This is a genomic window from Vibrio sp. S234-5 (assembly GCF_000960595.1).
Lineage (GTDB): Bacteria > Pseudomonadota > Gammaproteobacteria > Enterobacterales > Vibrionaceae > Vibrio.
Genome location: NZ_JZAM01000203.1, coordinates 1 through 57,671, shown reverse-complemented (window position 1 = coordinate 57,671; position 57,671 = coordinate 1). Strand labels below are relative to the sequence as shown.

Genomic DNA, 57,671 nt, shown 5'->3' with positions numbered 1-57,671 from the left:
TGGTCACGATCAGGTCGTATTTCTCTTTTGGCAGATCACGGAACAGATCCGAACGGATTGGGAACACTTGCTGCTCCATGCCGTGGTCTTGGATGTTCTGCTCGGCGACTGCAAGTGCGTCAACGGAGATATCGATAGCATCCACTTCGGCATCTGGGAACGCGTGGGCGCAAGCAATTGCAATGCAGCCGCTGCCCGTGCAAAGGTCCATAATGCGCGTAGGTTCTTCAATCAACCAAGGCTGGAATTGCGCTTGAATAAGCTCGCCGATTGGCGAACGAGGCACCAAAACGCGCTCATCAACAAAAAACTCTAAGCCACAAAACCACGCTTTGTTGGTGAGATAAGCCGTCGGTGTGCGTTCGTTAATGCGTTTGATAACGCGTTCAACAATACGCAAGCGCTCACTGCTGGTTAGGCGTGAGTTAAGCACATGCGGAGGCACATCAATCGGTAAATAAAGGGTTGGTAGAATCAGCTGAACGGCTTCATCCCACGCATTGTCTGTGCCGTGGCCATAAAACAGGTTGGCTGCATTGAAGCGGCTGACTGTCCAACGAATCATATCTTGAAGGGTATGAAGCTCAGAAACCGCTTCTTCTACAAAAATCTTATCCAAAATTGCCTCCGAAAAGCGCTACAATACTGCCAATGATGTACGAATTCAGTGTTAACCCCATGAGTAACAAAGACAACGACCTTGATGACGATCTCTCGATATTCCGGGAAGCAGTACAGGGCGTAAAAAAGTTGCGCCAGGATACCATAATCCAGCAACCAAACAGAAACACTAAACAAAAAGAAATCAAGCGTGTTAGCCGAGAAGCCAGCGACGCCGAATTCTATTTTTCTGACGAGTTTGTCCCACTTCTCAGCGAAGAGGGACCAACGCGTTATGCTCGCGATGGCGTCTCGACTTACGAGGTAAAACGGCTAAGGCGCGGCGTGTACGTCCCCGATGTCTTTTTGGATATGCATGGCATGACCCAACAAGAGGCCAAGCGCGAACTGGGGGCGATGATCGCTTACTGTGTGAAAAACGAAGTGCACTGTGCGTGTGTGCAACACGGCATTGGTAAACACATCCTTAAACAGAAAACCCCTCTTTGGCTTGCGCAGCATCCGGATGTGCTGGCGTTTCACCAAGCGCCTTTGGAATTTGGCGGTGATGGCGCATTGCTGGTACTGCTCTCGATTCCTGAAAAATAATCACCAATCAGTGCAGCGCTTACAGCAGGCTTTCGCCTGCTGATGAGTTTACGCTTTGAAGTTAAAACAGATCTCGCCACGAGCAGTTTTCGGTTCGAAATCGATACACACCATGCCAGAGGTCGGGAACATTGGCGCTGGCATATCTTTAACAAACTCTGCAGTCAAATACCCCACCAAAGGCAGATGCGAAACCAACAGAACATGCTGCGGTTTTTCGACTTCAATCAACGCACACAAGTAATCAAACACCTGATCAGAGTGACCGTATGGCGTGATGTCCTCACAGGTTTGTACGGTTTTGGCGTCAAAATGGTGGCTAATCGCTTGCCAAGTTTGCTGAGCACGTAAGTAAGGACTAACCAACACTTTGTCGAAGTGGGTGAAACCTTGCTCAGCGCATGCCATAGCAACCACATCCGACTCCAAACGGCCACGACTGGTCAATGCACGCTGCGCATCACTTTCCGCGAAATGTTCCGCTTCACCATGACGCATAATAAATACTTTCATGTAATATCCTTGGACTGAATACAGGATAAGAGTTATCGCCCAGTAACCTTGATGACAATGCCCATATTAGGCTCATCACTCAATAAGGAAACTCGGCAAGAATACTGCATATTTCGATCCGCTTTTTAATATTGCTTAATCAACTTTTTCGTCGCAACGGCGAATTCTTAGGTCGGTAGACTCGATAATCAGCCTATTAATTATATCAATTAGCTTGCCAAAGACTCCGACTTTCTTAACAATCTATTAAAAACATTAATGCAAAGCGTTATCGGCATCGATATTTAGCATCCAAAATGTCATGCAGAATTTGCACCCACTTGTTTGAGGTTCATACTTACCATAATGACCATTTCGGAGACGCACCGTGCATCTAAGCCCAAATGATACTCATCACTACCGCTACTTGACTCTCGAAAATCAGTTGCGAGTTTTGCTGATCCACTCCGAAGATGCCCAAAAATCGGCGGCTGCGCTGGCGGTCAATGTGGGCCATTTTGATGATCCACTTGAACGCGAGGGCCTTGCGCACTACTTGGAACATATGCTGTTTCTCGGTACTCAAAAGTATCCCAAGGTCGGGGAATTTCAGAATTATATCACTCAACATGGTGGGAGCAATAACGCCTGGACGGGCACAGAACACACCTGTTTTTTCTTTGATGTCAGCCCGTCTGCTTTCGAAAAATCGCTCGATCGTTTCAGCCAATTTTTTATCGCACCGCTGTTTAATGAGGAGTCCTTGGACAAAGAGCGCCAAGCGGTTGAATCTGAGTATCGTCTGAAGCTAAACGACGATTCGCGCCGCCTCTACCAAGTAAGCAAAGAGGTGGTCAACCCACGACATCCGTTCGCCAAGTTTTCGGTTGGCAATCTGCAAACACTGGGCGATCGCGATGGCGTCTCAATCCGCCAAGAGATTGTGGATTTCTATCAGTCCACCTATTCGGCCGACCTAATGACACTGACGCTCTACGGTCCTCAAAGTTTGGACGAGCAACAAGCTTGGGTGGAAGAGATGTTCTGTGCGATTGTTAATCGACATCTGCACGGAAAATCGATTGATGAACCCATCAGCGACGAAAACAGCACTGCGATTACCGTACGGGTCGAACCCATCAAAGAGATCCGTAAACTGGTGCTCACCTTTCCTCTGCCCGGTATGGATCAGTACTACTCCATTAAACCGCTTTCCTACTTCGCGCACTTATTGGGCTACGAGGGCGAAAGCAGCCTAATGCTGCAACTGAAAAACAGAAACTGGATCACGTCGCTGTCAGCGGGCGGTGGTGCCAGTGGCAGCAACTATCGCGACTTCACCATCAGTTGCACGCTGACTAAAGAAGGGATGCAGCACTACGAAGATATCGTACAAGCTGTTTTCCAATATATTTCAATGATTAAGCTTGAAGGCTTACAAGAGTGGCGCTATAAAGAGAAGCAAGCGGTGTTAGAATCGGCCTTCCGCTTTCAAGAACCCTCTCGCCCGCTGGATATGGTCAGCCATCTGGTGATCAACATGCAGCATTATCTGCCGCAGGATACCATTTATGGCGACTATAAAATGGCCGGTTACGATGAGGCGTTGCAACGCTCTTTATTGCAATATTTCACCGTCGATAACCTGCGTATTACTCTGATTAGCAAAGGCTTTGAGGCGCAGAAGTACGCGTCTTGGTACCACACGCCTTACTCGGTGACTCCCTTTAGCTCTGAGCAAAAACAGCGGTTTACCGAGATCGAGCCAGAGTGGTGCTTCGCCCTACCTGAACCCAACCCATTCATCTGTTACAACTTAGATCCTCGCCCGTTAGAAGTAGATGGAACGCTACCGGAACTGATCGAAGATCTAGACGGCTTTCGTCTATGGCATTTGCAAGACAGCGAATTCCTTGTGCCGAAAGGGGTGGTGTATGTGGCGATTGACAGTCCTCAATCGGTTTCGTCTGCGCGCAATATCGTCAAAACACGTTTGTGCGTGGAGATGTTTCTTGACTCGCTAGCTAAAGAAACTTATCAGGCAGAAATCGCGGGAATGGGTTACAACATGTATGCCCACCAAGGTGGCGTTACGCTTACTCTGTCCGGTTTCTCCGAAAAACTGCCACAATTGCTGGAGATGATCCTAATTCGCTTTGCAGAACGCAATTTTAACCCAATGCGTTTTAGCAATATCAAAAAACAGTTGCTGCGTAGCTGGCGTAATTCTGCCCAAGATAGGCCCATTTCGCAGTTGTTTAATGCGATGACTGGCATCTTGCAGCCGAACAATCCACCTTATGCCGCACTGGTTGAAGCGTTGGAGGAGATCGAGGTCGATGAACTGGCGAGTTTTGTCGATGCAATTCTCGCAGAGCTCTATGTTGAGATGTTTGTTTATGGGGATTGGCAACGCCAGCAGGCCCATGATATGGCCACGACATTGAAAAATGCCCTGCGCGTTAAAGAACAGCGATACGAAGAGTCCTTGCGTCCTTTGGTGATGCTGGGCTCAAACGGCAGTTTCCAGCGTGAAGTGCCCTGCAATCAGCAAGATTCTGCTGTGGTTATCTATCATCAGTGCGAAGATACTTCACCACGCAGCATTGCACTCTATTCACTGGCCAACCATTTGATGTCAGCGGCGTTCTTCCACGAAATTCGCACCAAACAGCAACTGGGTTACATGGTCGGCACAGGGAACATGCCGCTAAATAAACATCCCGGAATTGTGCTCTACGTCCAGTCACCAAACGCTGCGCCAGCCGAGTTGGTGCGCTCGATTGATGAGTTTCTCAACGCATTTTACATGGTGCTGCTTGAGCTGAACGAGTACCAATGGCACAGCAGCAAGCGGGGCCTTTGGAATCAAATTTCGACACCAGACAACACCTTGCGCAACCGTGCACAACGCTTTTGGGTCGCGATTGGCAACAAAGACACCGACTTTAATCAAAGGGAGAAGGTGCTGGAAGAGCTGAAAGTGCTGACTCGCGCCGACATGATCCGCTTTGTAGTCAATGAATTAAAACCACGTACAGCCAATCGTTTAGTGATGCACACGCAAGGAATAGCTCATGCCGACGAGCCGAAAATCCACTTGGGCCAAGAGATAGGTTCGATTGAAGAGTTTCAGCTTCGGCCAAAAGATTGTGGGCTTGGCTAGTGAGAGCGTCTACCGCTTAAACTGCCTAGAGGTAAAATCACTTAAAATGAAGAAGGCTGACCGAGGTCAGCCTTCTTTTTACCTTAAATACGCCCGATTTAGTTGTCGTAAAAACGACGCCTTTCCCCGGCACGCGTCAACAAGCCGTCGCAAGGCGCGAAACGGTCACCATATTTTTCCGCAAACTGATTCATCTTCTCAACCAGCTCTTTCAAACCAAACTGATCCATATAGCGGAAAGGACCACCGAGGAATGGAGGGAAACCGATACCAAAAATCGCACCGATATCACCGTCGCGTGGTGAACGAATAATGCCATCATCAAGACAGCGCACCGCTTCATTGAGCATCGGCAACACACAGCGCAGCGCAATGTCATTATCACTCAATTTCGATTCTGGTTTGAGTTTCAGCAGTTTGTAAACCGACTTATCAACTTCCTTTTTCTTCCCTTTGTAGGTGTAGAAGCCTTTGCCACTTTTACGCCCTTTGCGACCATCATTGAGCAGCGTATCAAAGACATCCGGGCCACGGAAACGCTCACCGAGCTCATTGAGCAAAATTGGCATGATCTTCGCGCCGATATCCACGCCCACTTCATCCAACAAAGTAATAGGACCGACAGGGAAACCGAAATCGAGCAGCGCGCTATCGACTTTGTCAATCGGTTCATTGGCCAGCAGGATGTGTGCTGCCTCATTCATGTAAGGCGCCAAAATCCGGTTAACGTAGAACCCTGCTTTGTCTTTTACCACAATTGGGGTTTTGCCTTGCTTTTTCGCTAAAGCAACCACGGTGGCAATCGTCTCTTGTGACGTGGTTTCGTGCGGGATCACTTCCACCAGCGGCATTTTTTCTACCGGACTGAAATAGTGCAAGCCGACGATATTTTCTGGGCGTGCCGCTTTTTCGGCGATTTTATGGATTGGCAAAGAAGAGGTATTGGTTGCAAAAATCGTCTCCGCTTTCGCATTCGCTTCAATGTCCGCCACCATTTGTTGCTTCAGAGCCAGATCTTCAAAAACGGCTTCGATCACTACATCAAGATGATTGAAACTGGTGAAATCAGTGCCGCCACTAAGTTGCAGCATTTTCGCTTGCAACTGAGCTTTTGAGAGAATGCGACGTTTGCGCTGTTTGTCGAACAACTTGTAGTTGTACTTCAGTGCATTCAACACACCGTCGTTGCTGACATCTTTGATACGCACAGGAACTTTCGCTTTCGCCACACTGACATGGCTAATGCCTGCCCCCATCAAACCGCCGCCAAGCACGCCGACCGCGGCAACTTTGCTTGGTTTCGCGTCGCTGCCGTGCTCTTTTTTCATCTCCGTCGTTGCGAAGAAAATAGAACGCAGTGCTTTTGACTCAGGGCTCATCACCAGCTCGCCAAAGCGTTTCGCTTCAAGCTCCAACCCTTGCTTCATGCCTTTTTCTAGGCCGTGTTGGATCACGTCCAAAATAGCGACCGTTGCCGGATAGTTGCCGCGTGTTTTCTCGTTGGTCTTTTTCGCTGCTTGTTCAAAAACAAACTTACGTCCAAGGCGGCTACCAGAGAGAATCTTCTCTTTGGTGGTCACTTTCTGCTTCACGCTGCGCTTACCTTTGTCGATGAACTGTTTCGCCACCTCAAGCAAAATGGTGGCCGGCACACACGCATCAACAACACCCAGTTTTTTCGCTTTTTGCGCACGCAGCTGCTTGCCCGTCAAAATGAGATCCAGTGAAGGCAAAAGGCCAATCAGGCGCGGCAAACGCTGCGTACCCCCCGAACCTGGCAACAAACCAAGCTGCACTTCTGGTAGACCAAGACGAGTCGCATCAGCGTCGGTACAAACGCGATAATCACAAGCTAGCGCCAACTCGAGTCCACCGCCCAAACATGGGCCATGAATCGCGGCCACCACAGGATAAGGAAGATCGGATAGCTGCTGGAACAAGGTTTGCCCTTGACTGGCTAAAGACTCGGCCTCCGCTGCACTTTTACACGCTTCCAACATACGAACATCGGCGCCAGCAACAAAGTTATCTGGCTTGAGCGAATGAACAATCAGCCCTTTCACCCCACTGCTGTCTTTGAGCTGAGCGAAAATTTCCGTCATCTCATCGGCAAACGCTGCTTGCAGGGTGTTCATTTTTTCATTAGGAACATCAATCGCTAACCACGCGATGTTCTGTTCATCAATCTTTAGACTAAACGCTTTTTGCTCGCTCATTATTCAACCTCCAGAATCATCGCTGCACCTAAGCCACCGGCCGCACAAGCGGTATTAAGGGCCAAACCACCACCGCGACGTTTTAACTCGCGCAGGGTTTGCGTCATCATGCGTGCCCCCGTTGCCGCAAATGGGTGTCCGTAAGCAATCGAGCCACCGAGGACGTTGAATTTGTCCATATCGATCTCGCCAATCGCTTTGCTACGGCCGAGGTTTTCTTGAGCAAACTTATCTGAAGCAAACATCTTCACGTTGGCCAGCGCTTGCGCGGCAAACGCCTCATGCATGTCAATCAACGTGAGATCCGACAGTTCCAGCCCCGTGTTAGCGAGCACTTTAGCGGTGGCGTACGTTGGCCCCATCAACATATCGGTTTCCACGCCGATAGCAGAGAAAGCATAACCACGCAGATACCCGAGGATTTCCATCCCCAGTTCTTTGGCTTTACCTTCACGCATCAGTAGCACTGCGGCTGCACCATCGGTCAACGGTGTACTGTTGGCCGCGGTGACGCTGCCATATTGACGATCAAAGGCCGGACGCAGCTTCGCGTAACCTTCTAATGTGGAGTCGTGGCGGATGTTGTTGTCTTCAGCAATCCACTTCTTGTAAGGCTCTGGAAATGCGGCCATCACCTCACCCTGAATTTTGCCGTCTTTCCACGCTTTTGCCGCGAGTGTGTGGGAGCGATGTGCCAGCGCATCTTGCTCTGCGCGCGAAATGCCGTGAGTCTTCGCCATTTGCTCCGCAGTTTGTCCCATAGATAGGCCAGTCGAGTACTCGGCGACTGCTGGCGGTACAGGCATCAAATCTTTCAGGCTGAGCGTTTTGAGAATACTCAACTTTTGCCCCAGCGTTTTGGTTTTGCTTAAGGCGAGCAAATTGGCCGCGAGCTTTTTCGACACACCAATTGGCAACACGGAGGATGAATCAGCCCCACCTGCAATACCTATATCAATACTGCCAGCCATAATGCTTTCCGCCACGTTCACAGCGGCTTGAAAGCTGGTGGCACACGCACGTGTCACACTGTAAGCATCGGTATGTACGTGCATGCCCGTGCCTAACACGATCTCGCGCGCGATGTTTGGCGCTTCTGGCATCTGCACCACTTGACCAAACACCACTTGTTCAATCAATTTTGCATCGATGTCGGTGCGAGCAAGCATTTCGCTTACCACCATTTTGCCCAGATCAACAGCCGGGACCTGACTAAACTCTGTGCTTTGACGAGCGAACGGGGTTCTTAACCCTGCGACGATAGCAATACGCTCGCCTTGGCGTGTTTTCACTTCCTGCTTGCCCATTATTTCTCCTTAAAAACAAGAGGTCTGACCTGATGCATTGTAATCAGTTTGTTAAATTTATCAAACATGCGTTTAAATAAACGTGAGGTTTGTAGATCTATTGCCAGTATCATTTCCAAGAAATGACTAAATTTCATTACGTTAGCATAAACAAAAGGAAGGTAGGTTAGCTGCAGGCAAAAAAAAACCACACAGATTTGTGTGGTTGGAATTGGTATAAAACAATTAACTTACGCCAATTGAAATAATCAGTTTCCTGATTAGGAGAAAGTAAAGTCAGCCTTCAAAAGGAAGTGTCATCTTGCTCAACACGTTAACCCAGAGGATTAACTAGATGACAGGGTTTACTATAACCAGTTTGCCGCAATGAAATTTGAATTAGATCAATTTTATCTCGATTTTCACGCTTTTAGGCGCATTAGCAAACACGATTATCGGCTTTCTCTGATCTTCATCATCTAAATGTATTTTTCTAGCAAATCATGCAACAGCTTGTTTGTTTGAATAAACCTTTCAAACCCGCTATGCCTTTAGTACCCAAAAGGTCAGTAATTGCGTTACACTTCGGCACACTTGCTGAGTTTATAAAATTGATAAGACTCATTTTTGTATCAATGCGCTTATCCCACTCCGAGCAAGAATGGAGGCTCTTGTGGCAATTTTTCATTTTTTCGGAAAGAAAAAGTCAGATGATCCGGTCAATCCTGACATGGACAAACAAAGAAAATATGAAGCTCTAGTTCGAGCTTATCACCGAGATTTATACCGTTACGCGTATTGGTTGTGCAAAGATCAAACAATCGCTGAAGACTTAGTACAAGAAACCTGTCTGCGCGCGTGGAAATCTCTAGATAGCCTACTGGATGAAAAGGCAGCGAAATCCTGGTTAATCACTATTTTGAGAAGGGAAAACGCTCGCCGCTTCGAACGCAAACAGTTTGAGTTAGTAGACATCGAAGATTACAGTGGCGAAGCTCGTGTCAACGACGATGCCCATCACCAAAACGCATGGCTACAAGCACAAATTATGAAACTGGACGTTGAATATCGTGAGCCTCTCTTTCTCCAAGTCGTTGGTGGATTTAGTGGCGACGAGATCAGCGAGATCTTGGAATTAAACACCAACACGGTCATGACACGTCTGTTCCGTGCCCGAAATCAGCTCAAAGATCTGTTAGATTCGGACAAGACTCAAAGGGGGCAAATAAATGGATGATTTAGAATTCCGTCGCCGTATTTTGTCGGATCCTAAACAGCTTGATGAAGAGATGCTACAAACACTGGCGGGCAATGAAAGTCACAACAAGTTCTTAGACGATGTCCTTGATCTTGATAGCCAGATTAAGCAAGCCATGAATGTCAGCGTGCCTGACGATCTGGTGGATAAAATTTTGTTCTCTCAATCCTCTATCGCTGGGCGAGAGAATATCGCTCGCCCTGCGTTTGGAAAAAAAGCGATGGCGATGGCCGCTTCCTTCGCCTTTACTGCAGGCTTGCTATTTGGCCAACTCAACTGGGGTAACTTGCTTGTCTCTCCAGCACAAGCGAGCCTTGCCGAAACCGCCGTACAGCATGTGATTGCGGAGAGTGCTTTTGTAAACCAATTAGATGAGCAAGTCTCTTCGGAGCAAATTAACGCCAAATTGTCTCCTTTTGAGTATCAGTTTGATCAACGCTTTCCATACCATGTTTACTACCTGAACCATTGCGGCTTTGGCCAATCCAATGCTCTGCATATGGTATTTCAGGGAAAACAGGGTAAGGTGACGCTCTTTCTTACCAATATCCCGCCAGAAACGACTGGCGATTTTTCCCAGTCCGGTCTGTCCGCCATAGTAAAAGCGGTCGGCAACAGCAGTTTGATTTTGGTGGGGGAACAAGGGGAAGATGTCGCTCAACTGGCAAACAAACTGGCACCGATGATTAAACCCATGCCTTAGTCGAGCTTTGTGATGAAAAAAGCCGCCAACTTAGTCGAAGAGGCGGCTTTTTTATATCAAGCAGACATACCATTCACTCTGATTATTGACAAATAGAGTCATAACTCTATTTACTGCCACTTACCCCCTAAATCCTGTCAGATAGGCTACATTTATTTAATTTTCGCTCCTTTTTAGCCAATGGTCGGATTTGTATTCGCTATGCTTAGGAATAGGATCTCAGCGAACTGAGCAAAAGCTCAAACACAACGCCCATTAGAGGCGCTTATTCAAAGGAAAATACAATGACTAACAACACGCGTCTGTTTAAAAAGTCTCTCCTCGCAGTGACAGTCGCCCTTGCTTCAGGCCAAACCTTGGCAGCAGGTTTCCAACTTAATGCCCAATCGGCAACAGGTATCGGGCGTGCTTTTGCGGGTGATGCGGTTATCGCCGATAATGCTGCTGTTATGGCACGTAACCCTGCTGCGATGGCGCTGTTTGATGAAAAAGCGCTATCGCTTGGTTTTGAAACAATTACCACCGATATAACTGCAAAAAATGTTCAATATGACGGTTCGTCTGCGGAATCTTATAGTGATGCAGGTGGTACATCGATTGCACCAAATATCCATCTTATCGTGCCAGTAAACGAAAAGTTTGCTTGGGGTGTTAATGCTTATTCAAACTTTGGTACAAAGACTGACTTTTCTAACGATCTTTCTTGGTCTGAATACGGCGGCTTAACTGATGTTAAAAGTGTAAACCTTGGCGTTGCAGGCTCATATCGTTTAAATGAGCAATGGAGTTTTGGTTTAGGTCTTGACCTCATCTACGGAAGCGGAAAGCTACAACGTAAAGCAGGTTCAGGAACCAACACTATCTTGCCATTTAGCGACCCGCAATGTAGTGCTATTGGCGGTACTGTAATAGGTCCTGGTCAATGTTATGTTGGAGCACCAAAAGGAACGTCTTTAGTGGATGCTGAAGCTGACGGTTTTGGTGTTGGTTTCAACGTGGGCACTGTTTTTGAACTAGACAAAAACAACCGCTTTGGCCTTTCTTATCGCCACAGTCCAGAAATTGAAGCTAAAGGCGACGTACAGTACCTAACAAACTCCGATAGCAATGGTAAGCTTCACATGCCACTACCGGATATTGCTGAATTTTCTGGTTATCATAGAATCAAAGAAACTAAATTCGCTGTTCACTATAGTGTTCAGTACATTGGTTGGAAAGCATTCGATAAGCTAGATGCAACTATCAATGGAACTAAGACCACGTTAAATGAATACAACTGGCAGGATGGATGGCACTACTCTTTAGGTGGCACTTACTATTTAAATAACGACTGGACGCTACGTGGTGGCTACATGTATGACACCAGTGCACAGGATAAAACCACATCTGTATCAGTACCAGACTCAGATCGTCAGTGGTTTTCCGCAGGTGCAACCTATCAGATAGACGACAAATCAAATGTTGACATTGGTCTGACTTATTTAGTTGGTAAGGACGTTCACGTGAATGAAAGTACCGAGATGGGACCATTAGAGCTGTCTAGTATTTCTGCTACTACCCGCGCAAACGCCATTCTTTTTGGCTTACAGTACAGCCGTACTTTCTAAGCAAAGTATCGCTTTGTCATGATCAATAAAGAGCTGGTTTTCCAGCTCTTTTCTTTTTTTTCGCCACGAAAAACACGCCACTTTGAGTGCACAACTGTGTGCTGCAACAGCGATTTTATAGCACGAGTGTTCGCTGAAATTAAAAGACACTACAATATTAAACAGTTTATTAATCTAATAATACCAATTCTATAGATAAAAACTCCAAATACCCCAACATTGCAGAATCTCATTTCTAAAGCAATTACTCTATCTTTAAAATTCTTGCCTACCTATTCACAAATTCAGCGAACAATAATGAAAACCAACAAGACTCTCCTCTCCACGGCGGTCGCTTTTAGCCTGCTAACTTCAATCCATCAAGCTCACGCTGCTGGCTTCCAATTGGCCGAGTACTCGGCAACTGGCTTAGGACGTGCGTATGCTGGCGAAGCTGCGATGGCTGACAACGCAGGCGCACAGTGGCGCAATCCTGCTATGTTGACTTACCTCAAAGGTACTCAGATCTCTGTCGGTGCGATTTATGTGAATCCGAATATTGATGTAAAAGGCTCCACGACTCTATCAAATCCTCAGACTGGAAATGTCATCTACACTACTGAATCGCAATCAGATGACTTTGCACACGATGCGATCATTCCTAATGTATATCTATCACACCAATTTAATGACCTTGTTTCTCTAGGTTTTGCATTGGGTACCAACTATGGCATGGAAACCGATTTGGGGAACAACTTCTCTGCATCTCACTTTGGGAATGAGGCAAGTGTGATCACCAAAGAGGCAAACTTAAATCTTGCCTTGCGTCTAAATGAAAAAATCAGCGTAGGCGGAGGCGTTCGCTACATCGTTGGCGAAGGTAGCTTTGGCGCTAAGACACCCGCAGTGAATATCCTGCAGCAGCCTCAAGGCAAAACCATAAAATATATGGAAGGTGATGATACTGAGTGGGGATGGCAGCTAGGCTCAGCTTGGCAAGTGAATAAAGATCACCGGATAGGTTTTGCTTATAAGTCAGAAGTAAAACTTAAATTAACTGGCCATGCAGAAGGCTTTGGTTTCAATAAAATTCCGGGTGATACCCGTGACTTTTACATGAAAGGAAGCATGAACTTATCTCTTCCCGCGACCGCAGAACTCGCCAGTTTTCATCAGCTTGATGAAAAACTAGCGGTTCATACCAGCATCAACTGGACCGATTGGAGTTCATTTGAGAAACTGCAAGCCGATTTAGTTGATGGCTCTTCAAGTACTGTCAAAATCGAAAACTGGGAAGACAACTATCGCTTCGCGCTAGGTGCGACTTACCAGTGGGACACCAAGCTTGCACTACGTACGGGTGTGGCTTACGACACCTCTGCGGTGAGTGATAAAAACCGCACCATCACCATCCCAGAAACGGACCGTACTTGGCTGAGCATCGGTGCAAGCTATCTGCTCACCGACGACTTAACCCTAGACGCTGGCTTTACTTATATCTTCGCCAAAGATGCCAAGATAAAGGAATCGCGCGGCTATGAATCTGACGACAAGGCACAGCTAGTCGGCGGCGCTTTCGAGGGTGAAGTTTCTGGTAATGTTTGGCTAGTTGGCGTTCAGGCAAGTTACCGCTTCTAAGCAGCTCCGTTCATTGAGCTGAGCAAGATAAAAAAGGGCCTTGGTATAAGCAAGGCCCTTTTTCGTTTAGTAATCTTCAGCGAGATATTCATCGAGCAGATCTTCTTCTTGCTCATCAATCTCATCGACCGTCACTTCCGCTTTAAACGCTTGGCGTTGTAAGTAGACTTCTCGCGTCAGAGCATACGGATCGGGCGACGTATCCAACTGCGCTTCTTGAGAAACGAGCAGCGCGCGTGTTTCCATCCCTTCGAAAGCCCATTTGCCTAAACTCGCCCAAAAGTTGAGATAAACTAATGGCACATATAGGCCATCCACCGTATCAGTCACTTCTCGCACGGTATAAGGGCCATAGCCTGGGAGCATTAAATAAGGACCGTTGCCAACACCATAGTGCCCTGCTGCATCACTAAAAGACTTATTGTCGTTTTTATTGATCCCCGCGGCTGAAGCAATGTCGATTAAGCCAAGCAGGCCAAAGGTCGAGTTTATCCAAAAACGGTTAAAGTGATTGACCGCTTTCTCGCCATTGCCCATTAAAAGGTTATTCACCACACTGGATGGCTCATCCAAGTTGGAAAAAAAGTTGGCAATGCCAGAGCGAACGGGGGTCGGCGTGTATTCTACATACGCTAATGAAACGGGTCTCACTAAGTAGGGATCGAGGTATTCGTAGTTCAGTGTCCACATCGAGCGGTTGAACGATTCAAACGGATCGCCATCGTAGCTTGTTTGGTCCGAAGTGGTTTCAGACGTTTCTCCTGCACTCTCTGGCACGGATGAACAGCCAGCGAGTCCCATCAGCAGTGCCAGCAAAACCAGCAAAGATTTCCCTTGGTTTAACATGATCATTTCCATCGTGACAACGAATCAATATAAAGGCCAGCAATCGCTGGCCCATAGATTCTACGCAATAGTAAACGAGATTAATATTGTTTATTAATCGTTACTGTAACAGGCTGATTGATTGCAACCGCCTCACTTTCACCATACCAATCATGATCGCGAGTGGTGACATTGCCATCCGAATCCAGTCGGGCTCTGACCATCACTTCGCTTAAGCTCGACAAATTTTGCCCTTGCATCATGCTGTTACTATCATCCAACATCACTGTCCGCGGAAATGAACCGAGTGGATAACGTGCCGCTGCGACGGGCATCGGTGAACCATCAGCGCGATGCACTGAGACAATCAGCACCGCATTGGGATCCGCTTGTACATTTGGCGCAAGTTCAATGGTAACAGCAACACCGGAGGCGGCTGGTGCTCCTTCTCCCAAACGCTGTTTGGCACTTTCAATACTGCGAGAGAGCATCTCATAGCGGCTGTCTTCAGGGCCAATCATCTGTTGCATGATGCTCCAGTACTTCACTGCTGCGGAAAAATCTTGACGCTCAAAAGCATCAAACGCCAGCAAAGAGAAGACTCGCAAATCAACATAATCTTGCTGGACCAGCTCACCTAAAATAGACCGTGCATTGGCTTGATCCATTTCATCTTGTGACAACATTAGCGCTTGTGCATAACCCAGCTTGACGTCTGCGTCGTTAGGTTGGATATCGTACGCTTTTCGCATGGCATCAATCGCAGTGCCAATATCGCGGTTAGCCAACGCAATACGCCCCAACAACAACCAGCCTGTGGAATCTTGTGGCTGGTAGTGCAAACGGGTACGTAGTGCCAGAGTCAGGTCTTGCATCTCTTCATCGCTGAGTGGCTCTGCAGTGGAAGACATCAGCTTTTTCGATAATTCCGGCAAGTTGGCACTGACTTGATGCCACGCATCCACCTCTTGGTATGCGCCAAATTTGATGTACAAGCCGTAACTGAGCACAATCGTAAGCAGTACAGAAGGGACAATTACCGCCGTGGAGGAAATGCGCGACTGCATTTTATCCGTCTGCGATGGAATATCGTCGAGAAGTGACTGCTTAAGATCGGCGATCAATTCTTGTTGATCGACCACCAAACCTTCTGACGTTTCTTCTTGCAGCTCAGATAAACGGTCTTTGTAGAGCGCCTTGTTCAGTTCGTCACGCAAGATGTCGTCATTGTTCTCTTTGCGCTTGATGAGCGGCAAAGCGATCATCACGCACGCTAATACACTCAGGGCAACGGTGGATAACCAAAATAGTGTCATTACTGCTTGTCTCCGTTGTTTTCATCCTGAAGTAATGCTTTTAAACGCGCTTCTTTCTCTGCGTCCCATTTTTCTTGCTCGCTAGCACTGACTGCTTTGCGCTTTCGGCTGCGCAAGATAATCAGAGAAAATCCGATGAGCAAGACCGCCAGCGGTCCAAGCCAGAGGATGGACGTCGCGGCAGTGAGCGGCGGATTGTAAGTCACAAAATTGCCATAGCGCGCCACCATATAATCGATGATTTCTTGCTTGGATTTACCTTCTTTGGTCATCTCATACACTTTATGGCGCAAATCTTGCGCTAAAGCGGCGTTCGAATCAGCGATAGTGTTGTTTTGACATTTCGGGCAGCGCAAGGTGTTACCAAGCTCTTTAAATTGCTGTTCTTGCTGCAAATTATCGAACTCGTACACTTCAATCGCGGCATAAGCAGACAAAGAGAAAGTCATGGCGGTGAATAACGCCCAAATCCACTTTTTCATTGCTTCGCCTCCTGAACTAACTGCTGGTAAAGCGGTTCAAGGGTTTCGGCCCAGTTGCGCGGATTGACATCCCCAACATGGCGATAACGAATCACCCCTTCGGCGTCAATGACAAAGGTTTCAGGAGCGCCATACACGCCGAGATCCAAGCCCAACATGCCGTTGCCATCAAACAAGCTGATGAGATAAGGATTGCCGAGATCGTTCAGCCATCCCACCGCTTTATTGCGATCATCTTTGTAGTTCATACCGATGATTTTTACCCCTTGCGAGGCGAGTTGATTGAGATACTGGTGCTCTGCGTAGCAGGTTGGACACCAAGTAGCCCAAACATTAAGCAGTAACGGCTCACCTTTAAAGATCGCTTGATCATAAAGCTTGCCCGGCTCAACCAAATCTTCCAAACGGAACTGAGGTACTGGTTTACCGATAAGTACCGACTCCAATTTGGTTGGATCATCACCGTGCTGGTTCCTTACCAACTGGGTGGCAAACGTCGCCGCGAGAATCAGAAAAATCGCCAGCGGAATAAAGAGCACTTTCTTATTCATTTACGCCTCCTGCTCTTGGTTTTTCATTGGCTCTTTGGCTCCTTTTTTCTTGCGAAAACGGTAGCGCCTGTCAGAAATCGCCAAAATACCGCCGAGTGACATGATGATAGAGCCAGCCCAGATCCAACGAACAAAAGGTTTGTAGTAGATACGCACTGCCCATGAGCGGTTATCTTCCAAACGCTCACCCATTGCAATGTATAAATCGCGCGTAATACCACGGTCGATCGCCGCCTCAGTCATCATGGATTTCGCTGTGCGGTAGAAGCGTTTTTCCGCATGCAAGGTATTGATGTAATTACCGTTGTGGCTAACTTCAAAATCGGCGATATAGCCGTCGTAGTTCGGGCCGTCTTTATCTCTTAGGCCTGAGAAGTAAAAGTCGTAGCCTTGGATTTGAAAATGCTCACCCGGTGCCAAGCGCACATCTCGCTCAATGCTGAAATTTTGTACCATAGCAATACCGATCACCGTTACCGCCAAACCGACGTGGCCCAACATCATTGCCCAGTGACTGCGTTGCAGTTTACCTACGCCTTCAACGAATGAGTGGCGATGAGTCGCGCGTTGATACAGTTCAAAAGCGTGCATTGTGATGATCCAAATGGCCATCACCCAACCAATGTACGCCATGGCATCAAAGAAGTCCGCGAGTAAATAGACACACAATGCGCCGAGACCCAGTGAAATCACCGCTGAGATCAGCATCGGTTTGTACAAAGACGAGAGCTGGTCACGCTTCCAACGAATCAGTGGGCCAATCCCCAGCAGGAAAGCAAACGGCATCATCAACCATGCGAAAAGCATATTGAAGAATGGCGCGCCAATCGAGACCGAACCCAAACCCAACTGTTTATGCACTAGCGGCAGCAAGGTGCCAACCAGCACCACCACGAGAGCGGCGATGAGCATGACGTTATTCGCAAGCAAGGCATTTTCTCGTGAAATGAGCTCAAAGTTGCCGCGAACTCGCACTGATGCGCCTTTAACGGCAAACAGTAACAGTGAGCCGCCGATGACAAACACCAAGAAACCAAGAATAAACATACCACGAGCGGGATCAGAGGCAAAAGCATGCACCGAGACCAGAACACCCGAACGGACCAAGAAGGTACCGAGCAGGCTGAGCGAAAACGCCGAAATCGCGAGTAGTACCGTCCAAGCTTTAAAAGTGCCGCGTTTTTCAGTGACCGCTAACGAGTGCATGAGTGCGGTGCCCGCCAACCAAGGCATGAACGACGCGTTTTCTACTGGATCCCAGAACCACCAGCCGCCCCAGCCAAGCTCGTAATATGCCCACCAAGAACCTAGAGCGATGCCCAACGTCAAAAATACCCAAGCCGCGGTTGTCCACGGACGAGACCAACGCGCCCAGGCGGTGTCCAATCGACCAGTCATCAATGAGGCAATCGCAAACGAGAAGGCAACCGAAAAGCCGACGTAACCCATGTAGAGCATTGGCGGATGGACGATAAGACCTGGGTCTTGCAGCAGCGGGTTAAGATCGCGGCCATCAACCGGGAAGAAAGGCAAAGTACGTAAGAATGGGTTCGATGTGACGATGATGAACAGCAAAAAGCCAACAGAGATCATGCCCATGACGGCAAGTACTCGCGCGACTGATTCTTGCGGCATACCACGGCTAAAAGTGGCGACGGCAACGGTCCATGCGGCTTGGATCAAGACCCACAGCAGTAAAGAGCCCTCGTGAGCTCCCCAAACCGCTGTGAGACGATAATACCAAGGTAACTGGCTGTTTGAGTTACTCGCGACGTATTGCAAGGTGAAATCGTTGGCATAAAAGCCGTACGCAAGCGCCGCGAAGGAGAAGAGCAACATCAAGAACATCGCCCAAGAAAGAGGACGAGCGCTGTTCATCAGCATGGTGTTGTTGTTGGAAGCCCCCCACAATGGCAATGCGCTCAATAAAACGGCCATTGACAGAGAGAGGATCAGGGCAAAATGCCCAATTTCAGCAATCATTGACCACTCCCCTGTTTTTGCTCATTGGTGTACTGCAACGGTGCATGATTTTTTTCCATCGCTTCGGCAATTTCTGGCGGCATGTACTCTTCATCGTGTTTTGCCAGTACTTCGAAAGCTTCTACTGTGGTCGCATTTTTGAGCACGCCTTGAGCCACAATGCCCTGCCCCTCGCGGAACAGATCAGGGAGTATGCCCTCGTACTCAATGGTCACTTTGGGTCCTACATCGGCAAGTTCGAAGCTCACTTTCAGTGATTCAGGATCGCGACGAACCGATCCCTTCACCACCATTCCGCCAATTCGAAGCCGCTGCCCCACTTCGGGTTTAGTACCATCATCTTTGCCTTGAACGAGCTCAGTTGGCGTGTAAAACAGGTCCATATTCTGGCTCAGCGCGTACAACATCAAACCAATGGTCGCCCCAATGCCGACAAAGATGGCTAAGATAATACTCAGTCTCTTTTTACGTCTTGGATTCATAGGGTATTCTCCATATTCTTGGCGGCATCAATACGAGCCTGTCTATCAATTTTTGCTTTCACTTCGTCGAGCAAAGCACGTGTGCGACGAGCGCTGCTTACGTATAAAGCCAACATGGCCAAAAAAGTAATAGCAAATGAGCCCCACACATATGCTGCGTAGCCACCCATAGCAAAAAAATCACTCAGAGATTCAAAATACATGACTCAATACCTCACTGAGTTTTAGCCAAAGCGAGCTCTTTCACCCAAGGGCGATGACTCTCTTTACTTAAAATTTCATTGCGAAAACGCACCATAGCGACCGCACCAAAGAAGAACGCAAAACCAAAAATGTTCAGAAGTAACGGCCAAAGCATTGAAGCTGATATGGACGGTTTTGCAAATTTAGTAATCGTGGCGCCTTGATGAAGCGTGTTCCACCACTCGACTGAAAAATGGATAATCGGTAGGTTAATTACGCCAACAATCGCCAATATACCTGCTGCTTTCGCGGCGTTTTTTTGATCATCAAAAGCGTGATAAAGGGCAATTACGCCCAGGTAGAGAAACAGCAGGATCAACTCTGAAGTTAGGCGTGCATCCCAAACCCACCACGTTCCCCACATGGGTTTACCCCAAACTGCCCCCGTCACTAAAGCAATAAAGGTATACACAGCGCCAATCGGAGCCATCGCCAGCGCTGCCATATCCGCGAGACGTAATTGCCATACGATGCCAATAAACGCGGCTATCGCCATCGACATGTACACCCCCATAGACCAAATGGCCGATGGGACATGGATATAAATGATACGGAAACTATCGCCCTGTTGGTAATCTGATGGGGCAAACGCCAACCCCCAAATGCTGCCAACGAGCAACAAAATTAAGGCCAGCACAGAAAACCAAGGCAACAATTTACCACTGAGTTGGTAAACTGCCTCCGGCTTTGCATAGGGATGGAGCCATTTCCACATGTCTATTTCTCACTCTACTTCACAGGACACAAACAGCGTGTGACACACTCGCTGTGCGATCGTTATTTTTATTAGTGTAATCTTGTTGCAAAGGTGATTTGACACACCTAGTTAACGCTGACTCTCAGAGCCGCGCTTATTGCAAATGGAGTTAAGGTTGTTGCCCCCACCAGCATCGCACCCAGAATGGCCAGTTGGCCGCTATAACCCATTCCTAATGCCGCAGCATCAATCGCCGAGGTAGCAAAAATCAAAATAGGGATGTACAGCGGTAGGATCAATAAGCTCAGTAGCACACCACCTTTTTGTAACCCTACGGTTAACCCGACGCCAATCGCACCAATGAAACTTAGCGTCGGAGTGCCAACAAGCAGTGTCAACACCACCGCTAACCAGGTATTAAAATCGAGCGATAAAATAATCGCCAATACTGGGCTAATCAAAATCAGCGGCAAGCCTGTCAATACCCAATGAGATATGACCTTAGAGATCACCACAAGTTGCAATGGGATCGGCATCAGCATCATTTGCTCAAGCGAGCCATCTTGAAAATCGTCACGAAATAATCGCTCAAGCGATAACAAAGCAGAGAGCAGTGCAGCGACCCACACAATGCCTGCCGCAATTCGTGCTAATAGGTTGGGCTCTGGACCAATGCTCAATGGAAATAAGGTAATCACGATGATGAAAAACCACAGTGGATTTAACACGTCAGCTTGACGTCGAAACGCTATCAGCAATTCACGGCGGATAATGGTCGTCATGGCCGAGATCATATTAGTCACCCAACTTAATTTTTCTGAGTTTCGGGCTATCAGCAAACATGTCCTGATGTGTGGTCAGAATCACAATGCCACCATTCTCAGCGTGCTGAGCAAACAGCGCCTCAAGAACTTTCACCCCTTGCTTATCTATCGCGGTGAGTGGTTCATCCAAAATCCAAAGAATTTGTTTACTCAGCCATAAACGTGCCAGTGCAACTCTTCTTTGTTGACCGGCAGACAGTTGGGCGACAGGCACATCTTCTCGCCCTGCAAGCCCGACTTTGGCCAATGCTTGAAATATCACATCCCGAGAAGAAGATTCTTGATGAACAGATTGATAAAAACTGAGATTTTCAAACGCGGTCAGTTCTCTTTTTACTCCGGTCTGGTGCCCGAGGAATAAGAGATCTTGATGAAACTCATCTCTGCTTTTGTCAATTCGCTCCCCTTTCCAAAGAATCTCCCCCTCTTCTTTATCACCCAGCCCCGTGACAATGCGCAGTAAAGTCGTTTTGCCAGTGCCGTTACGCCCCTCGATCTGTACCAGCTCTCCGGGTTGGATAGAAAATGTCAAGTTCTCGAAAAGAACGCGCTCATCGCGAATAGCAGTTAGATTTGATACTTCCAGCATAAGCTTCATAGCTACATAAAATGAACGGGTATATTAGCACATCTGTTCCGAGACAAGACAGGATAACAGGGCGTTCAAATTTGTAACTTCGTGAGAAATTGTTAACTGCTATCACAATTATTTAAATCTACGTCTAAAGGGGGATAGAGAATGGTTGAACCTTGTACCAAGTGTTTCATGCAAAAGCAAAAAAGAAGCCGGAGCTTCTTTTTTGTTTGACTGATTTCACGTTTATCGGCGTCCTTTGGGACGTTGAGATCGCGATGGCTCAAATTCATTAGGATGACCACTCAACGGCGGGACTTTCTCTTTACCCGCAATTTTCTTTTGCAGTGACAGCATCAGCTCCGCTTCGGCTTTGGGTAGCTCACACTCTTCAATCAGTTCGTTAATATCCGCACCGAGTTGGACCATCTTACTAGCTCTCGTGTAGAGACGACCATCAGTATCCGCCTGCTCTAACTCCACAATGCGATCGTTAAGATGCTGAATAATATCTTGCTGTTCAGTCACTCTCTGCCCCAATCCGACAACGACGGAGCGCACTTCAAGTAGCTGTTTATTCGCTTTTTGTAACTCTTTTTCAACGCTGCGTAATTGCAAACGCTGGTGATCTTGCTGCTTCTGCAATGCACTCTTCGTGCGCCACTGCATGGATAACAAAAGCAGCACCACCAACATGGCACCACCAATCCACACAGCGGGGCTTTGGAAAAACGCTTCTACCATTACAGATGAGCCATCTCATCCCATTCTTCGTCAGTCAGGAGTTTGTTCAAGTCAACCAAGATCAACAGCTTGCCGTCGCGGTTGCTGACACCTTGAATAAACTTAGCACTCTCATCGGTGCCCACTGAAGGCGTTGAATCGATTTCAGAAGAACGTAGGTAAACCACTTCAGCCACACTGTCCACCAAAATACCAATCACTTGGTGTTCAGACTCAATCACAATGATACGTGTGTTATCAGTAACTTCACCTTCCATCAAACCAAAACGTGCACGCGTATCGATAACGGTGACGACATTACCACGTAGGTTGATAATACCTAGCACATAATCAGGGGCGCCAGGAACTGGAGCGATTTCAGTGTAGCGAAGTACTTCACGTACCTGCATTACGTTGATGCCGTAAGTTTCTTCTTCCAGCTGGAACGTCACCCACTGAAGTACTTCATCACTTGTTTTATCTTTTTTCACTTCTACTTCGTTAGAATGAGACATAGGTAATCCTCGTTAATGTCGTTCCCGACTTCTCAAATGCTTAATTTAGTGATTTTACATCTAGTCCGGCATTTAGCATGGAAATTAATGCTTCTACATGAATTAAAGCACACATTTTTTCTTTCACCATCCCGGCAAGCCACGGACGTTTGCCCGATTGCTCGCGCCAACGCACCTTTTGCGGGTAAAGCAATTCGGTCCCTAAAAGCTTACTGCTGGCAAGCCCCCACATGCTCGACCCCAGCATAACGATGTACTGATAGTGGGTTTTATACTCGTCATCTTTCAGTTTATCTGGCATCACCCACTTTGCGGTATCGACCACATCTAACTGCTGATCGCGGTTCGTCTGTAGACCAAGATACCAGCCTGGACGACCAATCAAGTGATTTAATGTAGTCATCTGATGGATACCGCCAAGCTCATCTAACGGCACAGCGAATGTAACACTATTGACTTCAAAATAGAGCACTTGAAACGCTTCTGAGCGTTCAGTTGAGGTCCACTCACGCTTCCCTGCACCAGAAGTTTGGGTCTTTGGCTCCGGCTCTGCCTCTATATGAGTTTCTATTTTTGCTTCAAGCTCGACCTGTTCTTGTACAATCGTCTCAGGTTCTATCTCCTCGATAATAGGTTGGGCGATTAAAGATTGCGAAAGGGTCCAATCTTGGATCTCTTCAACCTCGTCAGCAATATCCCACTCTTGAATTTCTTCAACCAAGTCGGCTTGCGAAACAAAAACCTCTTGTTCTAAAGGTTTAGCTGCGTCTTCTTTCAGACTGGCTATTTGCGCAGTATTTTGCTCGAGTAGCTCATCAATACCCAATTCATCAACCACATTGGTTGATTCCAATTGACTTAGAAGACGCTGAACATCCTCAAGGTTAGGCGCTTCAAGTTCTTTAACCTCGATTTCCGCGTAACTGTATGATTCCGGCTCTGAATACCGTAACTTCAACTCCGGCTCATGCTCTGACGTCTGCCAAGTAATCACTGAACTCGGCTCAGACACAATCAGCTCAAGTTCCTGCTCTTCAGACAGTAAAGCACTAAAATAATCATCTAGTGCTTGTTCACTCGATAACACCGCTGCTTTACTGCTCATCAATCGCTAACCTCTCTAAATAGATTAGCAACTGCTTATAAGCAAACACTCCTCGACTGCCATCTGCAAAGTGCGAAGCTGGGAGGCGTTTTAAACTTGCGTCTCTAAATTTGGTGTCAATTGGCACCGCCGACGTCCAAACCTTATCGGGATAGTCTTCTTTTAGTTGGGTTAAAGTTTGCAAAGAAGCCTTAGTCCGCTTGTCATACATGGTCGGAACTATCGTCACTTTAAACGGATCTCGACGAGATTTTTGCATAATGGTCAGCGTCCGGATCATGCGTTCTAGCCCCTTCATGGCAAGAAACTCCGTTTGAACCGGGATCAGAATACGATCACTCGCCGCTAATGCATTGACCATCATCACGCCAAGGATCGGTGGACAATCAATCAGTACATAGTCATATTCTTTCGACAACGCTATCAAGGCTCGTTTGAGAATCAACCCCATTCCACTGCGGTTACCCATCACACGGTCTAGAGTCGCTAAAGACATGTGCGCTGGAATTATGTCGATACCTTCGATATCGGTTTTCATCACTAGAGGTTTCACACTCTCGCGATTAAATTCTTTGAGCTGGAATAAATCAAAAAGACTGCTTGACACTCCATCAGGATCAAACCCCAGATAAGTGGTCAAAGAGGCATGGGGATCCGTGTCAACTAACAACACGCTATGCCCTTTCTTACTCAGCAAGCCAGCTAAAGTCACTGTGGTGGTCGTTTTTCCGACGCCGCCTTTTTGGTTCGCTACACTCCAGACAATCATACCTTTCCTTATGCCAGCCCAACTTCAACCAGCATACGCTCGGCAATGCGATCCAAAGGCAAGTCTTCGCTAGAGATTCCTGCTTTTGCCACCGCCTGAGGCATACCGTAGACCACGCAGCTCTCTTCGTCTTGAGCCCAAATTGTTGAGCCTGCAGATTTAAGCATGCGTGCACCTTCACGTCCGTCAGCGCCCATGCCAGTCAGCACCATAGAAAGGACTTTGTCCGCGTAGATCTTTGCCGCAGAGCCAAAGGTCACATCCACACATGGCTTATAGTTCATTCGTTCGCCACCATCGATAATTCTCAAGCGCGCAGCGCCAGGCCGACCATCAATCATCATCTGCTTACCACCAGGCGCCAGGTAAGCCACACCCGCTTGTAACACATCGCCATCTTCCGCTTCCTTCACTTGGATTTTACACAGCGAATTTAAACGGCTTGCAAAGGCAGCAGTGAACGTTGCAGGCATGTGTTGGATCAAGACAATAGGATGCGGGTAATTAGCCGGCAATTTGGTGAGAATTTTTTGTAATGCGACCGGACCACCAGTAGAAGTACCAATCGCAGTGAGCTGATATTTTTTCCCAGAAGCACGAAATTTTGTTGTCACTGGCGCTCGAGTTGGTGCTGGAGCGGCTACATCACGGCGCAACCCAAAACTGCCACGCGTGGAGCTTGCAGGCGAAGCAGGTGTTGTTCGTTCAATAGGTTGAGCTACCGGGCGTCGCATAAATGCACGCTTTGAGGCAATCTGCAGAACACGCTGCTGCAACAATGACACCGCTTCGTCACGGTTACGGGCGATGTCTTCAAATTTTTTCGGTAGAAAATCCAAAGCACCAGCATCAAGTGCATCCAGAGTGGCTTTGGCACCGTCATGAGTCAAAGAAGAAAACATTAGAATCGGCGTCGGGACCGACGCCATAATTTCACGAACAGCCGAAATTCCATCCATCACGGGCATTTCGATGTCCATCGTAATGACGTCTGGTTTGAGGCGTTGGGCTTTCTCAACCGCCTCTTTCCCGTTGACTGCGACGTCAATCACCTCTAGGCGCGATTCTGCATTGATGATTTCACTGACGCGTCGTCTGAAAAAGCTTGAATCATCAACTACTAATACTTTAATCGCCATTTGAATCCTTATAAAAATCGTGGCTCAAATTATATCCGCGACGCGGCTGCATACTGTTTGAGCAGATCCGGCACATCCAGAATCAGAGCTATGTGGCCATCACTAGTAATGGTTGCACCCGCCATTCCCGGCGTACCTTGCAGCAAGTTATCCAGCGGCTTAATAACCACTTCTTCTTGACCAATTAAGGTATCGACGACAAAACCAACACGCTGACTGCCAATTTGCACGATAACCACGTGACCATGCCCTTTGCGCAGTTGGATCTTACCCGCTTTGGGCGCAAGCCAATTTTGCAAGTAGAACAGCGGAATAGACTTGTCGCGCACAATGATGGTCAATTGTCCATCAACAATGTTTGTTCGGCTAAGGTCAAGATGGAAGATCTCATTCACAGACGCCAGTGGCAATGCAAATGGGTGCCCGGCCACTCCTACCATTAAGGTCGGCAGAATAGCCAGAGTCAAAGGAACCTTGATGGTGATCTTCGTCCCTTTGCCCATTTCAGAATCAATATCAATCGAACCGTTTAACGTATTGATTGCCGTTTTCACCACATCCATACCGACGCCGCGCCCGGAGATGTCAGAAATTTTCTCTTTACTAGAGAAACCTGGCGCAAAAATGAGGTTAAAACACTCTTTATTTGATAAGCGTGCTGCAGCATCTTCGTCCATCATGCCACGTTTGACCGCAATAGCACGTAGCTTATCTGGATCCATACCACCGCCGTCATCGACAATCGCTAGCTCAATGTGATCCCCTTCCTGGGATGCAGAGAGAATGACTTTACCCGTACGAGATTTACCCGCTTTGACTCGGTCTTCAGGCATTTCGATGCCATGGTCTACAGAGTTACGCACTAAGTGGATCAATGGATCAGCTAGGGCTTCAACCAAGTTCTTATCTAGATCCGTTTCTTCGCCGCGCATTTCCAGTACGATGTCTTTTTGCAGACTACGAGCAAGATCTCGAACAACGCGAGGGAAGCGACCAAACACCTTTTTAATCGGCTGCATGCGCGTTTTCATAACCGCGCCTTGCAGATCGGCGGTCACAACATCAAGGTTAGCAACGGCTTTGGCCATCTCTTCATCGTTGCTATTTAATCCAAGACTGAGTAAACGGTTACGCACTAAAACAAGTTCACCAACCATATTCATAATGGTATCGAGTGTCGAGGTATCAACACGAACCGTCGCCTCTGCTTGTGTCTTTTTCGCTGCAGCGACGGCGGGTGCTTTTGCATCTTGAGTTGCTGGTGGAGCAGGAGGCGCTGCTTTTGCGACTGCGGGTGCGACTTTAGGCGTTGCTTGCGGTGCTGGTTTTACAGCCGGTTTCTCCACAGGTTTAGGCGTTTCTTTAACGTTTGCTGAAGCAGGCTTCGTTGCCATTTCCAGTTCTTCAATAGAAGGGCCTTTACCTGTACCGTGCAATTCGTCGAGCAGTTTCTCAAATTCTTCATCTGTCATCAAATCACTGTCTGCAGCCGCGACCGATTTGGTGGGGGTTGCAGGCGCAGCAGGTGACACTGATTTAAAGTCTGACGAGGAAGGGCTCTTACCTGCTCCGTGTAATTCGTCTAGAAGTTTTTCAAACTCGTCGTCGGTAATGTCACCATTATCAACAACTGGAGTTGCAACCGATTTAGCAGCAGGCACCACCACAGTATCTGCATTCTTACCTGGCGCTGAACCTTTGCCATGCAGTTCATCAAGCAATTTTTCAAATTCATCTTGAGTGATTTCATCGACAGAGGAAGCACTGACAGCAGTTGGTGCCGTTTCTTCTAGCACTGGCTCTTCGATGATAGACTCTGGTTCAAATTCTGGTTCCGGCTCAGCGACTTCTATCGTTTCTTCAGCAACTTCGTCTTCAGATTCAGGTCGGCAAAGATGATGAAGCTCGTCCAACAACATCGGATCAGCGGCCTGTAAAGGCTCGTGATCTTGAACTGCCTTGAACTGGGTATTCACGGTATCCAGAGCACGTAGCATGGTATCCATCAGTGCAGGCGTAACAGAACGCTGTCCATTACGCAGCACATCGAAGACGTTTTCTGCGCCGTGACAGGTATCAACGAGTTCAGCGAGTGATAGAAAGCCAGCACCACCTTTAACAGTATGGAATCCACGGAAAATAGCGTTAAGAAGATCCCTGTCTTCTGGATTATTTTCCAATTCTACTAACTGCTCAGAAAGCAGTTCCAGAATTTCCCCGGCTTCAATTAAGAAGTCTTGTAGGATATCTTCGTCTAAATCGTAGCTCATACGTTACCTTTAAAATCCGAGACTGGATAACAAATCATCGACTTCATCTTGCGACGCAACCGCATCCTCACGAAGTTCTGGGTGCAAAATCGGCCCTTCGGGCTCGCTTCCACTTTTTTCTTTGTTGGCACTTGGGGTGGTGTCTAAAACATTTTCTTTTAATGGTTTATTTGCGGCGAAGACGGTTAATATTTCGACTAATCGCCCTTCCACTTCATTAACCAAAGCAATGACTCTACGGATTATCTGTCCTGTGAGGTCCTGAAAATCCTGGGCCATTAATATTTCTGTTAATTGACTTCTCAGCTCAGTGCTGTCCCCTTCAACCTGAACCAATAACTCGTCAATACGATGACAAAGGGCCTTGAACTCACTCAGTTCGATGCGACCACGCATTAACTCGTTCCACTGTGGCCTGACCTGCAACAAACACTGATGCAAGTTGTCCGCAATCGGTAGACAATGCTCGACAGCGTCCATGGTTTTATTGGCGGCAACTTCCGTTTTATCAATGACGTATTGAAGGCGATCCCTCGCATCAGGGATTTCATCTTGAGTGATTTCCGTCATTCGCTGATCAAACGCGAAGTTTTTCAGTGAATCATGTAGATCTCTAGTCAACACGCCAATTTCCTGCAGCATAAGGTTTCCCTTATCTTCGTAAATTGAAGCGACCAAAGCATCTGCCTGTGCCTGTTCACCGTTTTCCAGCAATTCAACTAGAGACTTTGCTTGCTCTAATGAGATCATTCTGAATAGACCCTTTTCGTTTTATGCTCCGTAAGCATGCTGCGCTGATGAGCCGCTAAGATCGAATTTGAATTTTTCTTAGGTTATAGCAGCTCTGACGAAGTTATCTTCAAACGAGTCTTATAAACGTTCGAATATTTTATCTAATTTTTCTTTCAGGGTTGCAGCAGTGAACGGTTTAACGATATAGCCATTTACTCCAGCTTGGGCGGCTTCAATGATCTGCTCACGCTTCGCTTCTGCAGTAATCATCAATACTGGCAGGTGTTTAAGCTCCTCATCGGCACGAATATTTTTCAGTAGATCGATACCCTGCATGCCAGGCATATTCCAATCCGTCACGACGAAATCGAAATCACCTTTTTTCAGCATAGGTAACGCTGTCAAACCATCGTCCGCCTCTTGGGTGTTGTTAAAACCCAAATCACGAAGCAGGTTCTTTACAATACGGCGCATTGTTGAGAAATCATCAACAATAAGGATCTTCATGTTTTTATTCAAAATTGCCTCCACTGAATTTCACAATCAGTGTCTTTAGTCATGTTGTGTCCAAGCACTAAGTTTAGTACGAAGACGTTGCATGGATTGGCTCAATATCTGACTGACACGTGACTCGCTAACACTCAGAATTTCCCCAATTTCTTTTAAGTTTAGCTCTTCATCATAATAGAGCGAAAGTACCAAAGCTTCACGCTCTGGAAGCTGTTTTATTGATTCAACCAATGCTTTTCTGAAATATTCGTCAGCAACGCCTTTGAATGGGGTGTTATCTTCTGAATCTTCGACTGAGGTGATGACGTCATCTGAAACGCCTAAATCCTCAATACCAATCAGACGGGAGCAATTTATATCCGTCAGCGCTGCGTGGTATTGCTCCATGGTTAATCCCATGTGAGCAGCCACTTCTGCATCGTTTGGATCACGATTGAGAATCCCTTCCAATTCTGCAATCGCCTGACTGATTTCTCGGTTGTTTTTATGAACCGAACGCGGAACCCAATCACCACGCCTGATATCATCAAGCATGGCACCGCGAATACGGATTCCTGCGTAAGTTTCAAAACTGGCGCCTTTTGAAGCATCGTAATTTTGCTGTGCTTCAATCAACCCTATCATGCCCGCTTGAATTAGATCTTCCACTTGTACACTGGGTGGCAGTCGACCTAACAGGTGGTGCGCAATGCGTTTGACCAACACGGAATACCGCTCGATAAACAGCTTTTGGCTGTTTACATTGGCGTGTTGATCATAGGTTAGCGCTTTATTCACCAAACGGTTCCTCTAAAAATTCATTGCGGCTTAGCAATCGCTCGACAAAAAACTCAAGATGCCCACTTGGGGCCTTCGGTATCGGCCAGGTCAAAGCTTTGTTTGCCAATGAACTGATCGCCAGCGCAGCCGGAGAACGCGGGAAGGCGTCAACGACTATCTTTTGCTTTTTAACCGCTTGTCGAACTTTATCATCTAATGGAATACATGCTACGAGTTCGAGGCTCACATTCAAGAATCGCTCTGTGACCAAAGTCAATTTTGCAAACAATTCTCGCCCTTCACGGTAGCTTCTGACCATATTTGCAACAATCTTGAAGCGTTGCACCTGATGTTCCTTGCTTAACAACTTAATTAAAGCATAAGCATCGGTAATTGACGTAGGTTCATCACAAACGACAACCAAAACATCCTGCGCAGCGCGCGAAAAGCTGATCACCATGTCTGAAATGCCTGCTGCGGTGTCAATCAGCAGCACGTCCATTTCGTCTTCCAAACTACCAAAGGCACGGATTAAGCCAACGTGCTGAGCGTGTGAAAGCTCAGTCATGCTTTGTGTTCCGGAAGTCGCGGGTATTATTCTAATACCATACGGTCCTTCAACAATAGCATCTTTTAATTCACACTCACCAGCTAAGACATGCCCTAAGTTGCGTTTTGAACGAATTCCGAGCATAACGTCAACATTTGCTAAGCCAAGGTCGGCATCAAGTACCATGACTTTTTTACCTTGACGTGCCATGGCTATCGCCAATCCAAGGGTAACGTTCGATTTACCCACACCACCTTTACCACCAGTCACCGCGATCACTTTAGTGAGTGAAGGTTTTGTTAAGCGACGGAGGCCGCTTGCTTGATCGTGTATCATATTCTCAGTCATAATTGTCCGCCGCCTAGAATCCTTCGTTGTCACTATTCCAGTAGTGAGGTTCATTCTCTGTCGACTTCTCAAGCAGTTCATTCGCTTTCGCGATCATGTATTTCGGTTGTGCAATCACGATGTCTTCAGGAACTCTTTGTCCGTTGGCGATATAAGCCACGGGTAAAGCGTTTTGAATTACAACGCTGATAAACTCCCCCAAGCTCAACGATTCGTCGAGCTTAGTCAGGATGCAACCTGATAAAGGAATTCGTCGGAAATGTTCTATAGTTTCCTGAAGGACTCTGCGTTGCGCCGTCGCAGGAAGGACAAGGTAGCTATGGATTACTTCGCCGCTTTCTTGCATTAACGTGTCTAACTGTTCGGACAAACGTACATCACGCTGACCCATACCGGCGGTATCAACCAAAATGAGTTTTCTATTTCTCAATTGGTAGATTACATCGGCTAACTCTTTAGAATCTTTAGCAACTTTTACTGGGCAGCCCATAATTCTGCCGTAAATGGAGAGTTGCTCATGTGCACCTATTCGATAGGTATCTGTGGTCACCAAGGCAACATTATTCGCCCCGTACTCCATCGCCGCACGAGCAGCGAGTTTGGCTATGGTGGTGGTTTTCCCGACCCCTGTAGGGCCAAGCAGGGCAACAACGCCACCTCGCTTAAGGATATCTTGCTTGGTGATCGCAATTTGGTCTGAAACCAGGGCCAATAGTGCTTTCCAAGCGCGCGCGGGTTTGGTGTCCTCGGGAATGTAGCAAGCCATTTGATCTGCCAATTCCGCTGACACACCCATGCGTTCAAGGCGTTTTATCAGCATGGCGCGAAGCGGTTCTCGACGCTCCACTTCTTGCCAAAGAAGGCCAGAGACTTGATGTTCAAGCAGACGGCGAATCGAGGTCATCTCTTCACGCATGTTCTCCAACTCGTTGGCCGATTCATCGCTTTCCTGAGGAAGCTGACGGCGATCATAACGGGTTGGATCAAGACGCGGTTGTGGCTTATCAATACGTCGGTCTTCGGCGATCAACTTAGCGAGCGGCGAGTTTTCACGCACCCTCACTGAGTTATGTTGATCATCACGGTGTTTGGATTGACGTTGCAGCAGGGCTGATAATGAATCTTCGTTTTCGCGTTTGCGTTGTGGCTCATCACTCTGTTGGTTGTACTGCTTCAGCATGTTGGCGAAACGTTTGGTCATTGAACTGTTGTCGCTCTTTGCCGCGCTTTCACTACGCAAACTGACGCGATCATCTTCAACCGCACGAGCGGTCAGACGCCCAGCAGAGCTACTTGAAAACTGCCCGGACTCTTGTACCGAGCTTGCTGTCTGTCTGCGGCTTGACGTAGCAGCAAAAGTCGAAGACGCACTGTCCCCGTCAATGGCCGCAACGATCTCCACCCCTCCGGCCACTTTTTTATTGGACATGATCACCGCGTCCGCTCCGAGCTCTTCTTTCACTTGAAGGAGCGCCGTTCTCATGTCTTTGGCAAAAAATCGTTTTATTTTCAAACCATTCGTCCATTTAACAGGGTTTAACTATTAGTTACCCACTGCCTGTACAATGCGGATCTGTTTCTCGTCTGGGATCTCCTGATACGAGAGCACTCTGAGATTTGGTATTGTGTTCTTCACAAATTTCGCCAGAGTTGAACGCAACATACCGGAAGTCAGTAAGACAGCTGGTTCGCCTTTCAGCTCTTGCTCTTGAGTTGCCATACTCAGAGAGGCTTGCAGACGTTCTGCGAGACCAGGTTCAATTCCCGCAGACTCCCCGCCCGACGCTTGCATTGTCTGATGCAATATTTGTTCCAGCTCTGGAATTAAGGTTATCACAGGCAGCTCAGGCTCTATTCCATTGATTTCTTGGACAATTAGACGCTTAAGTGAGATGCGAACCGCCGCTGTGAGGATGTCGGGTTCTTGACTCTTCGAAGAGTATTCAGCCATGGTCTGAACTATGGTGCGGATATCGCGGATTGGAATTGCTTCGTTAAGTAGATTTTGTAATACCTTCACGACCACACCAAGCGGCAGTTGGTCAGGGACAAAATTCTCCACCAATTTAGGTGCGCTACGACCCAGCATCTCCAGCAGGTTCTGCACTTCTTCGTGACCAAGCAACTGCGAGGCATTGTTGGTTAAAAGCTGGCTCATGTGCGTTGCCAATACCGTCGAGGAATCCACCACGGTGTACCCAAGCGCCTGCGCATGTTCACGCTGCTCTGGGCGGATCCAAACCGCTTCGAGGCCAAAAGCAGGATCGATGGTCGGTTCTCCATCAATCATGCCATACACTTGCCCAGGGTTGATCGCCAGCTCTTGATCGGGGCGAATTTCTGCTTCACCCACGGCCACCCCCATTAAGGTAATGCGATAGCTGTTGGGCGTAAGTTCAAGGTTGTCACGAATATGCACGGGGGGGATGAGGAAGCCAAAATCTTGCGACAGTTTTTTTCGTACCCCTTTGACTCGCTCTAGCAACTCTCCGCCTTGATCTCTATCCACCAAGGGGATCAGGCGATAGCCCACCTCCAAGCCAATGATGTCAACTGGCTGTACATCGTCCCACGAAAGCTCACGCACTGATGGCGCATTGCTGGTATCAATAACGGCGGGGGTTTTGGGCTGTTTGGCTTTTTGCTTATGCTTTTTGTCGATGAAGTACGCTCCCGCGCCCGCAGCAATGGCGAGCAGTAAAAAGGAGAAATGGGGCATACCAGGAACAATCCCCATGACCCCTAAAATCGCGGCGGTGATCATCAGTGCTTTCGGGTTATCAAACATCTGAAATATCAGTTGCTCACCCATGTCTTCATCGGTATTTTGCCGTGTCACCATCATGGCCGCTGCAATCGATAAGAGTAGTGATGGGATCTGCGCAACCAGACCGTCACCGATGGTCAAAAGGGTATAAATCTGGATGGCTTCAGAAAAGCCCAGACTATGTTGCGCCATGCCGATAGACAGGCCACCAATGATGTTGATGAACAGAATCAAGATACCCGCGATGGCATCCCCTTTGACAAATTTGGAGGCACCGTCCATCGAACCGTAGAAGTCCGCTTCTTTGGTCACTTCAAAGCGGCGCAAACGGGCTTGCTCTTGATCAATCAAACCAGCATTTAGGTCGGCATCAATTGCCATCTGCTTACCAGGCAAAGCATCCAAGGTAAAGCGAGCACTCACTTCAGAGATACGCCCCGCACCTTTGGTCACTACCATAAAGTTGATGATCATCAGGATGAGGAACACCACTAAACCAACGGCGTAGTTTCCGCCGATAACCACGTTACCGAAAGCTTCAATCACGTTACCTGCGGCATCGCCACCTTCATGGCCTTTCAGCAACACGACCCGCGTCGAGGCAACGTTCAGTGCCAAACGTAACAGCGTTGCAATCAACAACACGGTCGGAAACGCCGCAAAATCGAGTGGGCGGCGCGTATAAACGGTCACCAACAACACCACCATCGACAGGGCGATGTTGAAGGTAAAAAACATGTCCAACAGGAACGCGGGGATAGGCAATACCACCATCGCCAGTGTCGCCAGCACCATCACTGGTGCGCCGATCGCAGGCATGGAGCGTTGGGGAATTTTAGGCAACTTATCTGCAAACGGCAGAGTAAATTTTTTAGCCATTACTTCGTCTCGGTTGGGTGAAACTTAACTCGCTTGTCATCTGAAAATGCGGGCACTTAACTGTCAGTCAGCAACTTTCAAAAAGCGGAACAAGCAATCTCTATACCAGAGTTGCGCCAAACAATTGACTGCACAAATCGCTTTAAATTGAATACTTAGTGGCGCATATCCGGTGGAATGGGTAGATCGTAATCCTGTAGTTTTGGCCTGTGCCCACCACGTCTGCGATACTGTTTGAGCTGGAATACGTAGGCTAGAATCTGCGCGACTGCAGTAAACAGCCCTTCAGGAATTTCTTGCTCAAGCTCAGTGGTGTAATAGAGAGCACGCGCTAACGGCGGTGCTGGCACAATGTAAATATCATGCTCACGAGCCACCTCTCGGATCTTCATCGCCATGTGATCAGAGCCTTTGGCAACCACCACTGGCGCGCGATCAGTCCCTTGCTTGTAGCGCAGCGCAACCGAAAAGTGCTCCGGGTTGGTGACAATAACATCGGCGGTTGGCACATCAGCCATCATGCGGCGCTGCGCCGCTTCTCGTTGCAACATCCGAATGCGGCCTTTGACTTCCGGTTTACCTTCGGTGTCTTTGTACTCGTCTTTCACTTCCTGCTTGGTCATTTTTAACTGATCAGCGTGTTGCCAGATCTGAAACGGAATGTCGATGGCCACGACGATTAACAAGGAGCAGCTGATCAGCAAAATAAAATTGAGCAAAATATCGAGCGAGTGAAAAATATTCTGTGGATAAACATCCATACTCAGTTGAATCAAGTCGGCTTGCGAAGCTTGGATGAGATAGATGGCCACGCCAGTCACAAGACCTACTTTGAGAATCGATTTGATCAGCTCCACCCAACTCTGTAAGCCAACCATGCGCTTTAAGCCACTCAGCGGATTCATTTTAGACAGCTTAGGCATAGCGGCTTCAGCAGAAAAACTGATGCCCCCCACCCCAGCAGCCCCTATGACAGCGGCAATAAAAAGCGTAATGAGGATCAACAGCAGCGGCACAAGCAAAGCCGTTATTGCACCACCTGCAATATCCAGCAGTTTCCCAGTGTCAAAAATTTCTTCTCGGGTGAGATCAAAAAGCCGCCCCATGATCTTAAATAGAGCGCGAGCTAAAGGCTCACCAAACCACATCAGTGCCACTGCCCCTACGATAAGCACAGAAGCCGAGGCAAGTTCTTTCGAGCGCGCAACTTGGCCTTTTTCTCTTGCTTGTTGTAATCGTCGGGGGGTGGCATCTTCGGTACGTTCTTGACCGTCTGACTCTGCCAATTCAGCCTCCTAGCAATTTAGCCGAATAAAGCGGCAAATCTGTTCTTCACCTTCTATCCAGTACAGTTCATAGTGGCTGTAAAGGCCAGCAAGAATATACCAACAGAGTAATAAACCCACGAGCAACGCGAAAGCAAAACCGAGCGAGAAAATGTTTAACTGTGGCGCAGCACGTGTCATCACCCCAAACGAGAGGTTAATCGTCAGCAAGGCAATAATGCCGGAGAGCGACATACTGAGCGCGACTTTGAACATGATGCCAAGCCAGAGTGCGAGTTCGCGAAAGTCCACGGCATTGAGCGAGCCGAGACCTACCGGCAAGGTTTTAAAACTGAACACCACCAGTTGCAGCATTTTCAAGTGCCCGTCGGTGGCGAGGAAAAACATGGTCGCCAAAAACATAAACAATTGACCAAGCAAAGGGGTGTTTTGCCCGTTGGCCGGGTCAACCATTGAAGCAAAACCAAGGCTTGATTGCATACCCAATATTTGGCCAAGCATAACAAAGGTTTGAATCAAAAACTGCGTCACCATTCCCATCGCCACGCCAATCACGATTTGTTCAAACACCGTCAGATAGCCTTGAAAAGAGAGCAGTTCTATCTCCTGTGGTACCGCGGGGAGTGCTGGCATTACCGCAAACGTCACCGCCAGACTGAGGTAAAGGCGGATGCGTGGCGAAACAAAACGCGCCCCAGTGACGGTCATCACCATCAACATGGATGAGATTCGCGCAAAAGGCCAGAAGTAGTTGGCTATCCAGTCAAGGATGATTGTGGTTGGATACTCCATCTCATCACCCCGTCAATACAGGACCTGAGGCAGACGTTCAATCAACGAGAAAAAGAACTCCATCATCATCTGTGTCATCCAGTGACCAAACAGCATCAAAGCCAATAGAGTGATGATAAGACGTGGCAAAAAGCTCAACGTCTGTTCGTTGATCGAGGTAGCCGCTTGAAAAATCGCCACAATCAAACCGACCAATAAGCTGGGAATAATGATGGCACAGACCATGACCAATACCATCCATAGTGCATCCTGGAATAGCTCAACAAATATTTCAGGTGTCATGCTCTCTCCCTGCTATAAGGCGAAACTGCCAGCCAGCGTTGTCAGAATAAGATTCCATCCGTCAACCAGCACAAACAGCATCAATTTAAACGGCAGCGAAACAATCATTGGTGAGAGCATCATCATACCCATCGCCATCAGCACCGATGCAACCACCAAGTCGATGATCAAAAAGGGCAGGAAGAGCATAAAACCGATTTGAAATGCCGTTTTCAGTTCCGAGGTAATAAACGCAGGAATCAATACCGCCATCGATACATCTTCCGGGTTAGCCACCTGCTCCCCCGACATATTGACGAAGGTTTCCAGATCTTTGACGCGGGTTTGCTTGAGCATAAACGCTTTGATTGGTCCCTGAGCGACATCAAACGCTTGTCTCGCCGTCAGTTGCTCATTTAAGTAGGGCTGCACCGCCTGTTCATTCACTTCATTGATCACCGGAGACATGATAAAGAAAGTCAAAAACAGCGCGATGCCAATAATCACTTGGTTTGATGGCGTCTGTTGTAAGCCCATCGCTTGGCGCAATATCGACATCACCACCACAATCCGGGTAAAAGAGGTCATCAATATCACCATGGCAGGCAAGAAGCCCAGCATGGTCATGAGCGCAAGAATTTGCAGCGTAACCGAGTAGTCCTCGCTGCCATCTGGATTGGTGGTCATGGTGAATGCGGGAATGCCACCCCCTTGTCCTACGCTCATGCTGCGACTTTGCGCAGAACCATTTTTCATCTCGGAGAGGGTAACGCTGCTGCCCGCTGCCAGATTATCCGGCAGCGACGTTTCCTCCGCTTGAGCCAGCGCCAGGGGAGAGAGCAGTGACAACATCAGTAGCCATAAGGTCAGCCACAAAGAAGGGAAAAAGTGTTTACTGTTCATGCTTTTTTAGTAACTGGCTAAATTGGGACGCAAAGGCACTCTTAACCAGTTCCTCCTGTTTTAACGGCTGTTCTAAACGGGCAATCAGTTGGATCGACTGCGCGGTAATCCCGACCAAAAATTGCTCCTCACCCGCCTGCACCACCGCAATCCGTTCCTTAGTACCAACCGCTATCTGGCTGACGATTTTTAGCCCATGTTGCTGACCGAACGCCGGAGCTTGCAGGCGTTTCATTAGCCATGCCAGCAATAAAATAAAGGCGATCACCAGCAACAACGAACCAAAGGTGGTCGCCAGATTAAGCTCTGGTGCGCTAGGCGCGGCCCAAACACGAGGAGCACTGAACAACCCGCTCAGTGCTCCTAACGCGCTTATCAGCCGTACTTTGTTTGTCATCGGACTCATCATATCAGCGCAGTTTCTTGATGCGTTCCGTCTGACTAATCACATCCGTGAGACGAATACCAAACTTGTCGTTCACCACCACGACTTCACCATGCGCAATCAATGTGCCGTTGACCAACACATCTAAAGATTCACCCGCCAAGCGGTCAAGCTCAACCACCGAGCCTTGGTTGAGTTGCAGCAGGTTACGGATACTGATTTGTGAGCGCCCAACTTCCATCGAGATGGTCACGGGAATGTCCATGATGGTGTCGAGTTTACGTCGCTCATCAGCGGTGATAGGCTTTGACGTATCTTTCAGCTCTTCCAGCGGCGCGGCCATCACTTCATCGATGTCAACATCAGGCGCGGAAGGGTCTTCACCCAGAGCCGCCGCCCACTCTGCTGCCAGCTTCTCATCTTCACTTGATGCCATAGTCATATCCTGTTTTCATTTTCGTTATCAATCTTCATTATCATCGTCACTTTCAAGCTCAGACATGATGTCCTTACCCAAGAAAGTTAAATCGGTTTTCACCACATGCGGGCGCTCAATTTCTTGTGAAATCTGCACGGCCAACTTGTCGTTAGACTGGCCCATTTTGACGCGATAGGTTGGCAATTCTTCAACAAACATCACCGCATGTTTGGGCATTTCTATCGGAATGACGTCACCAGGGCGAAGCTCCATCAAATCTCGTAGAGAAATGGTTCTCTCGAGCAAATTGACGCGAAAGTTCACCGGACAGTCCATGATTTCTTCGCGTAAAGCGGAGCTCCAACGTACGTCGGTTTCCATCTTATCCGATTGCACCCCCGCATCCAGCAGTTCACGGATCGGTTCCACCATCGAATAAGGCATGACCACGTGAAAATCGCCGCCGCCACCGTCGACTTCAATGTGGAACGAACTTACCACAATCACTTCCGTCGGACTGACGATGTTGGCCATGCTGGGGTTCACTTCAGAGTCGAGGTACTCAAACTCTACCCCCATCACAGGTGACCATGCTTCTTTGTAGTCTTCAAAAACGATTTTTAATAGCAACTGAATGATGCGTCGTTCGGTAGGCGTGAACTCGCGCCCTTCAATTTTAGCGTGGAAACGGCCATCACCACCGAAGAAGTTCTCCACCAGAATAAACACCAAACGCGCTTCCATGGTAATCAGCGCCGTGCCTTTCAAGGGTCGAAAACGCACCATGTTCAAACTGGTTGGTACGTACAAGGTGTTCTGATATTCACCGAACTTCATCATCTGTACGCCGTTGATCGACACTTCCGCCGTTTTTCTCAACATATTGAACAGGCTGATGCGCATATGACGGGCAAAACGTTCGTTGATAAGCTCCAGCGTCGGCATGCGGCCACGGACGATGCGATCTTGCGAGGAGAAGTCGAAGTTAACCGCGCCGTCTCGGTCGTTATCTATCGGCTCATCGACATCATCGACATCATCGACCCCGTGGAGCAGCGCATCAATTTCGTCTTGGCTTAATAAATCAGTCACACGATACCTACTGAATCACAAAATCGGTAAACAGAACTTTCTCAATCACTGGCTGACCGACCGACTTGGTCAGCGCCGCCTTAATATCTTCTGTCGTTTTATCGCGCAGTTCAACACGCCCAGTTGGTGAGCGAAGCTGATCCACCGTCGCCGAGGCAAAAGTGGATAGCAGCGAGCTTTCAATCAGAGGTGAATGGTAACGTGCGAGGTTTTCGTTTTCTGAGCCGCGCACCATTAATTGGACTTTGATTTGCACCATGCGATCCCGGCTATCGCCAGTGACATTAAAGACAAATGGCTGAGCAATATTGACGTAAGCGACCGGATTTTCGTTAGGTTTCACTTCGACCTGCTCTTTGGTCTCCGCCTCTTCTGCTGAATCGGAGCCCATTAAAAAGAACGCCGCACCACCGCCGCCCAATAACAACACCACCGCAGCGACGATGATAATGAGAAGTTTGCCTTTGCCTTTCGGTGCTTCCTCACCCGTTTGTAGTTCTTCTGCCATGATCTGTTTTATCCCGTAACCTTAACAACTTGTATTTTATGCGTAAAAACTGATTCCATCACGCTTTGATGCCACATTTACATCAAGTTTCATCTCAGGCTCAAGATTTTCATCATTACCTGAAGCAAATCTGCCGGTTTGTTGCCCATTGTCTTGTCCATCAGCAGAGTATTGTCGCTGCTGCTGACCAGATGACTGCTGTTGTACCGAAGAGTCCGCCAATTGCATGCCTTGCTGCGCTAACATTTCTCGCAGGCGAGGCAAGGTTTGTTCAATCATCTCACGTGCTTGTGGGTTGGTCACCGTGAAATGTACATGGGCCAAATCGTTATTCATGGTCATGCGGATCTGCATCCGCCCCAGTTCAGGAGGGTCAAGACGAATATCCAAATTCTTCAGGTTTTTGGACATCATCACCTGCACTTTTTCCGCAACCTGATCACTGGCCATTTCACGCGTGAGTTGCATCGATACTTGTGAAGCGGCTTCGGTGCGTAATTGCCCACTCGTGGTTGGCGAGCCTTGCGCACTGTAGAGACTGCTTTGGGTGGTGTTGGTCGCACGTTCACTGCTCTGCTCGTTGGCTGATTTTCCTTTCAGCGCCGTCAAACCACTGGCCGCCAACGCTGCTTGTAGCCCTTTTGCGGGCGCTACATTGGGCTGCACAGTACTCTGCAGCGCGGCCATTGCATTCGGCGCTAAGCCATCAGGCAGCGCGGCTGCGGGTGACTTGTCGCTGGTTGGCTGCGGCGTCACTAACGCTTGGGCTGCTGGTTGGCTGTTTTGCAAAGCGCTATGCACCGCCTGAGAGAGCGCGGTGGTGGTTGCGGCAAGTTTTGCGCCGCTCTCTTTCGCACTGTGCGCGTTATCTATCGGCGCAGGTTGGTTCCAGTCAATTGCAGCTCGAGGCTCGTTGGCTACTCCGTTTGCACTTCGCACCGTACTTAACTCAGCATTGCTTGCCGCCATCAGCACAGTGCTTAGTGCGGGTAAAGCGGCCAGCACCGCGGGATCGTCGGCTTGCAGTTGGCCATCAAGTAGTCCTTGCAGGATCTGTTGATCTTCCCCATTGAGCGCTTGCTCGGTCGCCAACTTTTGCTCAATCTCGGCTAAACGCGGCGCAGGAACTAGCATCACTGGCAGCTCAGAGTCAACTTGCTGCTGAAGGTGTAGCGGAATCTCATCTTGTGCTTGCATCTGCAACCCGGCAGTTGCGTGCCACTCAATTTGCCCATTGGTCATTTGAGCGGCCATAGCAGGATCAGAAGTAAGAGTTTCCGGCGGCAAAGATCCTGCGGCGATGCTAGACGCTGACAGCGCCTGAGGCTGTAACTGCGCCAACGGAGTCTGTGGGGATTGAAGCGAATTTGTTGCAGAAGGCGGCAAAGATTCTGCGCTTTGGTGACTGACACCAACTTGTGCTGAGCCAGGCACAGATGCGACCTGTTCTGCGGTGAGCGCATTTGCGTTAAGCGCCGTCGCATCGCCTGCCTCTAATTGACGACTCGGCAATAGATCCGCTGAATTTTGAGGCGATACGGCCGCTTGTTCTGCCGAAAACGATTGACTTTGAAGCGCCGTCGCATCGCCTTCCTCTAACTGACGACTCGGCAATAGATCCGCTGAATTGTGAGGCGACACTGCCTCGGCGACTGCTTTTGTCGGCAATGCTTTGCCACCGTTTTTAGGCTGCAAAGTGGCATTAGCCTGCTCCAACTGGCCGAGAATTTTTGAGCCTTCATGCATGATGCTCTCTTGCATCGCTTGTTTGTCGCTGCCAGATTTTGTCGAGGAACTGCCCTTGGTTAACCCTACATCTGCTGCAACATCATTGGTTATTTGAGTTTTGGGGGAGGATGTTGACGCTAGAGTTTCGCCCTGCCCTGCAGACGATACCTGTCCCCCCGACTGGACAGAGCCATCCGTTTGCGTCTTTCCCACCTGCAACAATTCATCACTGCTTTGCGCGTCTTCAAGCGAAGCGCCATCGACAACTTCTTCTTCACTGTTTTGTGTGACTTCAGATTCAGCGGTTAGATTGTCTGCTTTGAGAGGAGCCCCATCTTTAACGCTGCTGTCAGTTTTGTCGGCTTTCTTGTCGTCCGTTTGCCCAGAAAAGACTTTGGCGAGAGTTTGAAGAAAACCGCCTGATTCGGCCACCTCGCCAGTGACTTCTTTGCTTGAAGCTTCAGTTGTCGTTCCTGCTGTTTTACCTGTTATAGATACCGATTGCAGATTTACATTCATAGTCACAGTCTCTTCGCAGCACTCATTGGATAAGCGTCAGTAGGGATTTTAGGCAATTGACCTGCAAGAAACACGCCATTTTGAGAGCTGGCTAATAATGCGATTTGCGTCTAGCGTAACTGAGGGTCGAAAACTCGTCCATTTGCTTCTGTTCTCGTTTGGCTTCGGCTTTCTGTTTTTCTTGTTGCTTTCTTTCGATCATCCATTCATAGGATTTGCGCTGCTTGCGCACCTCTAACCAGTAGTGCTCACTATTTTCAACTTGCTGTTTAAAGTGTGCTTCTGCTCCGCGCTGTTTTGCCAGCGTTTCGTCAAGCTGGTTGAGAAAGCGATTGAGATGGACAAACTGACTGGCACTCAAACCATTTTTTCCGCGCTCAACCAGTTGCTGGCAGTAGTCGAGGCGGTACTTTTCGATCTGCTCCACCTGCCGGTAGTAACTTTCTAATTCGGCTTTCGCTTTGTTTAAGGTCAGAACCGCTTGGTTCTCCCTCTCTTTGGCCTGCTCAAGCAGAAAGTCCATCGCGTTTTCCATCAGTGATTACACTCCCAACACGTTTTTTAGCATGTTGACACACATGGCATACGGTACCGTCTCTTTCATTTGCTGCTGCAAATAGGCGTCCAATTTTGGTTTGAGGGTGAAGGCGCTATCGATGGCTTGATCCGTTCCCGGCTTATAGGCACCGATTGACACCAGATCTTGATTTTTTCGACAAATAGACAAAATTTGCCGCACGGCTTTAGACATCAACACATGCTCGTCGGTGGTGATCTGCGGCATCACACGACTGACCGATTTTTCAACGTCGATGGCAGGGTAATGCCCCGCGTCGGCCATTTCACGTGACAATACGATGTGACCATCGAGAATCGCTCTCGACGCATCAGCTATCGGATCTTGTAAGTCGTCGCCCTCGGTAAGCACAGTAAAAAAGGCGGTAATCGAACCTTGTTGTGGCCCACCATTGCCCGCACGTTCAACCAGCGCAGGTAACTTAGCGAAAACCGACGGTGGGTAACCTTTCGTCGCTGGCGGCTCGCCGACGGACAGTGCGATTTCACGCTGCGCCTGTGCAAAACGTGTCAGAGAGTCCATCAGCAGCAATACATCCAGCCCTTGATCACGAAAGTATTCAGCAATCGTCAAGGCTGTTTGACACCCTTTGAGGCGCATCAGTGGCGAAGCATCCGCAGGCGCGGCGACCACCACAGAACGTTTACGACCATCTTCTCCGAGGATCTCCTCGATGAACTCTTTCACTTCTCGTCCCCGCTCACCAATCAGCCCAACCACCACCACTTGCGCCGTGGTGCCACGCGTCATCATTCCAAGCGTGACCGATTTACCGACACCAGAACCGGCGAATAGCCCGATACGCTGCCCCTTCCCGACGGTCAGCAAACCATTAATCGCTTTTAATCCGACATCCAAAGGCTCTGTGATCGGTTTGCGCGTCAAAGGATTCATAGGTTGGGCATTGAAAGAAGCACGATGCTCGGTATAAATCGGCCCCAATCCATCAAGCGGATTGCCCACACCATCAATCACTCGGCCAAGCAGCTCCATGCCTACGGGCAAACCACTTTCACCTGTTAATGGCGTCACTTTAGCGCCGGGTAAAATTCCCGTGATCTGCTCACTGGGCATCAAAAACAGGTTATCGCCCGAGAAGCCAACCACTTCGGCCTCCATTTGCCCAGTCATCGTCTCGACCAAACAGAGGCTGCCGATAGGCGCGCGACAACCGGTCGCTTCTAATGTCAAACCAATCACGCGCACCAATTTGCCAGCGGCAACTGGGCGTGTAGTCAACCCTTGCACTTTGTAACTTTTCAGTCGCTCCGCCAGCGAAATCATTATTCGCCCCCGTGGTGACGATTGGTGCCACAGAAATTTTGTATCACGTGTTTGATGCGTTCTTCCATGCGATAGCTGACGCTCGACTCGCCAGCTTCAATCTGCACATCGCCACGATTGAGTGACGGCTCAGAGACCAGTGTCCAGTTACGAAACGCCAGATCGTCTTCACCGTATGAGGAACGGACAATGTCGACATCTTCAGGGTTAAGATGCAACGTGATGGGATGACCAGAGATAGGTAAGCTCTCTACCGAGGCTTTAATGGTATCAAGAATGATCTGCGGGTTGGTTTGCACCTCAACGTGAACCACCTCTTTCACCAAACAAAGCACCATGTCCACCAGTTGCTTTTCGACTTGGTTACTCATCAGCTCAAGCGGCTGAGCAAATTGATTGGCAAGGTTAACAAACGTTTCAACTTGTTGTTTCACATGATCTTCGCCGGCGGCAATGCCTTCCGCTTTGCCTTGTTCTAAACCTTCTGCTTGACCGACCGCAAAGCCCTCTTCCTTGCCTTTTTCAAAACCTTGTTTGAAGCCAGCCTCTTGACCTTGAAACAACCCTTCCTGATAAGCCCCTTGCTTGATGAGCTCAATTTGTTCTTCGGTTAATTCAAGAACTGGCTCTTCTTCTGCTTTCTCAAAGTCGGGCATCCAGCCGGGGTCATAGTTAAAAGCGGTCTCTTTCGCTTGTTTGTTTACCTCAGCACCGTAATCCGGCAAGCCCCAGCGTTTTGGCTGTGGAACCGCGTCATCTTCGCCAGGACGAATAAAACCACGTTTTCTTTCCGCCATGCATTTACACCTTTGTACAGAAAACAACGCCCCGAAACGGGGCGAGGAAATTGTCGATTAGAGGAACTCGTCTGCGCCACCGGAGAGCATAATTTCGCCACTGTCGGCCAGTCGCCTTGCGATAGCGAGGATCTCTTTTTGCGCGGCTTCCACGTCGGCTACCCGCACTGGCGGCATCGCTTCGATATCGTCGCGCATCATCTCAGCAGCACGTTTCGACATGTTCTTGAAGATCTTGTCGCGCAAACCATCGTCGGCGCCTTTGAGTGCTTTTTGCAGCACATCCTGAGGAACATCACGCAGCAACTTCTGAATACCTTGGTCGTCCACTTCGATGAGGTTCTCGAATACGAACATCAGATCTTGGATCTGCGTTGCCAAATCTTCGTCCTGATCGCGTATTTGCTCCATCAACAAGCCTTCGACGTTGTTGTCGAGGTAGTTCATGATTTCAGCCGCTGCTTTCAGGCCGCCAATTTTCGCCGCCTGCGCACCCGCTTGACCAGCAAACTGCTTCTCCATGATTTCATTCAGCTCTGCCAGTGCAGACGGTTGAACTTCTTCTAAGTTAGCGATACGCATCATCAAATCCAAGCGTACCCGCTCTGGGAACTGGGAGATTATTTCCGCTGATTGATCCGCTTCCAGATAGGACAATACAATCGTTTGAATTTGTGGGTGCTCGTTAACAATGATGCTCGCCACTTGTCTTGGGTCCATCCACTTCAAGGAATCCAGACCTTTAGAGCCTGTGCCGAGAAGGATTTGGTCAACCAAGTTATTGGCTTTGTCTTCACCCAGTGCCGCGATCAGCGCATTGCGCATGAAGTCTTCGCTGCCCATACCAATGTTGGTGTATTTCTGGATATCTTCCAGAAACGCTCGGTGCACCGCCGATACTTTGTCTTGGCTGAGATCTTTGGCTTTCGCCATGGCACTGCCCACCCGCTGAACCTGTTTCGGTTCCAAGTGACGGATAATGCCTGCCGCATCTTGCTCATTGAGGCTCAGCAGCAAAATCGCTGCTTTTTCTTCGCCAGTGATGGTCGAAATATCGATTCCTGTTGAATCCATCTCGCCGTTTGCTTCCTGATTTGCAATTTCGTTAGCCATTTGTCATCCAATTCTTCACAACTTGAGCCGCCAGCTCAGGCTCGTTTGCAACCAATGCACGCACTGCTTTCAACACATCTTCATCTTTGTGCAGATTTGGCAGGTCGATGCTTGACCCAAATTCAAACAACTCACTACTTTCGATGTCACTGCCAATCAAGCTGGTTTCACCATCGGCGCCAATCGGCAGACCATCAGGCCCGTACATTTCGTTTTCATCGTCACTAGCAGGGTTGAGCAGTTTCTTCATCGCTGGACGAATTAACACCAACACCACCACAATGATCACCAAGGCACTTGCGAACCAGCGCACCCAGTCGTTGAAGTTTGGATGTTCCCAAATCGGTACGTCAGCCAGCTTTTCAGGTTCCTGCTCAGCAAACTGCATACTTAATACATTGAGTAAGTCGCCACGGTTTTCGTTAAAACCTACCGTACCAATCAGCACTTGGCGGATAGCATTAATTTCCGCTTCGCTACGAGGAGTATAGGTGACATTGCCGTTATCCGGATTGAGCGCTGCGCGATCTTTGATCGCCACTGACACCGTCTGACGCGTCACGATACCTGTCTGCTTTCGTTCATGACTGATGGTAGTATCGAGCTCAAAGTTCCGCGTCGACTCTTTACGTACCGAACCTTGGCCCGTCACCGACCCGTCTTTCATTTGAGCGACATCTTGCGGGATAGAGGCATCTGCCGGCGGTTGATTGCTGAGTGCGCCCGGCACACCCGCCACCATGTTGGCGTTGTTGTAATCTTCTAACGCGTACTCACTACGCGTGGCTGGGGTATTGGGGTCAAACGCCTTTCGCGTTTGCTCGACCGCACTGAAGTCCATTTCAATATCAACTTGCGCGGTATAATTGCCAAAACCCAAAATGGGGATCAACACGGAATCAATTTTTTCTCGCAGCATCTGCTCTTGACTGCGCTCTAGCTCTTGCTCTTTACGCCGAGCTGCGGAAACTGGATCTTGTGAACCGGAGTTAAGCAATCGACCATGTTGATCAGTGACGGTGACGCGAGAGGTTTTCATGCCCGGTACGGCGCTCGCCACCATGTCGACAATCGAATCCACTTCTTGCTGTTTGAGGTTGGCACCTGTGCCTAACGTCAAAAATACCGAAGCGGAAGCCTCTTGATTGTGGCGCACAAACACGCTTTGCTTAGGCAGGGCAAGCAATACACGCGCTTTGCGCACTTGCTTCATCTCTTCAATGGCTTTGGCTAGCTGTCGTTCACGGCTGAGTTTCAAACGTTCTTGTTCTAGACGTTGAGAAACGCCAAAACCCATGTCTTGCAGCAGAATATCATCACCAGCTTGGGTATTTTGATTCAGTCCCGAGCGAACCATATCCAATTTAATCGAGTTAAATTCGCTGGCTTCCACCAAAATGGTGTTGCCATCGAGTTTGTAATTGATTTTTTGTTGATCGAGATGATCGAGAACCGGGATCAGCTCTTCGGTTTCGAAAATTCCCAACGGACGCATTTCTGGCTCTTTTACCCAGAAAAACAACATGACGATCAGCGCCACACAAATGGAAATGGAAACCACAAGAACAATCTGACGCAACAGATCAAGATCACCAACGGCCATATCAAATTTGGATGAACTGCGCTCATCCAAATCTGGGTTTTGTCCGTCGAGATCCATGTCTGATTGAGCAACCATGGCGTTGTTGGATGCTCCATCAGTCACTGTCAGATCCGTTGATTTCTTCTCTTCAGCCACAATGTACTACCTAAATTCAGACTGGCATATTCATGAGGTCTTTGTATGCCTCAATAAGCTTGTTTCTTACCTGCAAGGTGGCTTCAAACGCCACACTGGATTTGTTCCTGGCAATCATGACATCAGAAAGCGATACATCCGCATCGCCGCGGTCAAAACGGGTTTGCAAATCACTGGATGACTTCTGCAACGCGTTCACATTATTGATGGCCTGACTCAGTATATTGCCAAAATCAGCACTGACTTTCGCCCCCGTCGCTGGCGCAGATGCGTTGGTCGCCTCTAACATCATGGCGCGCATTTCACCTTGTAATCCGTCAATTCTCATCTTCACCTCAACGCCAAAAGTTTGACCAGACACTTCGCTGTAATATTGACAACGCAATTAGCATGCCATACCAAAGACACAGTTTACCCTTTCTTGACTAAACTGACCAACAGCGAGCTCTCATCCCGGGATATCGATACCAGCATCACGCATCTTAGCCAACTTATAGCGCAACGTTCGCGGGCTGATACCCAGTTTTTCCGCCATCTCTTTGCGGCGACCTTGGCATTCAATTAAAGTCTCTAAAATGATGGCATACTCTTGATCTCGTAATTCGCTACCTAAGCTATCTACGCCAACGATACTACGGCTAAACGCATCAGGCTGCGCGACCAGTTTGACGTCCGGCACTACGGCATCACTGGTCTGCTGCACCACATTTTGTAAACTGTTGGCATCTTGCCAGTCCACCCCTTCTAACAGGATATGATCCTGCTCGATATCGCTGTTTTCACTTAAGATGAGGGCTCGCTGCACCACGTTGTCTAGCTCGCGCACGTTACCCGGCCAAGGATAATGAGTGAGTTTGTCCAGCGCTTGAGGTGAGAAACGAGGCACCGCAATCCCCTGTTTCATGCAGTGACGCTCTGCCAGATGTTTGGCGAGCGGTACGATATCCCCTTGGCGCTCACGTAGCGCAGGCCAAGTCAATGGGAAAACATTCAGACGGTAATACAAATCCTCTCGGAAATTCCCTTCGGAAACATACTGCTTTAAGTCACGGTTACTGGTGGCTAGGACGCGCACGTCCAACTTGATGCTCTTGCGGCTACCCAAGCGCTCGACTTCTCGCTCTTGCAGTACACGCAGCAGTTTGGCTTGTAGGTTGAGATCCATTTCACTGATCTCGTCTAGTAGAATCGTGCCACCTTGCGCCTGTTCAAATTTCCCCGGGCAAGCTTGTACGGCACCAGTGAACGCCCCTTTTTCGTAGCCAAACAAGGTGGCTTCTAGCATGTTATCCGGGATCGCGGCACAGTTAATCGCGACAAATGGCCCGTCTTTGCGCAGCGACGCATTGTGAATGTAACGCGACAATACTTCTTTGCCCGAACCACTTGGGCCAAGCACCATCACGTTGGCGTCGGTGCGCGCCACTTTTTCGGCCAGCGCAAGCAGTCGTAAGCTCTTTTCATCCGCCACTACGGCGTCACCATTGTCGTCCGACTTGACAGGGGCGTAACGGCTGACCATGTTGAGCAAGACTTCTGGCGCGAAAGGCTTGGCCATGTAGTCAATCGCCCCTTCTTTCATCGCTGACACGGCGTCTTCAATATTGGCATACGCTGTCATCAGCAACACAGGCAAATTTGGCCAATTTTGCTTAATGCTGCGCAATAACGCGAGCCCTCCCATGCCGGCCATTTGTACGTCAGAGACCACAATATCCACCGAATGGGCTTTGAGTTTGAGTAGCGCATCTTCGGCGCAATCCGCTTCGAGCCATTCATACCCCGCTAATGCCAATGTATCGACCAGCGCTTCGCGCAGACCTTCGTCGTCTTCTACGATTAACACCTTGCTTTGAGCCATTTCAGATCTCCAATGTGGTTAATTCTCTGCTTCCGTCGAAGCAAGCTGAGTGCGCTCAAGAGGTAGACACATGGTAAAGCACGCGCCATCGCCCTCTTCAGAAAGTAGTTCTAGCCGTCCATCATGAGCACGACATACCATTTGCACGACCGCTAAGCCAAGGCCGGTGCCTTGTGAGCGAGTAGTGAAAAAGGGTTCCATTATCTTGTTTTGTAATTCTTTGGGTACGCCCGGGCCGCTGTCTTGCACCGAAATGCGCAGCTCGCCATTCACCGGGCGGAAATAGACATCGATCTGGGCTTCTTTTCCGGCGATCTGGATAGCATTCATCACCAGATTACTCAAAGCAGAAGCGATGGCATTCACATTACCGAGTATTTGCGTCTGCTCACCTTCTACTTCTTGGCAGTAGTCAATCTGGTTACTACGTAGCGCTGTTTCGACCATCGGTTGATATTCACTCACCAGTTGCTCGATAGTAAACGGTTTGATGACTTTATTGTCGCCCCCCTTGGCGAACAACAACATATCATTGACCTGCTTTTCCAAATCTTGCAAGCGATCCATCAACTTGGATTGAAAACGCTCCCGCGTAGCAGTGGGCAAATTGGGTGCCCCCAAGTTCGATGCATAAAGCATAGCACTCGAAAGAGGGGTTCTAACTTGGTGGGCCAGTGAAGCCACCATTCGGCCAAGCGATGACAAGCGTTGTAAATCACTCACTCGTGACTGTAACAAGCGAGTTTCGGTGAGGTCGGTAATTAGAATCAATTGGCCCGTTGCAGAGGCCGAGATCGCCAAGCGCACTTTGCGCCCATTACGCAGCGACACTTCGTGTCCATCATCGTCACGCGGAGCAAATGCGGCTTGAATAACAGAAAACCACTTTTCGTTCACCAGTGGCACTTGCAGGATACGATGCGCCTCGGGATTGGCTTCTCTGACCACCCCTTGGGTATCGAGCAAAATAACACCCGCAGGCATCACATCCAAAACCTGTTTGTAACGTTCTACCTGACTTTCTACCGAATCTAAGTGAGACTGATTGATGAGGTTATCCATGGAGTGTCGAATTCTCGCCTATAAAACTACAATAGCCTGTCACGCAAAATGCATGCCAGGCTATTGTTTATATTTTTCAATACATTAACAAAGAGACAAGAAGTTGACGCATCAAAAGATGTTAACGCTGCATGTTGTACTTACGCATTTTCTCAACTAATGTCGTCCGACGCATCCCAAGCATGTCCGCCGCACGCGCGACCACACCACCTTGCGCTTCTAGCGCTTGGTTAATCATGTTCACTTCCAACTCTGCCAACAACTCTTTTAGGTTTACCCCTTCCGGCGGAAGAGACTGCGGCGCGTTAAGATTGCTGTCAAAGTCGCTTTTCTCAGAAAAATCAAAATTCTCAGAAAAAATATCCTCCAACACATCTCGTTCCTGCTCCTCAACGGAAGCAAACGAAGAGAGCTCCGGCTGAAACTCTGGGATATCACTGTAGCGATACTTGGTTGGCAAGTGATTGACATCCACCAAACTGTTGGGATAGAGGATCACCATACGCTCGACCAGATTGGCGAGCTCACGCACATTACCGGGCCAGTCATGCTCCATCAGGGAGTTGATCGCTCTGGGAGTGAAACAGATAGGCTGTCCACCCTCGGCTTGCAAACGGCTCATCAACTCTTGCAACAAAAGCGGGATATCTTCTTTGCGCTCTTTCAATGCGGGCATTTCAATTGGAAAAACGTTCAGCCGGTAATAGAGATCTTCACGGAATTTTTCGTCGTCGATCATGCTTTCCAGATTGCGATGTGTGGCGGCGATGACACGCACATTCGCTTTTAACGTCGCATTGCCTCCGACGCGTTCAAAGCAACGCTCTTGCAGCACGCGTAAGAGTTTGACTTGCATCGCCATTGGCATGTCACCAATTTCATCCAAGAAAATGGTGCCACCGTCGGCCAACTCAAAGCGGCCTTTGCGGGTGGTTAATGCCCCAGTAAATGAGCCTTTTTCATGGCCAAACAGCTCGCTTTCCAACAAATCAGGCGGAATAGCACCGCAGTTGATCGGCACAAAAGGGCCGTTGCGACGTGTAGAATGGTAATGAATATTACGCGCAACCACTTCTTTGCCCGTTCCCGATTCCCCTAGAATCAGTACGTTGGCTTCCGTATCCGCCACCTGTTCGATCAAATGACGCACTTCTTGGATGCCCATACTTTGACCAACCAAGCTACGGAAAAGGGTATTCTTACGCGCAGAAGCAACAACATTGACTCCTTTTCTGCCAAGAAACTCTTTGCAGTGTCTCAGCGCTTCACTGAGTTGCGGGTAATTTAACGGGAATTCCAGTTCACCAATCAAGTTTGGCATGTCGTCAACCGGATGCGCGAAATCGCCCATAACCAGTAAAGGGATATGATGTGCCGAGTGGAGCTTAGCCATCACCGCTGCCAGTGAACGATCATGCACGTAGCCAACGATCACACCCGACCATACCGTTGACCAATCAACACTTTCTATCTGAGCAGAAGGGAGTGCTTCGCAATTTTCCCCAACAAATTCCAATATATTGCTTAAATTGAGACGATTTTTTTCATCATCTTCGATTACAAGCAGCTTTGCCAAACCTTGCATAAGTACGAATAATTGCCTTTGTTTTATGGTATGTTGCGGCCAGATCTTGAGATACGGTAATAAGTGAGCGTTTTATCAACTTCACTCAACTAACGATAGACAAAACAGAAAAATCAGCAACAAAAAAAGCCATTAGGACTAGTAATGGCTTCTATTTTATTTGAATAAAAAAATAAGGCAACCAAGCAATTACGTGGTGTGAGCTCGGTTAAAAGTTTGATATCACATCAGATCCCAACTGCGGCGGCGGTCAAATTGTGATATTCGTTCGGAATCTGGTCCCAAGCTGACTTAATCTCACGAATAATGTCGATAACATCATCAATTGGTTGAGGATCGTTTTTGTGGTTGGCGTTGGAAATTTGCGTGATCATGAACTCGTACAATTGATCAAGATTGCGTGCAATATCACCACCATCGTCCATCGACAAACAGCTACGTAGCGCAATGATGATGTCAAGCGCTTTACCCAGACGCTCGCCTTTGACCGGAATATTACCCGCCTGCATTGCCGCTTTGCCTTGGATCAGACGCTCAATCGCACCGGCCATCAGCATTTGAATTACTTTATGCGGGGACGCTGCACTGAGTTGGCTATCCACTGAAACTTTTTTGTAAGCCTGTAATGAACCGCGCATAGTATTCCTCTTTTATGTAAACTTTTTGTACTGTTGAAGCGAACGCTGACCTCGTCTGAACTTTTGCAATTGTAAACCGGTTTTATTGGTCTCTTCTTGCATACGTTCCAGCAACCTTTTTGTCCGAGTGATCATCAATCGCCACTCTTCATCACTCTTCAACTGTGGGTTTTGCGCCACCTGTTGAAGAAGGCTCTGCAATAACTGTTCCCTGTTATCGACCAGCCGCTGCAAATCTTCAGCACTAATTTCGTCTTTTTCCAGTTCGAGAGAAATTAATTGATCCAAATCACACAATTGTGCCAGCAAGGTCATTCAACGTTATCCTAATGCATTCATCAGAGCGCCAAGTTGCCCTTGCATTTTACTCGTTGCGTCCTGCATTGCAGTAAATTTCGCGTGAGTGCGTTCTTGGAGACTGTTGATCCGGCGATCCAATGCCGCTTGCTCATCGGATAAACGGTAAGTTTGTTCCGATAGGCTCTTCTCACGGGTACGAATCGATCCAGTCACTCCGGTGATTCCATGAATGGCATCTTCAACACGTTTAGCAAATCCGGTGTTGCCACCAAAGAACTCTTCCAACTTGTTGAAGTTGTTATTGAGCTGGCGATCCAACATGTCGTAGTTGATCTCCAGTGTTCCCTGACGCGTGGTTGTGATACCAAATTCAGTCAGTGATTTGAGATTTTCTGGCGCTTTTTCAATCCGGGATGAGAAAACGCTTTTGAGTCGTGAATCAGCATTACGCACAGTGCTGTCCCCCGCCAGAGGGCCTTTTTGCCCGGTCGCCGGATCAACACCCGATAAGGATTTGGCGGTTTGGTAAAACTGATTGTATGCGTTGACGAAGGTCTCAATATCCTCGCGCACGCTATTTCTATCGTATTCAACGCCAATTTCTGCTGGCGCTTTGTTGCGTGGTGTTGTGCCTTTTAAGGCCAAATCGACACCTTCAATCGCATCTTCGATGATGTTGTTGTTACTCGACAACTGAGCAACACCATCCAGCACGACCATGGCATCCTGACCTTTTTGTACCTCAGCCATGCCATTGTAGGTATCAAAGGACTCTTGAGCTTGCTGTAGCGCCTCTTGCGCCTGATCGATACGTTCAAGGCGCTCACGCTCTTGTGGATCAAGCTTAGAGCGTTGAATTTGCTTGGCTTGCTCTTCCGTCAGTTCCCCTTTAGCGACCTTTTCATCCAACTGGGCTTTTTCTTGCGCCAGTTGCTCTTCAATGCGCGCTTTCTCTTGCGCCAGCTCTTGTTGGATTTTCTCTTGCTCAGCTTCTAATTTGACTTGTGCCTCTTTAGGCGTCACGTAAGAGTCGGTCAACGTTCCAGAAGCGGTATTGGTCCAGCCAGGAACATCAGGGGCTTTCTCTATCGCCTTTTCGTCCAGTTCAAGCTCGGGCGTATAGTAAGAGTCGAGTAAGGTGCCAGAGGCCGTTTCGGTCCAGCCCGGAATGTTGTCTTGTGGGAGTAACGAAGCAGCGGCTTGGGCGGCATCGAGCGCTTCTTGACCCGCTTTCGCTGCATCGGCACCAAAGCTGGAAATAGGCTCGTCGCTCTGCGTATCAGGAGACATATCATCGCCTTTAGCTGCGATATCAGTGTCTGTTTTCAGTTCGGTGTCACTGTTTGTATCCGTTGTCCCCTCTGTGGCGGGAATGGGATTGCCCTGCTCGTCAAACTGAGGTTCTGCGCCTTGTTCCACACTGTCGGCAGAGGCTGTTGCCGAGTCAGGTTTTACCTCTTGCATCACCTCTTCTGCGGCAATACGCGCTTTTTCCAGCGCTTTGACACGCTCTTCAAGCGTTTTATATTCGAGTTTTTTCAGCGGATCGCCTCGCTCGGCGTCCACATGAATACGAATTTGGTTGTCCTTACCTGAAACGGTCGAAGCAAGGATCAGGCGGGGGCCTTCCACATCGTTAATAATCGATGCGCGAACGCCCGTGTTTTTACCAGAAGCGTTGATACCTCTAACGACGTCAATCAGTTTCGAATCGGCACTGACATTCACGTCAAAGGTTTTTTCTCCAAGCGAAATCTGCAGCTTCCCAGGGCCAAACTTTGCGTCTTCGGCCAGAACGTCCGAAGCCACCTTATGGCTCTGAGCAAGCTGCAACACATCGATGGCATATTTACCGGCAATCGCATCGGTAGTTGCAGTGGCTGAGACGATACTATCGTCAGTCGTGTCGACTTTGCGCACAGCAAAAGCCTTCTCCTGACGAAAGTTCGCCATCATATTTTTCATCGTATCCAACGATTCTCTGAGCCGCCCATAGGCGCTGATGCTGGTATCAATTTGGGCCCGCTCGTTGTCGATACGTAGCTGCTTTGGCACACGCTCTGCATCGACAACTTTGCCGACCATGGAATTGATATCCATGCCACCAGACATCCCCAAAGGGCCTAAACTCATTGAATCACCTCAACAACGACTTACACTTTATCTACCAACAAACCAGAGCGGGTAGCTTGTGAGACTAAGCGTCTGAATATCTCTAGCATCTCTTCATCAGGTATCTGACGAATTATGTTTCCCGTACGGGCTTCATAAATCGTCACAACATCTTTGCCTGATTCTTCGTCCACTTTAAAAGAGACCCCTTTATTAATGGAAGAGATAAATTCATTCATTTTCTCTACCATTTTGACCCTTTCTTCCCGATTGAGCTGCTGTCGCTCTTGCGACATTTTTACCGCAGCTTCAATTGAAAAGTTAGGATCATCATTTTTCACCGTTTCCGGCGAAGAGTTCTCTTTCGGACCTGACATGCTAGGCAAAGCACCGCTTTTGCCATAAGCAACATTTGTGCCATTTTGCAAGCCGTAAGGCTGGATGTTCGATGTGTAGGATGATATTTCCATAACAATCTCCCTTCCACCTTTATGAGCTACTACTCATCAAAGCTGAGCTAAACCTGAATTTAGCTCGCTCTGATTAGCCCAACAAGCTAAGAGCCGAAGATGGTGACTGTTTCGCCTGCGCCAGAATCGAAGTACTCGCTTGTTGCAGAATCTGAGTCTTGGTCATCTGAGTTGTTTCTTTCGCATAGTCAGTATCTCGGATACGGCTATTCGATGCGTTTACGTTCTCGTTGATGTTGCTCAGGTTGCTGATCGCATGGTTGAACCGGTTCTGGAACGCACCCAAAGAGGCACGTTGGCTATCAACCGCTTTCAGTGCGCCATCAATGATAGACACCGCTTCTTGCGAGCCTGCAACGCTAGTTACGTCGATTTTCTGTACGTTGGTTTTCTCACCGTCACCAATCGTTAGCTCAGACGCTAAACCACCACCAAACTCAACTTGACCATCTTGCACACGTTGAGAAGAAGCAAACAATTGCAGTTTACCACCTTCGCCCACTGCCGCTTTCACGTCTTCGTTTTGGCCGTTGATGTACGTTGCCACTTCTTCCAGATCATCACCCGCTTTCGCGTTAATGGTGATCTCTTTCTCTTCCCCTTCCTTATTAGTATAAGTCATGGTGAGGTCGGTATTGTTGGTTACTTTCCAATCTGCTGCAACGCCGTCTTCTGACTTGTAGCTCATACCGCCCATTGCGTCAGTATCGGTACGTAAGCTATCCATGGAGAGCATAACGGCTTCACCAGAATCAGCACCGATTTGGAAAGATTGCGAACCATACGTGCCGTTTAGCAGCTTGTTACCACCAAATGAGGTGGTTTCAGCGATACGGTTCAGTTCTTTGTTCAGCGCGGTCACTTCTTCCTGAATCGCCACACGTTCTGCTTTAGAGTTAGAACCGTTAGACGATTGCAGCGCAAGGTCACGCATACGTTGTAAGATGTTGGTACTTTCCGTCATCGCACCTTCAGCAGTCTGAGCAACTGAAATGCCGTCGTTCGCATTTCTTACTGCCATATCCAGACCACGACTTTGCGCGTTTAAACGGTTAGAAATTTGTAGGCCAGCGGCATCGTCTTTCGCACTATTGATTTTATAGCCCGAGGACAAGCGCTCCATTGATTTTTGTTGACCTTCAGCTGCCTGGTTTAGGTAACGCTGTGCGGTCATTGCTGACACGTTGGTGTTTACGTTCATAGCCATAATTGATCTCCTTAGGCTTTTGTTGATGTACCATCGTGTCTCTCACCTCACTCTGGTACATCTCATTTCTCTCAGTCCTGTAACGGCGGCGCTAAGAATACCTTTAGGAGAATTTTAGTTTTTTCCGCTATTTTCTCATCCAACGGGCGAAAGTGTGATCTCAAGTTGATTTATGCGGCTTTCGCTGTCGATTCATCAATGACTCTTCCTGGCAAAAAGGCAATAAAAAGCCTAACCGAAGTCAGGCTTTACTCGCTCATCTCTCACCACGAGCCAATGAGTTTTCTGTGGGGTTAAAATTAACCCAGTAGGCTAAGCGCTGAGTTTGGCGCTTGTTTCGCCTGAGCAAGAATCGAACTGGATGCTTGCGACAGAATTTGTGTTTTGGTCAATTGAGTCGTCTCTTTGGCGAAGTCAGTATCTTTGATACGGCTCTTC

56 protein-coding genes (1 of these 56 running past the window's edge) are annotated in these 57,671 nt (G+C 48.4%); 6 read left to right on the top strand and 50 right to left on the bottom strand.

What is annotated here, in order from left to right; genetic code table 11:
* On the bottom strand, positions 1-619 hold the 5' portion of the coding sequence (gene prmB / locus UF06_RS11120; RefSeq protein ID WP_045570526.1) for a 50S ribosomal protein L3 N(5)-glutamine methyltransferase. 314 nt of this gene lie to the left of the window's left edge; the window shows 619 of its 933 coding nt (coding positions 1-619); the start codon lies at positions 617-619; the stop codon falls past the left edge of the window.
* A 59-nt stretch (positions 620-678) separates the two neighbouring features.
* Here prmB and smrB point away from each other — a divergent pair, with 59 nt between their 5' ends.
* Positions 679-1,209: an endonuclease SmrB gene (gene smrB, locus UF06_RS11115; protein ID WP_045570525.1), complete on the top strand. Its 531-nt coding sequence runs from the start codon at positions 679-681 to the stop codon at positions 1,207-1,209.
* 48 nt (positions 1,210-1,257) lie between these two features.
* On the opposite strand, the gene sixA is transcribed toward smrB, so the two are convergent.
* Positions 1,258-1,722, bottom strand: coding sequence for a phosphohistidine phosphatase SixA (gene sixA / locus UF06_RS11110; protein WP_045570524.1), 465 nt, complete (start codon positions 1,720-1,722; stop codon positions 1,258-1,260).
* A gap of 367 nt (positions 1,723-2,089) precedes the next feature.
* Between sixA and UF06_RS11105 the strand changes: the two genes are divergently transcribed.
* Complete coding sequence (locus tag UF06_RS11105; RefSeq protein ID WP_045570523.1) at positions 2,090-4,867, top strand: insulinase family protein; 2,778 nt, start codon at positions 2,090-2,092, stop codon at positions 4,865-4,867.
* Positions 4,868-4,965: 98 nt separating this feature from the next.
* Here the strand turns inward: UF06_RS11105 and fadJ are convergent, their stop codons facing one another.
* Together fadJ and fadI are read right to left on the bottom strand one after the other, a co-directional pair.
* A complete protein-coding gene (fadJ, locus tag UF06_RS11100) occupies positions 4,966-7,083 on the bottom strand; it encodes a fatty acid oxidation complex subunit alpha FadJ (protein WP_045570522.1) in 2,118 nt (705 codons plus the stop codon).
* Complete coding sequence (fadI, locus tag UF06_RS11095) at positions 7,083-8,390, bottom strand: acetyl-CoA C-acyltransferase FadI (protein ID WP_045570521.1); 1,308 nt, start codon at positions 8,388-8,390, stop codon at positions 7,083-7,085. Before fadI ends, fadJ begins: the two co-directional genes overlap by 1 nt.
* Positions 8,391-9,030: 640 nt before the next feature.
* On the opposite strand from fadI, the gene UF06_RS11090 reads away from it, so the two are divergent.
* From UF06_RS11090 to UF06_RS11075, 4 genes are all read left to right on the top strand, one after another.
* Complete coding sequence (locus tag UF06_RS11090) at positions 9,031-9,606, top strand: sigma-70 family RNA polymerase sigma factor (RefSeq protein ID WP_082069678.1); 576 nt, start codon at positions 9,031-9,033, stop codon at positions 9,604-9,606.
* Positions 9,599-10,330, top strand: a complete 732-nt coding sequence (locus UF06_RS11085; protein ID WP_045570519.1) for a DUF3379 family protein — start codon at positions 9,599-9,601, stop codon at positions 10,328-10,330. Before UF06_RS11090 ends, UF06_RS11085 begins: the two co-directional genes overlap by 8 nt.
* 284 nt (positions 10,331-10,614) lie before the next feature.
* Positions 10,615-11,937: an outer membrane protein transport protein gene (locus UF06_RS11080; RefSeq protein ID WP_045570518.1), complete on the top strand. Its 1,323-nt coding sequence runs from the start codon at positions 10,615-10,617 to the stop codon at positions 11,935-11,937.
* A 297-nt stretch (positions 11,938-12,234) separates the two neighbouring features.
* Complete coding sequence (locus tag UF06_RS11075) at positions 12,235-13,554, top strand: outer membrane protein transport protein (RefSeq protein WP_045570517.1); 1,320 nt, start codon at positions 12,235-12,237, stop codon at positions 13,552-13,554.
* Between the two features lie 66 nt (positions 13,555-13,620).
* On the opposite strand, the gene UF06_RS11070 is transcribed toward UF06_RS11075, so the two are convergent.
* The 46 genes from UF06_RS11070 to UF06_RS24325 all read right to left on the bottom strand — a co-directional run.
* Entirely contained in the window at positions 13,621-14,412 is a 792-nt protein-coding gene (locus UF06_RS11070; RefSeq protein ID WP_045570516.1) for an MlaA family lipoprotein, read from the bottom strand.
* A gap of 68 nt (positions 14,413-14,480) precedes the next feature.
* Positions 14,481-15,695: a c-type cytochrome biogenesis protein CcmI gene (ccmI, locus tag UF06_RS11065; RefSeq protein WP_045570515.1), complete on the bottom strand. Its 1,215-nt coding sequence runs from the start codon at positions 15,693-15,695 to the stop codon at positions 14,481-14,483.
* Positions 15,695-16,177, bottom strand: a complete 483-nt coding sequence (locus UF06_RS11060; RefSeq protein WP_045570514.1) for a cytochrome c-type biogenesis protein — start codon at positions 16,175-16,177, stop codon at positions 15,695-15,697. The genes ccmI and UF06_RS11060 overlap by 1 nt, the downstream gene beginning before the upstream one ends.
* The gene (locus UF06_RS11055; protein WP_045570513.1) at positions 16,174-16,728 is read right to left on the bottom strand and encodes a DsbE family thiol:disulfide interchange protein; all 555 of its coding nucleotides are present in this window, start codon (positions 16,726-16,728) and stop codon (positions 16,174-16,176) included. Before UF06_RS11055 ends, UF06_RS11060 begins: the two co-directional genes overlap by 4 nt.
* Positions 16,729-18,711 carry a heme lyase CcmF/NrfE family subunit gene (locus tag UF06_RS11050; RefSeq protein WP_045570512.1) on the bottom strand — a complete coding sequence of 661 codons (1,983 nt, stop codon included), beginning with the start codon at positions 18,709-18,711 and terminating at the stop codon, positions 16,729-16,731. It lies immediately after the preceding gene.
* Positions 18,708-19,193 (bottom strand): cytochrome c maturation protein CcmE, encoded by a 486-nt coding sequence (gene ccmE, locus UF06_RS11045; protein ID WP_045570511.1) that lies wholly within the window; start codon positions 19,191-19,193, stop codon positions 18,708-18,710. Before ccmE ends, UF06_RS11050 begins: the two co-directional genes overlap by 4 nt.
* Positions 19,190-19,396 carry a heme exporter protein CcmD gene (gene ccmD, locus UF06_RS11040; protein WP_045570510.1) on the bottom strand — a complete coding sequence of 69 codons (207 nt, stop codon included), beginning with the start codon at positions 19,394-19,396 and terminating at the stop codon, positions 19,190-19,192. The genes ccmE and ccmD overlap by 4 nt, the downstream gene beginning before the upstream one ends.
* An 11-nt stretch (positions 19,397-19,407) precedes the next feature.
* The gene (locus tag UF06_RS11035; protein ID WP_045570509.1) at positions 19,408-20,151 is read right to left on the bottom strand and encodes a heme ABC transporter permease; all 744 of its coding nucleotides are present in this window, start codon (positions 20,149-20,151) and stop codon (positions 19,408-19,410) included.
* 107 nt (positions 20,152-20,258) lie between these two features.
* On the bottom strand, positions 20,259-20,927 hold the full coding sequence (ccmB, locus tag UF06_RS11030) for a heme exporter protein CcmB (RefSeq protein ID WP_039430139.1): 669 nt from the start codon (positions 20,925-20,927) through the stop codon (positions 20,259-20,261).
* A 1-nt stretch (position 20,928) separates the two neighbouring features.
* On the bottom strand, positions 20,929-21,546 hold the full coding sequence (ccmA, locus tag UF06_RS11025) for a cytochrome c biogenesis heme-transporting ATPase CcmA (protein ID WP_045570508.1): 618 nt from the start codon (positions 21,544-21,546) through the stop codon (positions 20,929-20,931).
* 231 nt (positions 21,547-21,777) lie between these two features.
* Positions 21,778-22,275, bottom strand: a complete 498-nt coding sequence (locus UF06_RS11020) for a DUF2802 domain-containing protein (RefSeq protein ID WP_045570507.1) — start codon at positions 22,273-22,275, stop codon at positions 21,778-21,780.
* Positions 22,275-22,769, bottom strand: a complete 495-nt coding sequence (locus UF06_RS11015) for a chemotaxis protein CheW (protein WP_039430144.1) — start codon at positions 22,767-22,769, stop codon at positions 22,275-22,277. The genes UF06_RS11020 and UF06_RS11015 overlap by 1 nt, the downstream gene beginning before the upstream one ends.
* A gap of 40 nt (positions 22,770-22,809) precedes the next feature.
* Positions 22,810-23,874 (bottom strand): chemotaxis protein CheW, encoded by a 1,065-nt coding sequence (locus tag UF06_RS11010; protein ID WP_045570506.1) that lies wholly within the window; start codon positions 23,872-23,874, stop codon positions 22,810-22,812.
* Positions 23,864-24,643, bottom strand: a complete 780-nt coding sequence (locus UF06_RS11005) for a ParA family protein (RefSeq protein ID WP_045570505.1) — start codon at positions 24,641-24,643, stop codon at positions 23,864-23,866. The genes UF06_RS11010 and UF06_RS11005 overlap by 11 nt, the downstream gene beginning before the upstream one ends.
* A gap of 8 nt (positions 24,644-24,651) precedes the next feature.
* The gene (locus tag UF06_RS11000) at positions 24,652-25,782 is read right to left on the bottom strand and encodes a chemotaxis response regulator protein-glutamate methylesterase (protein WP_045570504.1); all 1,131 of its coding nucleotides are present in this window, start codon (positions 25,780-25,782) and stop codon (positions 24,652-24,654) included.
* 29 nt (positions 25,783-25,811) lie between these two features.
* A complete protein-coding gene (locus UF06_RS10995; protein ID WP_045570503.1) occupies positions 25,812-28,052 on the bottom strand; it encodes a chemotaxis protein CheA in 2,241 nt (746 codons plus the stop codon).
* A 9-nt stretch (positions 28,053-28,061) separates the two neighbouring features.
* Positions 28,062-28,802 carry a protein phosphatase CheZ gene (locus UF06_RS10990; protein ID WP_045570502.1) on the bottom strand — a complete coding sequence of 247 codons (741 nt, stop codon included), beginning with the start codon at positions 28,800-28,802 and terminating at the stop codon, positions 28,062-28,064.
* Between the two features lie 120 nt (positions 28,803-28,922).
* Positions 28,923-29,291, bottom strand: a complete 369-nt coding sequence (cheY, locus tag UF06_RS10985) for a chemotaxis response regulator CheY (RefSeq protein WP_000697869.1) — start codon at positions 29,289-29,291, stop codon at positions 28,923-28,925.
* Between the two features lie 45 nt (positions 29,292-29,336).
* Entirely contained in the window at positions 29,337-30,071 is a 735-nt protein-coding gene (locus tag UF06_RS10980; protein WP_045570501.1) for an RNA polymerase sigma factor FliA, read from the bottom strand.
* Complete coding sequence (locus UF06_RS10975; RefSeq protein WP_045570500.1) at positions 30,064-30,951, bottom strand: MinD/ParA family protein; 888 nt, start codon at positions 30,949-30,951, stop codon at positions 30,064-30,066. The genes UF06_RS10980 and UF06_RS10975 overlap by 8 nt, the downstream gene beginning before the upstream one ends.
* Before the next feature lie 13 nt (positions 30,952-30,964).
* Positions 30,965-32,464, bottom strand: coding sequence for a flagellar biosynthesis protein FlhF (gene flhF / locus UF06_RS10970; protein WP_045570499.1), 1,500 nt, complete (start codon positions 32,462-32,464; stop codon positions 30,965-30,967).
* 30 nt (positions 32,465-32,494) lie between these two features.
* Positions 32,495-34,597: a flagellar biosynthesis protein FlhA gene (gene flhA, locus UF06_RS10965; RefSeq protein WP_045570498.1), complete on the bottom strand. Its 2,103-nt coding sequence runs from the start codon at positions 34,595-34,597 to the stop codon at positions 32,495-32,497.
* 155 nt (positions 34,598-34,752) lie between these two features.
* Positions 34,753-35,883, bottom strand: a complete 1,131-nt coding sequence (flhB, locus tag UF06_RS10960) for a flagellar biosynthesis protein FlhB (RefSeq protein ID WP_045570497.1) — start codon at positions 35,881-35,883, stop codon at positions 34,753-34,755.
* Between the two features lie 9 nt (positions 35,884-35,892).
* Positions 35,893-36,675 carry a flagellar biosynthetic protein FliR gene (fliR, locus tag UF06_RS10955; protein WP_039430170.1) on the bottom strand — a complete coding sequence of 261 codons (783 nt, stop codon included), beginning with the start codon at positions 36,673-36,675 and terminating at the stop codon, positions 35,893-35,895.
* Positions 36,676-36,687: 12 nt separating this feature from the next.
* A complete protein-coding gene (fliQ, locus tag UF06_RS10950) occupies positions 36,688-36,957 on the bottom strand; it encodes a flagellar biosynthesis protein FliQ (RefSeq protein ID WP_045570496.1) in 270 nt (89 codons plus the stop codon).
* A 12-nt stretch (positions 36,958-36,969) separates the two neighbouring features.
* Positions 36,970-37,839 carry a flagellar type III secretion system pore protein FliP gene (gene fliP, locus UF06_RS10945; protein ID WP_045570495.1) on the bottom strand — a complete coding sequence of 290 codons (870 nt, stop codon included), beginning with the start codon at positions 37,837-37,839 and terminating at the stop codon, positions 36,970-36,972.
* A complete protein-coding gene (gene fliO, locus UF06_RS10940) occupies positions 37,829-38,248 on the bottom strand; it encodes a flagellar biosynthetic protein FliO (RefSeq protein WP_045570494.1) in 420 nt (139 codons plus the stop codon). Before fliO ends, fliP begins: the two co-directional genes overlap by 11 nt.
* Position 38,249: 1 nt before the next feature.
* A complete protein-coding gene (fliN, locus tag UF06_RS10935) occupies positions 38,250-38,660 on the bottom strand; it encodes a flagellar motor switch protein FliN (protein ID WP_039430179.1) in 411 nt (136 codons plus the stop codon).
* A gap of 27 nt (positions 38,661-38,687) precedes the next feature.
* A complete protein-coding gene (fliM, locus tag UF06_RS10930) occupies positions 38,688-39,734 on the bottom strand; it encodes a flagellar motor switch protein FliM (protein WP_045570493.1) in 1,047 nt (348 codons plus the stop codon).
* A 7-nt stretch (positions 39,735-39,741) separates the two neighbouring features.
* A complete protein-coding gene (gene fliL / locus UF06_RS10925; RefSeq protein ID WP_045570492.1) occupies positions 39,742-40,242 on the bottom strand; it encodes a flagellar basal body-associated protein FliL in 501 nt (166 codons plus the stop codon).
* A 36-nt stretch (positions 40,243-40,278) separates the two neighbouring features.
* A complete protein-coding gene (locus UF06_RS10920; RefSeq protein ID WP_045570491.1) occupies positions 40,279-42,489 on the bottom strand; it encodes a flagellar hook-length control protein FliK in 2,211 nt (736 codons plus the stop codon).
* 91 nt (positions 42,490-42,580) lie between these two features.
* Entirely contained in the window at positions 42,581-43,024 is a 444-nt protein-coding gene (gene fliJ / locus UF06_RS10915) for a flagellar export protein FliJ (RefSeq protein WP_045570490.1), read from the bottom strand.
* A gap of 6 nt (positions 43,025-43,030) precedes the next feature.
* Positions 43,031-44,350: a flagellar protein export ATPase FliI gene (gene fliI, locus UF06_RS10910; RefSeq protein ID WP_045570489.1), complete on the bottom strand. Its 1,320-nt coding sequence runs from the start codon at positions 44,348-44,350 to the stop codon at positions 43,031-43,033.
* On the bottom strand, positions 44,350-45,147 hold the full coding sequence (gene fliH, locus UF06_RS10905; protein ID WP_045570488.1) for a flagellar assembly protein FliH: 798 nt from the start codon (positions 45,145-45,147) through the stop codon (positions 44,350-44,352). The genes fliI and fliH overlap by 1 nt, the downstream gene beginning before the upstream one ends.
* A 57-nt stretch (positions 45,148-45,204) precedes the next feature.
* Entirely contained in the window at positions 45,205-46,260 is a 1,056-nt protein-coding gene (fliG, locus tag UF06_RS10900) for a flagellar motor switch protein FliG (protein WP_045570487.1), read from the bottom strand.
* The gene (gene fliF, locus UF06_RS10895; RefSeq protein ID WP_045570486.1) at positions 46,253-47,998 is read right to left on the bottom strand and encodes a flagellar basal-body MS-ring/collar protein FliF; all 1,746 of its coding nucleotides are present in this window, start codon (positions 47,996-47,998) and stop codon (positions 46,253-46,255) included. The genes fliG and fliF overlap by 8 nt, the downstream gene beginning before the upstream one ends.
* A 16-nt stretch (positions 47,999-48,014) precedes the next feature.
* Entirely contained in the window at positions 48,015-48,326 is a 312-nt protein-coding gene (gene fliE, locus UF06_RS10890; RefSeq protein ID WP_045570550.1) for a flagellar hook-basal body complex protein FliE, read from the bottom strand.
* Positions 48,327-48,446: 120 nt separating this feature from the next.
* Positions 48,447-49,859, bottom strand: a complete 1,413-nt coding sequence (locus tag UF06_RS10885; protein WP_045570485.1) for a sigma-54 dependent transcriptional regulator — start codon at positions 49,857-49,859, stop codon at positions 48,447-48,449.
* An 18-nt stretch (positions 49,860-49,877) separates the two neighbouring features.
* Positions 49,878-50,921, bottom strand: coding sequence for an ATP-binding protein (locus UF06_RS10880; RefSeq protein ID WP_045570484.1), 1,044 nt, complete (start codon positions 50,919-50,921; stop codon positions 49,878-49,880).
* 121 nt (positions 50,922-51,042) lie between these two features.
* Positions 51,043-52,506 carry a sigma-54 dependent transcriptional regulator gene (locus tag UF06_RS10875; protein ID WP_045570483.1) on the bottom strand — a complete coding sequence of 488 codons (1,464 nt, stop codon included), beginning with the start codon at positions 52,504-52,506 and terminating at the stop codon, positions 51,043-51,045.
* 227 nt (positions 52,507-52,733) lie between these two features.
* Entirely contained in the window at positions 52,734-53,144 is a 411-nt protein-coding gene (gene fliS / locus UF06_RS10870; protein ID WP_039437165.1) for a flagellar export chaperone FliS, read from the bottom strand.
* A gap of 12 nt (positions 53,145-53,156) precedes the next feature.
* Positions 53,157-53,459, bottom strand: a complete 303-nt coding sequence (locus UF06_RS10865; protein ID WP_045570482.1) for a flagellar rod protein FlaI — start codon at positions 53,457-53,459, stop codon at positions 53,157-53,159.
* A 6-nt stretch (positions 53,460-53,465) separates the two neighbouring features.
* A complete protein-coding gene (gene fliD / locus UF06_RS10860) occupies positions 53,466-55,577 on the bottom strand; it encodes a flagellar filament capping protein FliD (RefSeq protein WP_045570481.1) in 2,112 nt (703 codons plus the stop codon).
* A gap of 20 nt (positions 55,578-55,597) precedes the next feature.
* Positions 55,598-56,026 (bottom strand): flagellar protein FlaG, encoded by a 429-nt coding sequence (flaG, locus tag UF06_RS10855; protein ID WP_045570480.1) that lies wholly within the window; start codon positions 56,024-56,026, stop codon positions 55,598-55,600.
* 73 nt (positions 56,027-56,099) lie between these two features.
* A complete protein-coding gene (locus UF06_RS10850; protein ID WP_045570479.1) occupies positions 56,100-57,233 on the bottom strand; it encodes a flagellin in 1,134 nt (377 codons plus the stop codon).
* Positions 57,234-57,532: 299 nt separating this feature from the next.
* Positions 57,533-57,671: flagellin (locus tag UF06_RS24325; RefSeq protein WP_264299427.1), on the bottom strand; the 139-nt coding region annotated here is incomplete at its 5' end.

Excerpts from the sequence above, each read along its gene's own strand:
- ccmE (WP_045570511.1), bottom strand. The coding sequence starts at position 19,193 with ATGAATCCAAGACGTAAAAAGAGACTGAGTATTATCTTAGCCATCTTT.
- fliJ (WP_045570490.1), bottom strand. The coding sequence starts at position 43,024 with ATGGAAAACGCGATGGACTTTCTGCTTGAGCAGGCCAAAGAGAGGGAG.
- UF06_RS10920 (WP_045570491.1), bottom strand. The coding sequence starts at position 42,489 with ATGAATGTAAATCTGCAATCGGTATCTATAACAGGTAAAACAGCAGGA.
- fliG (WP_045570487.1), bottom strand. The coding sequence starts at position 46,260 with ATGGCTAACGAAATTGCAAATCAGGAAGCAAACGGCGAGATGGATTCA.
- fliO (WP_045570494.1), bottom strand. The coding sequence starts at position 38,248 with ATGATGAGTCCGATGACAAACAAAGTACGGCTGATAAGCGCGTTAGGA.
- fliD (WP_045570481.1), bottom strand. The coding sequence starts at position 55,577 with ATGAGTTTAGGCCCTTTGGGGATGTCTGGTGGCATGGATATCAATTCC.
- fliN (WP_039430179.1), bottom strand. The coding sequence starts at position 38,660 with ATGGCATCAAGTGAAGATGAGAAGCTGGCAGCAGAGTGGGCGGCGGCT.
- fliQ (WP_045570496.1), bottom strand. The coding sequence starts at position 36,957 with ATGACACCTGAAATATTTGTTGAGCTATTCCAGGATGCACTATGGATG.
- UF06_RS11020 (WP_045570507.1), bottom strand. The coding sequence starts at position 22,275 with ATGGTAGAAGCGTTTTTCCAAAGCCCCGCTGTGTGGATTGGTGGTGCC.
- UF06_RS11085 (WP_045570519.1), top strand. The coding sequence starts at position 9,599 with ATGGATGATTTAGAATTCCGTCGCCGTATTTTGTCGGATCCTAAACAG.
- UF06_RS11075 (WP_045570517.1), top strand. The coding sequence starts at position 12,235 with ATGAAAACCAACAAGACTCTCCTCTCCACGGCGGTCGCTTTTAGCCTG.
- UF06_RS11000 (WP_045570504.1), bottom strand. The coding sequence starts at position 25,782 with ATGGCGATTAAAGTATTAGTAGTTGATGATTCAAGCTTTTTCAGACGA.
- flhA (WP_045570498.1), bottom strand. The coding sequence starts at position 34,597 with ATGGCTAAAAAATTTACTCTGCCGTTTGCAGATAAGTTGCCTAAAATT.
- fliI (WP_045570489.1), bottom strand. The coding sequence starts at position 44,350 with ATGATTTCGCTGGCGGAGCGACTGAAAAGTTACAAAGTGCAAGGGTTG.
- fliH (WP_045570488.1), bottom strand. The coding sequence starts at position 45,147 with ATGGCGGAAAGAAAACGTGGTTTTATTCGTCCTGGCGAAGATGACGCG.
- smrB (WP_045570525.1), top strand. The coding sequence starts at position 679 with ATGAGTAACAAAGACAACGACCTTGATGACGATCTCTCGATATTCCGG.
- ccmB (WP_039430139.1), bottom strand. The coding sequence starts at position 20,927 with ATGATCTCGGCCATGACGACCATTATCCGCCGTGAATTGCTGATAGCG.
- ccmI (WP_045570515.1), bottom strand. The coding sequence starts at position 15,695 with ATGACACTATTTTGGTTATCCACCGTTGCCCTGAGTGTATTAGCGTGC.
- UF06_RS11050 (WP_045570512.1), bottom strand. The coding sequence starts at position 18,711 with ATGATTGCTGAAATTGGGCATTTTGCCCTGATCCTCTCTCTGTCAATG.
- UF06_RS11010 (WP_045570506.1), bottom strand. The coding sequence starts at position 23,874 with ATGAGCAGTAAAGCAGCGGTGTTATCGAGTGAACAAGCACTAGATGAT.
- fliS (WP_039437165.1), bottom strand. The coding sequence starts at position 53,144 with ATGCGCGGTTCATTACAGGCTTACAAAAAAGTTTCAGTGGATAGCCAA.
- UF06_RS10875 (WP_045570483.1), bottom strand. The coding sequence starts at position 52,506 with ATGCAAGGTTTGGCAAAGCTGCTTGTAATCGAAGATGATGAAAAAAAT.
- UF06_RS10975 (WP_045570500.1), bottom strand. The coding sequence starts at position 30,951 with ATGACTGAGAATATGATACACGATCAAGCAAGCGGCCTCCGTCGCTTA.
- UF06_RS10995 (WP_045570503.1), bottom strand. The coding sequence starts at position 28,052 with ATGAGCTACGATTTAGACGAAGATATCCTACAAGACTTCTTAATTGAA.
- UF06_RS11035 (WP_045570509.1), bottom strand. The coding sequence starts at position 20,151 with ATGTGGAAATGGCTCCATCCCTATGCAAAGCCGGAGGCAGTTTACCAA.
- UF06_RS10990 (WP_045570502.1), bottom strand. The coding sequence starts at position 28,802 with ATGATCTCATTAGAGCAAGCAAAGTCTCTAGTTGAATTGCTGGAAAAC.
- fliP (WP_045570495.1), bottom strand. The coding sequence starts at position 37,839 with ATGAACAGTAAACACTTTTTCCCTTCTTTGTGGCTGACCTTATGGCTA.
- UF06_RS10880 (WP_045570484.1), bottom strand. The coding sequence starts at position 50,921 with ATGGATAACCTCATCAATCAGTCTCACTTAGATTCGGTAGAAAGTCAG.
- UF06_RS10850 (WP_045570479.1), bottom strand. The coding sequence starts at position 57,233 with ATGGCTATGAACGTAAACACCAACGTGTCAGCAATGACCGCACAGCGT.
- fliE (WP_045570550.1), bottom strand. The coding sequence starts at position 48,326 with ATGAGAATTGACGGATTACAAGGTGAAATGCGCGCCATGATGTTAGAG.
- fadI (WP_045570521.1), bottom strand. The coding sequence starts at position 8,390 with ATGGGCAAGCAGGAAGTGAAAACACGCCAAGGCGAGCGTATTGCTATC.
- UF06_RS11015 (WP_039430144.1), bottom strand. The coding sequence starts at position 22,769 with ATGTCTCATTCTAACGAAGTAGAAGTGAAAAAAGATAAAACAAGTGAT.
- UF06_RS11090 (WP_082069678.1), top strand. The coding sequence starts at position 9,031 with ATGGAGGCTCTTGTGGCAATTTTTCATTTTTTCGGAAAGAAAAAGTCA.
- ccmD (WP_045570510.1), bottom strand. The coding sequence starts at position 19,396 with ATGTATTTTGAATCTCTGAGTGATTTTTTTGCTATGGGTGGCTACGCA.
- UF06_RS11005 (WP_045570505.1), bottom strand. The coding sequence starts at position 24,643 with ATGATTGTCTGGAGTGTAGCGAACCAAAAAGGCGGCGTCGGAAAAACG.
- ccmA (WP_045570508.1), bottom strand. The coding sequence starts at position 21,546 with ATGCTGGAAGTATCAAATCTAACTGCTATTCGCGATGAGCGCGTTCTT.
- UF06_RS11080 (WP_045570518.1), top strand. The coding sequence starts at position 10,615 with ATGACTAACAACACGCGTCTGTTTAAAAAGTCTCTCCTCGCAGTGACA.
- fadJ (WP_045570522.1), bottom strand. The coding sequence starts at position 7,083 with ATGAGCGAGCAAAAAGCGTTTAGTCTAAAGATTGATGAACAGAACATC.
- UF06_RS11060 (WP_045570514.1), bottom strand. The coding sequence starts at position 16,177 with ATGAAAAAGTGGATTTGGGCGTTATTCACCGCCATGACTTTCTCTTTG.
- UF06_RS11055 (WP_045570513.1), bottom strand. The coding sequence starts at position 16,728 with ATGAATAAGAAAGTGCTCTTTATTCCGCTGGCGATTTTTCTGATTCTC.
- sixA (WP_045570524.1), bottom strand. The coding sequence starts at position 1,722 with ATGAAAGTATTTATTATGCGTCATGGTGAAGCGGAACATTTCGCGGAA.
- fliR (WP_039430170.1), bottom strand. The coding sequence starts at position 36,675 with ATGGAGTATCCAACCACAATCATCCTTGACTGGATAGCCAACTACTTC.
- UF06_RS11070 (WP_045570516.1), bottom strand. The coding sequence starts at position 14,412 with ATGGAAATGATCATGTTAAACCAAGGGAAATCTTTGCTGGTTTTGCTG.
- flaG (WP_045570480.1), bottom strand. The coding sequence starts at position 56,026 with ATGGAAATATCATCCTACACATCGAACATCCAGCCTTACGGCTTGCAA.
- fliL (WP_045570492.1), bottom strand. The coding sequence starts at position 40,242 with ATGGCAGAAGAACTACAAACGGGTGAGGAAGCACCGAAAGGCAAAGGC.
- UF06_RS10885 (WP_045570485.1), bottom strand. The coding sequence starts at position 49,859 with ATGGCTCAAAGCAAGGTGTTAATCGTAGAAGACGACGAAGGTCTGCGC.
- UF06_RS10865 (WP_045570482.1), bottom strand. The coding sequence starts at position 53,459 with ATGACCTTGCTGGCACAATTGTGTGATTTGGATCAATTAATTTCTCTC.
- cheY (WP_000697869.1), bottom strand. The coding sequence starts at position 29,291 with ATGAAGATCCTTATTGTTGATGATTTCTCAACAATGCGCCGTATTGTA.